Origin of the sequence: Dickeya sp. ws52 (genome assembly GCF_007210685.1) — a bacterium.
In the GTDB taxonomy this organism is placed as follows: Bacteria; Pseudomonadota; Gammaproteobacteria; order Enterobacterales; family Enterobacteriaceae; genus Dickeya; species Dickeya chrysanthemi.
The window spans coordinates 115344-173014 of sequence record NZ_SZVX01000001.1 but is presented as its reverse complement, the minus strand read 5'-3'; the positions used below and the strand labels follow the sequence as shown (position 1 = coordinate 173014).

Genomic DNA, 57671 nt, shown 5'->3' with positions numbered 1-57671 from the left:
ACTGGCTCATGCGGCCATGACATTGCAGGACTACTCGACCTTCAATTTCCTGCAATGGTATGTCGCTGAACAACATGAAGAAGAAAAGCTGTTCAAATCCATTCTCGACAAACTGGGTATGGTAAATACTCAGGAAGGCGGCCTGTTCTTCATTGATCAGGACCTGAAAAAAATGGCAACCTCGGTAGCACCGTCAGCCTGATAGCTTCTGGGGCAGCAGGATTACCTGCTGCCCGATAAGGCGTTTAGCTGCCGTTTTCCCATCGCTTGGCTTTATTGATATATACCGGTCATACTGCAAGTTGCAGGTGCGTTGGTTTTCTTACTCGGTTATACCTGGAGTTTGCCCTGCAACCCGAACTATTTAGGGTATAATATTTAAATAACAGGCACGACGTTACCAAATGACTTGTTAATTGAAGAATTATAAACTTTTCCTTCAGCGAACATAAATAACACCTTGTTTTTTCCCATGTAAGCACCGAATCCATTCTTCGCATTTATCCAGACAGGAACCACCCATCCAAACGTAACTTTATATTTTGATGATAATTTCGACCCCTCTTCCAAATAACCTTTGTATGGCGTCATGAACACATAACGAGCACTATAGGGATCTTTAAGTGCAAAACTGCAATACGCGTGTATTTGCTTTTTATAATCTGCCGGCAATGTCCCATAGTTAGCGGTTTGGACCTGTATCTGCGTGGGTGGTTGCTGTGTTGCGCAGCCTGCCAATACTAACGATGTCGCAACGGCGAAAATGATTTTTCTCATTATTGATAGTCTCGTCTGTTATACCCCCGCCGCAGTATGCCGAATGCAATATCAACGGCGTATTAACCATTAACGTATTTCCCTGATGATTGTGCCGGTATCGTCAACTCGACTTCATCAATGCGGGTCGCTATGATCCCGGTTCTGGAAAGACGGATTTACCGCTTACATCACCCATAGCACATCGCTGCACCCGGTGGTACACCCTCTGGGGGCTTTACATGGAATATCACGATGAAAAAAGTAGTGCTGTCACTTATTGTCTCTGTGCTGTCGGCCCAGGCGTTCGCCGCCCCGCAGTTGGCTAATTTGAGCAAGCTGGAATATGGCTCGCGTTGGGCATTTAACCGTGAAGAAGTTCAGTTGATTTGCCGCCTTGGCCACGCCCTGTTTGTGATTAATCCCAGCACATTGGTGCAGTATCCCCTCAATGAAGTTGCGCGCGAGCAGGTCAAAGCCGGTAAGGTAAACGCCAGCCCGCTGGAAACCATCTTGCTGGAAGATCCGCAGCACCCAGGGCAAAAGATGAGTCTGCAACCCTTTATCGACCGGGCGCAAAGCCTCTGTCAGTAGTGCGCATAGCACGCCGAAGACGACTGTGGATCCTGAATGCGCGGGTTTGCGTTGGTTGTCACAAAGTGTACAGATTGTTTCGGAATTGACTGTTCAAAAAATGGGCCAGACTGGAAAACGAAAGTGAGTCGTCTACGCTTAAAGTGCAGGCGGAAATGACGCCTGCAACAAATGCCAACTTTTAGCGCACGGCTCTCTCCCAAGAGCCATTTCCCTAGACCGGGCACAGGAATCGTGTTCGGTCTTTTTTTATCTTATTGATTTTAAATGATTTATTTTTAAAAGTCCGAAAATGTCCGAAATTGGTCCGAAAATCCGTACCCGGTGTAAATTGCAACGGTCAGATAATCACCATTATCTGTCGCAATATCGGCCTTTCAATAACAATGTTGTAACAAGAGATTGTCGTGGAGCGTCGCTTTGCGATACTCAAAGAAAATCGTCGTACCGCTACATGCTCGGAAAAAACAGCCAGAAATGACCTGAGTATGCTAAAGCTGAGGGCGATCAGATTATTTTTGAAGCGGTTGTTAAGTTAAGGGATATAGCCTAAAACCCGCTTTCAGGCGAAAAGATGCAGGAATGCTAAGCATTGCCATAAAATAAGATCGACATGGCGTGAAGGCGTCTGTTTACTTGTGCTATAAATTCAATGTGATAAATTTCATCCCGGTTTATAAAATATGTCAGACCGTTTTCGGGATGCTTTCATGTCATTTCATCAATATCGACAGGCCTTGAATACAGTTATGCAGAAGGAGTTTACGTGACAAGGAAAGTGCTCGTTTTTATCAATACCTATCGATGGTTGATTTACCTGGTTTGGACAGTGCCGACGTTTTTCATCTGGAGTTATTTGGGCTACCAGGTGTGGGAAGAGGATCCTGATGCGCCGGGGATGCTATACCTGGCCCCTGCCTGGGCGGTGTGGTTCCTTCTACATTTGTGTACTGCAATAATCCTTGCCATTGTGTTGAAGATTTGGCAAGTGCGGCAGATACGGAAACGTCAACCTTCCTGAAGCTTTTTCGGTCCTAATGGAGCTTTATGCACGCCAACGCTGGCTCTGCTCACGCCCTTTAACATCGGAATACTGACCAGCGATGACTTGGGCAACTATGCCAGAGAGCTGCCGAAAGACGGGCATCTCAGCGGCAAAATTTTGGTTCATCGCATTGATCGCAACAACCCAACGCTGAAAACCCGGTTCAAACGGTTGGCCCGCAAAAGCATCGGCTTTTCACGCTCAATTGGATGCGTGGTCTTTCATTGTTTGTTTAAGGTCAATAGTTTGGCATAGAATTAAAAAGAAAAAGGTTTAAAAGTTGCATAAAATTACAGCTATTATGCAACTATAAAGCGATGCTATTTTTTTACCTTGGTGTTTTTCCCTTGTTGCTCCATAAGCTCAGCAAATTTAGCCCATGATAATCGGTGTTTATTAACGGAGTTTCCGGCTGGCAGCCATTCAATATTGCCCTTGCTGATTAATGCTGTCCCCAGTTTTTCTCCATCTTTCTTGACTTCTATTTCAATATCTTTATGAAGGACAATGTTTTCTGTCAGCTTCAAATTAACTTGATGAGCCATGTTAATCCTTTTTTCATTCAGTTGTGATTTTGTTAATTGTGTAAAAACGCTAACTCCATTTATGAAATCATCAAAGCATATTATTTTTTATTTGACAATCTTACTTTTCCCTATTTCTTATATTCATATAATTACCAAGCGAATTATATGAATGGTATTCTTTCGGGTTAGGTCACTATAAAAATATTATCATCTCCATTTTTTCAGGCGATCGCACCAGTACACGCCTACTGCGGTAATTACTGTGTTTTATAAAGAATGGCGTAGCCTGGCTCTCAGCTACATTCAGTGTGGAAAACTGCTGGTGACAGGCGACGTGCTTTTGGAGCAGACCGGCGTGAGGCGGAGTGACTGATGGGGATAGACGTTGCATGACAACTCCGAACAATATGAGATGGAATAAGTTGTTAGCCAACCGATGGGGTTTTGATTATGATAAGAAAATCTCCCGCATTCCGAAGTAAAGCGTTACGTGAGCCTGCCTATGGGCAAGTTTGCACGCTTCAGATTCCAGGCATCTGTAACGGCAATCCAGAAACGACAGTATTATGCCATCTCCCCAGTCCGACACATGGTATGGGATATAAAGGTGATGACTTCTGGGCCGTCTATAGTTACTCGTCTTGTCATGATGTGATTGATAGGCGAGTGCCTTATGACTGGGTGCAGGAAGAGGTTTTTCTTCAGGCATTATATCTTATTTTTAAGTTCATTTTAGAGAGGGGTAGTTAAATCGTGGGAATTTACACCGATATGTCAGTAATAGATGAAATTGAAAAAACACATAGAATTATATCTGAGAAAATATCAAAAAATAAAAAATATAGAATCAATGAACTAAGTTCTGAAGAAGAAAAGGAAGATTTTATTAATAGTATATTATGGGCGGCATGGAGCGATTTTTATAGAATCTTCACTAATAGAAGGGAACTTTTAGATAAAAACACCTCTTTTAATCAGGAGGTGATACCGGAGCAAATTAAGTTCTCACGAGAGTATTATATTAACAATAAGATTCCTTTTTTATCAAATTTAATAAGACTTATGTATGAATTTTATTTCTGGATTGGCAGGGAAAGAGAGCAAATATTTCTTGAATACGACACGCTGACTATGTTAGATAATTTGTTTGACCCATCCGAGATTCTTGGTGCACAGTTTGGATGGATTAGGGATTATTTCGTAGTCACGTTGGTAAGATCCGTTTTGAATAGTGATGGCTTTGAGAAAGCTAAGTCACTAATAAAAGATATAGATCATAAGAAATATGATTTTACTAAAGAGGTGGATGATTTGGTAAAAAACAAATTTGCTTATTTTTCTGATAGCATTTCAAGTACTTATACCAAGTCACAAGAAATAATAAGGATGGATAAGGAAAAAATAAATGATATGGTTGTCGATATAAATGGTAAGGTTGAAGAAATAAATGCACTTGCTGACAAGGTCAGCAAAATGAGGACGGAATATAATTTTGTTGCGTTGAGTTCTGCTTTTGCTCAAATAAAAGAAAAGAAAGAGGATGAGTTAAGAACTGTAGAGGTTTATTATCAAAATCTATTCGGTTGTATATTTATTGCTCCTGTGTTGGCCGTTATTTTACACTTTCTAAAGAAAGATTTTTTCCCTACGGATATCTCTGCACTATTCATTATTTTCCCTATTTTGACTATTGAGCTGGCATTAATCTATTTTTTTAGGTTGTCATATTTAGAGGGGAAGTCAATAAGAACACAATTAGTGCAAATTGAATTAAGATTGAGTTTGTGTGCTTTTGTTGAAGGCTATGTTGATTATCGTAAAAAGGTTGAAATGAAAGATCCTGATCTTTTTAAACTTTTTGATGCCATGATATTTAGCCCTATTCAGGTTAATGAGAACAACATACCCTCAATGTTTGACGGTGTTGAAGCGATTGCCAATCTGGTTGATAAGGTAAAATAATAGCTTACTTATGCACTGTAACTCAATCGACGCATTAACCAGCATTCGCACCAAGGCCAGGCTTGAAAACCGCAATGGTAAGGTTCGCAAAGTTCACCGAAGGATCGAGTTGGAAGAACAAGCAGCGTTGATTGAGTGTGCTTCTTCGCAAGCAAATAAATGACGAAATAGAGGCATAATATGGGTATCTATGGTGAAACAGCGGTGGCAGTGGCATCAGAATACGATAGTAGTAATAAGCTTGATCCAAGAGAGTGCTGGGAATCTTCAATTATCCAGTTCACTGATAGCAGGGAAAGTCAGAAAAAGGGGTGTCCAAAATCTGCATTTCTTGGCTTGTGTCAGGAAGGGTATGTTAAGGGTATTCCGAAGGGAAATTATCTACCACCAGATAGCCCAAATAAAGAATATGCCGTATCCGCAGCAGATTTGGTACTGAAAGAGCCAGGCAGGAAATATTCAAGGGCTGAATTGTGGGGAAATGCCACAAAATATTATCCTGGCGCTGCGAAAAACCAGAATGGGCAGATGGATGTTGTTATGACTCTGAAAGAAGCTGGTTTACTACAGCACCCTGATTGACCTTATATCTCATAAACGCTTAATTCGCGAAAGATACCGGAGTATGCCTTAAAAACTGCTCCGGTTTTTATTGGTTAGTTCTCAAGTGCATGGTCCTTCCGAAGGAGATATAACGATGATATATCCAAAATAATTCGAGTTGCAGGAAGGCGGCAAGAGAGAGAATCCCGATGAGCTTACTCAGGTAAGTGATTCGGGTGAATGAACGCAGCCAACGCGCCTGCAACTTGAAGCATGACGGTTATAAAATTATCCGGATACTTATTGATGCGTTAATGTGAGCAATGATCGCAAGATTCACCCGGCGAATTTGGTAAGGTGATAGCGCGTAATTCCCTTGAAATGATGGTATTCAATCCCATCCCACAGATTGTGAAACCAATTGCAGAAGCCTACGTCAATGACGACCTTTTCCATATTCTGATTAAAAGCGAAAACCTGCAGTGCTGCTGGCGCTTGGGGTGCTTTGGGTTTTTTAATTAACAGCGCCAGCCTTTCAATAACAATGGTGTAGCAAGAAATAAGCGCCGGCGGCCATGACTATTGGTGCGGAAACGGGGCGATGGCGTATTGCGTATAAAAATCACTGATGGAAAGCGAGGTGACCTCGCCGGAGCTATTGTCGCCGACAAAAACCTGTTGGCCGGATTGGCTGCTGACGGCTTTATAAATCAGCGTTGGGACGGATACACTGTTACCAATACGTTTGTTACCGAACAAGGCTCCGGTAATTACCCAGACTTCGCCATCCTGTAACGCCAGTTTGCGAACATATTCTTCTGTTTTACGCCAAGATAGTCGGTTCAGTTTCGGTAATTGCGGTGTCATATTCGACATTGAAAATGACTCACGCTGTGTTTGAGCATCAGGCATATCTCCAGCCGGCGTCATATGACCTTGGTCGTATCCGGAATATTCATAATCACTACTTGATGATTGTGCTGCTGTGGGGATTTGGTGCTCACGATGAAAGGCATTCCGCCGGGGAAGTTTTTCTGCCGCTTTGACCCTCTCCGCCGTTAAATGCTCAGCAGAAATAACGGGGCCTTTATTCGCATAGCTATACAGGACAGCAAAAGCTGTAAAACAGATTTCTTCATCATAATGAATATCCGGTGTTTCATCATGAATAAAATTTCCAGGACATAGCGAACGACCGGCTATTCCCGGTGAGCTGGCTATTATCAGTATTAATACCAATAAACAGCGGGTCATCGAAGCTATTGCCATTATTTTTCTCTCTTATCGATATTCAGCGGGAGACATCATCAGGCGGAATATCAACGGTAACGACCTCGCTGGTTAGCATGTTGATATTCGCTTTGGTGCGACCGAATAATTATTCTGTTTACCGCCCGAATAATCGCGTGCGTCGGGTTCACCTCTCTGTCACCGAACAATCTCTGTCACCGAACAATCTCTCTCGACGGAAAGCGATTATACCGGTGCAATACGGTACTGACGGCAATATGCCGTGACACAGATGTATACAGTAGGAAAAAATAAAACGAAAAATCATGTGCTAAGCTTGCCAAAGCAGGGTCAATACTAACAGAGAGGGTACGATGGGAATTCTTTCATGGGTTATTTTCGGTCTCATTGCAGGCATTCTGGCTAAATGGATTATGCCGGGTAGAGACGGTGGCGGTTTTATCATGACGGTATTGCTGGGCATCGTCGGGGCGGTCGTCGGCGGTTGGATCAGCACCTTTTTTGGTTTCGGTAAAGTGGATGGTTTTAATATCGGCAGCTTTGCCGTGGCGGTGGTGGGTGCGATCGTCGTACTGTGGATTTACCGTCGGGTACGCGACTAAGACCGTCTTTTATCTATTCCCCATCGGTATCCGTCTGTGGGGGCGGCATCAGGTGCGTGTTATCAGCTGCCTGATGCCGGCTATTAACGGCGAGAGGATTGGCTGAGTGATACCGCCAGTACGGATAAGAGGATGAGCGCGAAAACAGGCGGTAAAACCGTCCAGACCGCACGCTCGACGTAAGGCATCCCTTCGGCCAGAACGCGCCCCCATTCCGGCGAGGGCGGTTGTTCGCCTAACCCCAGAAAACCCAACGATGCCAGTGCCAGTGCGATACCGGGCAGGCGCAACATGGCATGGCGTGTGACGGGGCCTATCAACGCCGGAATAATATAGCGAATGACGCAGGTGAAACGACTTAGGCCAAATAGCGGTGTAAGGCGGATATACGGCTGAGCGTTGATTTCAGTGACCAGCGCCGCAGTATGTGCCGCCAGCGGTGCCCAGGCCACCAGCGCCACCGCGAACGCCGCACCGGCGGTAGAAGGGCCATACAGCGCAGCGACGACCATGCCCGCGATAACCGGCGGCATGGCGTTGGCCGCTTCGGCCGGGCCGCTCAGCAGGCGGGGAAACAACCCGATGAACACCCCCAGCAACAAGCAACAACCTGTCACCACCGCCGCAGTGAGCAAGGTTGCGAGCGCACCATGCGCAACCCGAGCCAACATGTCGCGGCCGGTGGCATCGGCACCAAACGGCAACGACCAGTCGGGTGGTTGCAGCCGGGTAAAATCGGAGCTAAACGGATCGCGTGGCAGGCCGGTAAGAACGATGACCGCCAGCAACAGCATGATCATGAACGGCAGACGATAATGGCGGTTTATCACGGCAATCGTGCTGGCAGGCGTGGACAGTGAACCGTTATCCAATGCCTGTCCAAGCAGGACGCGGTGCAGCAGAGAGATAATGCTGCCCGTTATGACGGCCATCACCAGCAGAATCAACACGCCGCATTGCAACGACGGCAAATCCTGCGCGGCGGCGGCGCCTAATGTCGCTCGCCCCAGCCCCGGTATCGCGAACACTTTTTCTACCGCGACTGCACCTCCGGTTAGCCCAACCAGTACCAGACCAACCTGAGGCAAAATCGCCGGCAGGGCGCGACGTACGACGCCGGACAGGCAGTCGCGCCGCGAAAAACCGGCCATATGCCAGGTTAATAACCAGGGTTCGCTGAAGGTGGCGGCTAACGCATCGCTGAATAACTTACCGAGCAGGCCGCCGGCCGGTATGCCCAGCGCCAGTGCCGGTAAAACAAGATGTTGCCATGATTGCCAGCCATAGGGCGGTAGGATTTGTAACCAGACCGCACCGATGATCAGTAAAAACGACGACAACAGAAATTCCGGCATCGCGGTGAGGGCGGTAGCCAGAATGCCGTTACTGCGCCGGTTATCGCCGGCCAGCCCACGCTTCAGGGTCGGCCAAGTCAGTAACAGCGCCAGTACGGCGGCTACCGTTAACGCCGCCAACATCAGCGTCAGCGATACGCCGGCAGCCTCCAGCATACCGGGCAATACCGGTTTTCCGGATACCCAGGATACGCCGGCATCACCCTGTACTAAACCGCGTAGCCATTGTTTCAGAAAGACCCACGGCCCTTGCGACAGGCCGAGGTGCTGACGAATGGCTTCCAGCGCTTCCGCCGTGGCTTCCTGCTCGCTGGAACGGGCACGCAACAGGCTCAGTGCCGGATCAGCGTCGGATAGCCAGGGCAGCAACCCGACCAGTACGATAATGGCCAGCGCCGTCAGCAGACGGGAAGCCATAACCAACAGCGACGAAGACAGTATGGCTATTGGCGGTAGCCGGGCCTGCGGGTTACTCATGGTTTGGTATAGGCTCCGTCGATGTGCGTCTGTACGTCTATCAATGTGCGCTCACGTGGGTCCCGAATGGCCTGACGCAATCGCGCAGATTCACCCTGAATCACCCTTTCATGCAATAGCGGAATAGCGGCATTGGTCGACAGAATCAACTGCTCGGCGGCCATGATCGCCTGACGTCGGGATTCACCGGCCGGGGTCGCGGCAGCTTGCTTCAGGGCGTCGTCTACCGCTGGATTACACAACTGCGAAATATTGAATGAGCCTTTGCAGGAAAAGTCGCTATACAGATAAGCGACCGGATCGCCGGAATCCAATACCGTGGCGCGAGACAAGATAAAGGCGTCGAAATGGCCGGCCAACGCATCCGCTTCTATCTGCGAGTATTCGCGGACTTCTTGTTTCACGGTGAAGCCGGCGGCAGTCAACTGTTGTGCCAGATAAACCGCGACTTCCGGTAACTCCGCCCGGTCGCTGAATGTCGCCAGCGTGATGGTTGCACCGTTCGGGGCTGAGGCGGCGACGGGGGCGCTGACTGGCTGGCGCAACGCTGCCGCCCATTGAATCGCCGGGCCTAACAGCCCACTCGCCACATCGGCGCGGTTTTCGTAAACGTTTTTGACCAGGATATCCCGCTGGATCGCATCGCGTGCAGCCGCACGCAGAGCGGGATCGCTGAATGCACCGCGACGGGTATTGAGGTAGAGCGTATTGGTGCGAGGCATCGGCACCTCATGAACCAGTCCTGCGTCCAGCAGCGGCGCCTGTGAAACCGGTATGGCTTCTACCAGGTCAGCCGTGCCGGTACGCAACGCCGCGGTACGCGCCGCACTATCCGGCACAAAATCAACATCGATACCCGGCGCGGCGGCTTTGTTGCCCCAGTAGCCGTCAAACCGGTCGAGCCTGGCGCTGCTGGTGCCGTTAAGCTGCGTCAGTACGAAAGGGCCGGTGCCGGTTCGAATCGGGCTGACCACGCCGTTGGCGCCGTAAGCGGCAGGAGACAGAATGGTCAACTGGGGGCTGGATAAGCGTTGCGGCAACAGCGGATCGCGGGTCGCGGTGGTGATCCGCACCGTGTGAGGATCATCCTCCGTTACGTTAAGCGTTACGCCATCAAGGATGCGTGGTTTGGGGGCGGCGTGCATGGCGGCCGTCAGCGCTTTAACCACCGAACCGGCAGTGAAATCGCTGCCGTCGTGGAATTTCACGCCGTCGCGCAGGGTAAAACGCCAGGTGAGTTCATCCAACTGTTGCCATCGCGTAGCCAGTGCAGGTTGCGCGTCACCGTTAGCATCAAGCACGACCAGTGTCTCACCGGTACGCCAACGCGACAGCTTAAAGGCGTCATCGCTGAATGGCGACAGCGCTGAGCGGGGCGGCAATAACATGGCCAGGCGAATACGCAGCCCGTCCGCACCGGCAGCGGCGGGTTCCTGTTTGTCAAAACAGCCGGTGAGTAACAGGGCGGATGCCAGTATGGCGACCAGCGAGGGGGAGCGAAACATACGCATTCCTTATGATGGTGAAAGTTCAATCAAAAACGGGCAGCGTCGGCACGGCTGCCAGTAATGCCTGAGTGTGAAAATGAAACGGCTCGGCGAGCAGGTCGGGCAATGGGCGGTCTTCCACCAGGCGGCCGTGGTACATAACCAGCACTCGCTGACAAAGCGATGTCACCACCGACAGGTCATGAGAAACCAGTAACAACCCCATCCCGTGGCGGCGCGATAGCGAATCGAGCAACGTGGTGATTTGTTGACGCAGGGGCAGGTCGAGCCCGCTGACCGGCTCATCGGCCAGCAGGAATGCCGGGCGAAGCGCAATCGCCCGGGCAATCGCGACCCGCTGAGCCTGACCTCCGGAGAGTGATTCCGCGCGCTGGTGCAACACGGTGAGCGGCAGTTCAACCTGCTCCAGCGCAGTACAGACCGCCTGTTTGAGGTTCTCCGTTGCTCCCAGTTGCCGCAGCGGTTCGGCGATCAGCGCGAATACCGAAGCATGTGGCGCCAGCGAACTTGCCGGGTCTTGCGGGATGTACTGCACCAGTCGCCGATACCAGCGCAAGCGGGAGACCCGATCCGGGTGTACTTGCCGTTCCTGACACCACACTTCGCCCTGCGACGGGGCTTCCAGCGCCAGCAAGATTTTCAGTAAGGTGGATTTGCCGCTGCCGGATGCTCCAACCAATGCCACGCGTTCTCCGGCGTGAAGATCAAGGCTGAGATGTTGCAGTGTCGGCGTGACGGTGGCTCGGCGCATAAAGCCACCGGCAGCCCGATACTGATGGCTGATGCGATGCAACTGTAAAAAAGGGGCGTTTCGTAGTACGCCAATCGTATTATTGCTCATGGTATCAACTGGCCTGTGACCAGGGGATGGTCGGTGTGACCGCCTGGGGATTATGCCGGTTGCCGACAGAGGATTGCCGCGCGGCTGCAATCAAGGCGCGGGTATAAGTATGGCGGGGCGCATTCAGCAATTGGCGCATGTCGCCTTGCTCAACCAGACGACCGTTTTCCATCACCAGTGCGCGCTGGCAGATCATGGCGGCCACCGTGATGTCGTGGGTGATGAACAGCAAGCTGGTGCGCGGCGATTGTTGCAGCCTGGTTTGTAAGGTTTGCAGAACCTGCGCTTGCGTGACGACATCCAGCGCCGTCGTGGGCTCATCGGCGATCAGCAACGGCCGTTCGCACAGCAACGCCAATGCAATACACAGACGCTGACGTTGGCCGCCTGAAAGTTCGCCGGGATAGCGCATCAGCACGGCTTGCGGATCGGTAAAGCCGACGGCACGCAGCAGGTCGGGTAATGCCCGTGGGGCGGGTTGAGACCTGAGCGCCATGCGAAATTGGGCTTCAATACTGAACAGCGGGTTAAGCGATGTGGCGGAATCCTGAAAAATCGCGGCCGGACGTTCACAAGGCGGGCGCTGTGACAAGGCGATATTGGCCACTTCTTTACCCTGAAGTCGAATGCTGCCGCTGAGCCGGCCGCCGACGGGCAGTACCCCCAGCAGGCAACGTGCAGTCAGCGATTTGCCTGAGCCGGACCCACCCAGCAGACAGACACGTTCACCGGGCGTCAGAGAGAAGCTGACGTCATTAATCTTGTTTTTACCGTCAATACAAAGTGTTAATTGTTTGACATCCAGCACACGGCACCCCGGAATGTGAACATTTATTTCAAGTAATATGTTATAACATATCAATTAAAATAAAAACCCGTCGGTCGATATGGAAATCAGCGGGGCGTGATCCAGCCGTTCGGCGTACCGCGTGGCTACGGTTTGGGAGGAAATGACAACAGGAAAAAACAACAGGAAAAGACAGCCAGCGCGTAACACGCCGGCTGTACAGGTCAGGTTAGTTATCGACGGTTTGTTTGTGGAAGATTTCGCGAAAGACGGGATAAATATCGTCTTGATCGCGGATATGCTGCATGGCGAAGTTATCAAAACTCTCTCGCAGCGCTTCATATTCCCGCCACAACGTCTGGTGAGATCGGCGGGTGATTTCAATATAACTGTAGTAACGCACCACCGGCAGCAGGCGGGTGGCCAGTAACTCACGACAGAGCGGCGAATCGTCCGCCCAGTTATCGCCATCGGAAGCCTGTGCGGCATAAATATTCCACTGCGCAGGGTTATAACGTTCTTTGACGACATCCTCCATCAGTTTCAGGGCACTGGAGACAATGGTGCCGCCGGTTTCCTGAGAGTAGAAGAATTCCTGCTCATCCACCTCCTTGGCCTGCGTATGGTGGCGGATATACACCACCTCCACATTTTTGTAGGTTCGACTCAGGAACAGATACAGCAGGATGTAAAAACGCTTGGCGATGTCTTTGGTGGCCTGATCCATAGAGCCGGAAACATCCATCAGACAGAACATCACCGCCTGGCTCGACGGCTCCGGCCGGCGCTCGTAATTCTTGTAACGCAGGTCGAAAGTATCGATAAACGGTACGCTGGCGATGCGTTGACGTAACTCGGCGATCTCCTGACGCAGCCGCTCCTCCTCCAGCAGTTGAGCCGGTTCGGTGTTTTCCAGCAATGCCAGGTCTTCCTCCCGCTGGTGAAGCTCGCGCCGTTTACCCGCAGTCATCGCCATGCGGCGCGCCAGCGAGTTCTGCAAAGAACGCACGACGCTGATATTGGCGGGGACGCCATTGGCGGTGTACCCCGCACGGTGGGTTTTGTACTCGTTTAGTTGCCGGTGCTCGGTTTTTTTCAGGTTGGGCAGCGCCAGGTCCTCGAACAGCAGGTCAAGATATTCATCTTTGGAGATCTGGAACACAAAATCGTCCTGACCTTCACCATCCTGGCCGGCATCGCCCTGGCCTGAGCCGCCGCCACCGCCACCACCTTGCGGGCGCTCGATCTTGTCGTTCTCAACGAAATGATCGTTACCGGGGTGTACCCGGTGGCGGACTCCGCCCCGCCCCTGATGGAACATCGGTTCACTGATATCCGCGTTGGGGATCGAGATAGACTCCCCGTTTTCCACGTCGGTGACCGAACGTTTGTTGATGGCCCCGGCAATTGACTGTTTTATTTGCGACTTGTAACGGCGCAAAAAGCGCTGGCGGTTAACCGCGCTTTTGTTTTTGCCGTTCAAACGCCGATCAATGAAATAGGCCATGTTTCCCCCAAACGACATGCCTGTCGATGTCCGGCATCAGGATGACTTCCTCACGCGCAGGTACCATTCGCACAGCAAACGCACCTGTTTGCGGGTGTAGCCTTTTTCCATCATGCGATCGACAAAGTCGTCGTGCTTTTTCTGCTCTTCCGTCGAGGTTTTGGTGTTGAACGAAATCACCGGCAACAGCTCTTCGGTATTGGAGAACATCTTTTTCTCAATGACCGTCCGCAGTTTTTCGTAGCTGGTCCAGTTCGGATTACGGCCGTTGTTGCTGGCGCGGGCGCGCAATACAAAGTTGACGATCTCGTTGCGGAAATCTTTCGGGTTGCTGATGCCCGCCGGTTTTTCAATTTTCTCCAGTTCAGCGTTCAGCGATTCACGGTCAAACAGCTGGCCGGTATCCGGGTCGCGGTATTCCTGATCCTGAATCCAGAAGTCGGCGTAGGTTACGTAACGATCAAAGATGTTCTGGCCGTATTCCGAGTAAGATTCAAGGTAAGCCGTCTGGATTTCCTTACCGATGAACTCGGCATATTTCGGAATCAGGTAGCCTTTCAGGTGTTCCAGGTATTTCTCCGCTACATCTTGCGGGAACTGTTCCCGCTCAATTTGCTGTTCCAGCACATAGAACAGATGGACCGGGTTGGCCGCCACTTCGCTGTGATCAAAGTTGAACACGCGCGAGAGGATCTTGAAGGCAAAACGGGTGGAAAGCCCTTTCATGCCTTCATCGACACCGGCGTAATCTCGGTACTCCTGATACGACTTGGCTTTCGGGTCGGTATCTTTCAGGCTTTCACCATCGTATACCCGCATTTTTGAGTAGATACTGGAGTTTTCCGGATCTTTGAGCCGCGACAGGATGGAGAAGCGGGCCAAGGTTTCCAGCGTGCCGGGAGCGCAGGGCGCACGGCTCAGCTCACTGTTTACCAACAGCTTGTCATAAATTCTGACTTCTTCGGAAACCCGCAGGCAGTAAGGCACTTTGACGATGTAGACACGGTCGAGAAAGGCCTCGTTGTTTTTGTTGTTACGGAATTGCACCCATTCGGATTCGTTGGAGTGCGCAAGAATAATCCCGTTGAACGGCAGGGCGGCGATGCCTTCGGTGCCGTTATAGTTACCTTCCTGCGTGGCGGTCAGCAAGGGGTGGAGCACCTTGATCGGTGCCTTAAACATTTCCACGAATTCCATCACGCCTTGGTTGGCGCGGCACAGCGCGCCGGAGTAACCATAAGCATCCGGGTCGTTTTGTGCGAAATGCTCCAGTTTGCGGATGTCTACCTTACCCACCAGCGCTGAAATGTCCTGGTTGTTTTCGTCGCCCGGCTCGGTTTTAGCAATCGCCAACTGGGCCAGGATAGACGGCCAGACTTTGACGACACGGAACTTGGTGATGTCGCCGCCGAATTCCTGCAACCGTTTTGCCGCCCAGGGCGACATGATGGTGCCCAGATAGCGGCGTGGAACACCGTATTCTTTCTCCAGAATAGAGGCATCTTCCTGCGGGTTGAACAGGCAGAGCGGATGGTCATTGACCGGGCTGCGCTCACCATTGGCGCTGAGAACATAAATAGGAACGCGCTGCATCAGCGCTTTCAGCCGTTCGGCCAACGATGATTTACCACCACCCACCGGCCCCAACAGGTAGAGGATTTGTTTCTTCTCTTCAAGCCCTTGTGCGGCGTGCTTCAGATAAGAAACGATTTGTTCAATGGCTTCTTCCATGCCATAGAACTCTTCGAACGCAGGGTAGCGGGCAATTACCCGATTGGAAAACAAACGAGACAGACGCGGTTCCTGAGCGGTGTCGACCATGACAGGTTCACCGATAGCCATTAACAATCGCTCGGCAGCGTTCACATACGCACTGCGATCTTGCTGACAGATAGTAAGAAACTCTTGCAGAGTGAACTCTTCGTCTTTGGCAGCGTCGTAACGCTGGCGATAATGATCAAATATGTTCATAGCGTTGCCCGTCCTTCGTCGATTAACACAGAGTAAGAGAGCGAATGGTATGTATAAAGCCTATGTAATGGATGGCTCTCCCGGAAGAAGACCTCGTACTGAAATACAGCAACCCTTATGCCAACTTGACGGGTCACTGATCATCGGTTAACCGACGACCCGTTGTAATCAGTAGAAATCCTCTGCCTTGTTTTAAAGCGTAGTTTGCATCCATAAAATTGCCTCTATTCTTACGTCGCATTTTTAAGATATTTCAATGACTCACTTCGGCATGACAGCGCAAAACCCGGTTTCTTTATCGCCTAACGCAGACCCGATGCGGGGTAACGGCAGGCAGATGAAATCGTTATAACTTATGTATCTTTCACATTAATGTGATGTATGTAGGACTCCGGTGCTGCTATTGTGCTGAATGTGATCAAATACGTAACATTGAAGGGAGTACGACCACCGTGAAAAAATACGTATTAACCGCCCTGGCGGCGATGCTGGCGGGAACCGTTGCCGTTCCCACTGCGTCGGCGGATGAGTTTTCCCTGGGGCTGGGCGCTGTCGGCGAAACGCCGATATACCGCGGCGATAGCGGGCACGTTTATCCTTTTCCTATGGTGAATTACGACAGCGAGAGCTTTTATCTGCGTGGTTTGCAAGGAGGGTATTACCTGTGGAACGACGAGCAAAACAAGTTATCGCTGACCGCCTATTACAGCCCTTTCGGTTTTAAACCGGGCGATAGCGATGATAACCAGATGAAGCAGCTTGAACGCCGACGCGGCACGCTGATGGCGGGGGTGGCTTACCGCTATGACGCTCGGTGGGGAACGTTGCGGACTACGCTTGCGGGAGACACGCTGGATTACAGCAACGGCCTGGTGTGGGATTCCGCCTACCTGTACCGTTTCAATGATGGCGACTGGAGCCTGACGCCGGGCGTCGGGATTACCTGGTCGAGTGAAAACCAGAATCGTTACTATTATGGCGTTACTGGCGATGAATCGGCGCGTTCCGGATTACGTAATTATCAGCCCAATGATAGCTGGTCGCCGTACGTCGAGCTGAATGCCGGGTATAAAATCAATGCCAGTTGGAGTTCCTGGGTGAGCGGGCGCTATATCCGGTTATCGGATGAAGTCAAAGACAGCCCGATGGTGGATAAAAGCTATAACCTGATGCTGGGGGGCGGCGTCAGTTATCGTTTCTAAGCGATACCTGAAACGGGACGATCGCCAATTAGGGATTGGGTAAGCAAGCCGACGTAGGGCAGGGGCTTTATGTCAAAAGGTTGTGCATCGGCTGCACAAAAATGGGGTGGATTCACCCCATTTGCACATTAATGGCGCAACTGAGGTTTGCTACCCTGAAGGCAGGAGGGTAAACGCATGATCAAGCAGGTAAAGTTCCCGAGTGGAGAAACGGTTCCCGCGATTGGACAGGGGACCTGGTTTATGGGCGAAAGCGCTCAACGAAAGGGCAGCGAAGTCAGGGCGTTACAGGCGGGTATCGATCTGGGCATGACGCTGATTGATACCGCGGAGATGTATGCTGACGGTGGCGCGGAAGAGGTCGTCGGGGAAGCGATTCACGGTCGCCGCGAGCGAGTCTATCTGGTCTCTAAGGTGTATCCGCATAATGCGGGCGGAGAGCGGGCGATTGCCGCCTGCGAGCGTAGCCTGAAACGTCTGCAAACCGATTATATCGATCTGTATTTGTTGCACTGGCGTGGCGGTATTCCGCTGATCGATACCATCGCGGCGATGGAGAGACTGCAACAGTCCGGTAAAATTAGGCGCTGGGGCGTATCCAATCTGGATACCGATGATATGGCGGAGCTGTGGTCATATCGGGGAGGCGAGCAGTGTCAGACCAACCAGGTGCTGTATCATCTGGGTTCACGCGGCATTGAGTATGATTTGTTGCCCTGGTGTCAGCAGCGCCAACTGCCCGTGATGGCGTATTGTCCGTTGGCTCAGGCCGGGCAACTGCGTTACGACCTGCTCACACACCCGGCGGTCGTGCAGGTGGCGCAACAACAGGCACTGACGCCGGCACAGGTGCTGTTGGCTTGGGTCATCCGCCAGTCTGGCGTTATTGCCATTCCTAAAGCCAGCACACTGGCGCATGTCACAGAGAATGCCGCGGCACTTGAGGTGACGTTGTCACCTGAGCATCTTGCCATTCTGGATGCGGCGTATCCTGCGCCATATCGCAAACAACCGTTGGATGTGGTGTAGACGAGACGTTGCAGCATGGCTGGCATAAGCCAGCCATGAACGAAAGCGATAAGGTTATTTGCGCAGGCGAAGCGTTGTAGTCAACTGCGCCGGCGCCTGTGTGGTTGCGACGAACGGTTGAGTAACGCGTGCGGTTTCAACACAAACAAACGTCTGGTAGCCGTCGTCCGTCATGTCGCTGATGGTGCGTGACAGTTCTGCGCCCGGATTCCAGGCCACCACATCGCTGTGATGAGCGTGGTGCACTTCAATGGTGCGTTTCAGTACCGGGTCTTCAATCAGGCTGACCGGTGCCGGTTGGGTGTAAATACGATCAGTACGTGTCGTGAAGGTCAAGTCACCCTGTTGGGTATCGGTTTTGCCATCGTTAACCTTGTCGATAAAGGTATTGCCCAGCCCGCTGATCTGAATTTTGCTGATGTCGCCAATCTGGAAATAGGTGTGCAGCGCGCTGGTGATGCTGTAGTCGCCGTGGCATTCGAGTTCCATACGGCATTCCTCGGCACTGAAATGGAAGCGCGCCAGAACGGTAAAGGCATGTGGCCAACTGGCGCGAGTCTGCTCGGAGTCACGCAATGTGAAGGCGAGGGTTACGCCATTTGCATCTTCACTGTGAGAGGTGAACTCCCAGGGCAGCAGGCGACCGAAGCCGTGGTTGGGCTGTGCCGCCGGGCCGAACCAAGGGAAGCAAATCGGTACGCCGCCACGAATGGCCACGCCGTTTTCGAATGGTGTGTTATCGCTTAGCCAGAGTACCGGCTGTTCGCCTTTGGGCTGCCAACTGAGCAGATGCGCCCCCTGTAGTGCAACGGCAGCGCGAACCTGTGGATGATCAACCACGATAACCGGTAGTTGATCCAGTTGGCGTTGGCTCAGATGGGTAGTGATCGCATTATTGATGGGAAGTGAATAAATTTTATCGTTCATGGTATTGGTTTGCCTTGGTGGTCTTGTTGTATACCCGTCATACTTCACGTTGCAGGTGCGTTGGCTGCGTGACTCGGCCCATCAATGGGCCTCGCCCTTCGGGCCGCTGCAAGCAGCGTTCAAATCTGCTCCCGGCAGATTTGTCGTTCACCCGAATCACTTACCTGAGTAAGCTCATCGGGATTCTCTCTCTTGCCGCCTTCCTGCAACTCGAATTATTTTGGGTATATACCCAATAAAAAAGGGCGACTCACGTCGCCCTTTTATCATCTATTCATCGCCACATTATTTGGAGATGTGGGCGATCAGATCCAGAACCTTGTTAGAGTAGCCGGTTTCGTTGTCATACCAGGAAACCAGTTTCACGAAGGTGTCGCTCAGTGCGATACCGGCTTTGGCATCGAACACGGAGGTCAGTTTTTCGCCGTTGAAATCGGTGGATACCACGTCATCTTCGGTGTAACCCAGAACGCCTTTCAGCTCGCCTTCAGAAGCGGCTTTGATAGCGGCACAAATTTCTTTGTACGTTGCCGGTTTTTCCAGACGTGCGGTCAGGTCAACCACGGATACGTTCGGGGTCGGAACGCGGAACGCCATACCAGTCAGTTTACCGTTCAGTGCCGGAATAACTTTACCTACAGCCTTGGCTGCACCGGTAGAAGACGGGATGATGTTCTGGGCTGCGCCGCGGCCGCCGCGCCAGTCTTTGTGAGACGGGCCGTCAACGGTTTTCTGAGTAGCGGTGGTCGCATGAACGGTAGTCATCAGCGCTTCAACGATGCCGAATTTGTCGTTGATAACTTTAGCCAGCGGTGCCAGGCAGTTAGTAGTACAGGAAGCGTTGGACACGATCTCCTGACCAGCGTAAGACTCGTGGTTAACACCCATAACGAACATCGGGGTATCGTCTTTGGACGGGCCAGTCAGAACCACTTTCTTGGCACCGGCCTGAATGTGTTTACGTGCGGTTTCGTCAGTCAGGAAGATACCGGTTGCTTCAGCAACAACGTCAACACCCACTTCGTTCCACTTCAGGCTAGCCGGATCTTTCTCAGCGGTAACACGGATGGTTTTGCCGTTAACAACCAGATGGCCGTCTTTTACTTCAACAGTGCCTTTGAAGCGACCGTGGGTGGAGTCATACTTCAGCATGTACGCCATGTAATCCGCATCCAGCAAATCGTTGATGGCAACGATTTCGATGTCAGAGCGTTCCTGGGCAGCGCGGAAAACGATACGGCCAATACGGCCAAACCCGTTGATACCTACTTTGATAGTCATATATTCCACCAGCTATTGGTTTGTGAATAAAAGGTTGGTTGTAAAATTACAAAAACCTTACTGAGCGTCAAGCGGAATCGTGTCAATCGTTGCGGTAAGTCAAAAGTCCGTTCAACAGTTACACGATAAACAGCTATCAGCCTAATTAAAGGGCATAACCCAATCATATGAGGAATGCACAGGCATGGAAACACCCGCCATAGGTGTAATTGTGATGGTGATCACAATTAAAAGTGCCATTACTGCGTGGCGGTAAGTGTAGGCCAAAATAGGCTGTAGCGGTGTTAACTTTTTGTTAGAATTATGCATCATCATTCTGATGAAAAAATCGTGTTTCAGTGAGAATCTGATGACCAAGACAACTGTTTTCCAACGTAATCTGGATGAGTTAACCGATTTGCAGCGGCACGTCACGCAACAGCGTGGGACGGAAAGTCCTTACACTGGTAAACTGCTGCATAACAAGCGCACCGGCGTTTATCACTGTTTGTGTTGTCATCAACCGCTGTTTTATTCTGACGATAAATATGATTCCGGTTGCGGTTGGCCGAGCTTTGATCGCCCGGTGAGCGCGAATGCTATCCGCTATATTGATGACTATTCCCACCATATGCACCGCATTGAAATCCGTTGCAGCCAATGTGATTCGCACTTGGGGCATGTGTTCCCGGATGGCCCGCAAGAGACGACCGGCGAGCGTTATTGCGTGAATTCCGTGTCGCTCAGTTTTATCGACGCCGAAGACGACCAGCAGACGGATGGTTAGCCGCGCTAATACAATATATTGACTTGAAACGTTTCAGCTAAATCTGACTTCAGGCAGAAGAAAACATGCAATTAGATGATTTAATAAACAGCATGACGCCGGAAATTTATCAGCGTCTGACCACGGCGGTGGAATTGGGTAAATGGCCGGACGGTGTAGCGCTGACGGCGGAGCAAAAAGAAAATGCATTGCAGATGGTAATGCTGTGGCAGGCGCGCAATAACGCCGAAGCCGACCACATGACGATCAACACGCGCGGTGAAATTGAAATGAAAAGCAAGCAGGAGCTCAAGCAGCGGTTTGCCGGCGATACCATCACCACACTGAAACCGCAAGACTAACCCCAATCACGCCAGCGTTGTCGACTGGCGTGATGAACACGTGAATTACTGACCGAGCGATGCAATAAACGTGGGCAGGTCAACCAGCGTGGCGCCGTGTTTCTCCATCACCTCCAGCGCCTGCTGGCTATCTTTCGGATGCAGGTTTACGCCGCGACAGCCGTCGGACAGTACTTCGGTTTGATACCCCAGCGCCAGCGCATCCAGCACGGTATATTTAACGCAGTAATCCGTCGCCAGCCCCATGATGGTCAACCGGGTGATGTTTCTGGCCGCCAGCCAATCATGTAACTCGGTGCGGGTGCGGCGGCCGTTATCGAAAAAGGCGCTATAGCTGTCGATAAACGGGTGTGTTCCCTTGCGCACGACCCAATTTATGGCCTGCTGGTTCAGTTTGTGATGAAAGTCGGCGCCGGGTGAGCCTTGTACACAATGTACCGGCCACCAGACTTGCGGCAAGCCGTCCAGTTCGCCTTGCTCGCCGATACGGGTGCCGGAGTTGACGGCGAAACTGCGGTGATCCGCCGGATGCCAGTCCTGGCAGGCGACCACCATCACCCCGGCCTGCTGGCAAGCGGCGATAGCCTGATTGGCTATCGCGACCACGCTGTCGCCGTCTGAGACGGCCAGCGCGCCACCGGCACAGAAGTCATTTTGGATATCCACCAGCAAGAGTACTCTGTTCATCGTGTCTTCTTCTCATTGATGTTGTATATCCTTAATACATCGGCTGCAGGTGATTCAATCTTTATCGCTTAATTCTCCGCGCAGGTTCTGTTGCATAAGCTGGCGGATCTGTTCGGGAGAAAGATCGTTCCTGCTTAACAGATAATGCAATTTCGTCAGTGCCGCTTCAACCGTCATGTCGAACCCGCTGATGACGCCGGCCTGCGCTAGCGCGTTACCGGTGGCATAACCGTCCATGTTGACCCGCCCGGAAATACATTGTGTCAGGTTGACTACCACAATGCCGCGCTCTGAAGCCTGACGGAGCTCATCAAGCAAACCTGAGCTTTGAGGCGCATTACCGACGCCATACGAGCGTAAAATCAGTGCCTTAACCGGCTGGCGGAGGAAATTGCTCACCACGTCGGCGGAAATCCCCGGATAGATGGTCACCACGCCGATGGGCTGCGGGGTGATGGCGTGAACTATCAAGGAGCCGTCGAGCAGTTCCGGATTAACCGGCGTCAGACGGCGAATGTGGATACCGGCTTCCAGTAATGGTGGGAAGTTAGGAGAAGCAAAAGCGTCAAAACCATCGGCATGTGCTTTGGTGGTGCGATTACCGCGCAATAATTTGTTGTTGAAGAACAGGCTGACCTCATTAACCGGATGATTAGCGGCTACGTACAACGCATTCAGCAGGTTGGTTTGCCCATCGGAGCGCAATTCCGCCAGTGGAATTTGTGACCCTGTCACAATAACCGGTTTAGCAAGATTCTCCAGCATGAAAGACAACGCTGAAGCCGTAAACGCCATCGTGTCGGTACCGTGGAGAATCACGAATCCATCGTATTGGTCATAGTTTTGCTGGATATCGTTTGCAATCGATTGCCAGTCTGACGGCGTCATATCAGAAGAATCAATCAACGGCGTATATTCATGGATGGTAAACGAGGGCATCTCCGGGCGGTGGAATTCCGGCATTTGCGCCAACTGTTGTTGCAGGTGGCCGGAAACCGGGACATAACCGTGAGCGGAACGCTGCATACCGATAGTGCCGCCGGTATAGGCGACGTAGATGGATTTCTTTTGCATGGGTGCGATTGGTCGGGACACTGTTGGTTGTAGAAAGGGATAGCCCTGAAAAATGGGATTATAAAAAGGTTTCAGTAGTAAAGACAGCCCGACAGGCGTCGGGCTGTGTAAGCGAGTGTTAGCGTAGGTCGCCGCAATTCAGGCACAAAGCATAACGATTTTGCGGATCATTCAGGGCATCCAGAATCGATGTCTGGGCGCGAACGGTTTGCGCCAGTTGAATGACCGGTGCGGGGATCACCGCCTGCAAGGCGGAAGGCAGCATCGCGTAGACGGCGCTCCTGACCTGAGTGAACATGGCATTGAGCAAGTCCGACTCTTCGGTATACCAGCTCAACTGATACTGTTCCAGTTTGGCCAGTTCCGCGGCTTTTTTCACGGCATCGTCAAAGTCGCCTAACTGATCGACCAACCCATTGGTTTTCGCATCGCTGCCGACCCAGACATGGCCCTGAGCGATCGCATCGACTTCCTGCGTCGTTTTCCGGCGAGACTGAGCAACCAGTGAAATGAAATTCTGATAACCACGTTCGATGCTAATTTGCATTAGTTGGCTGGCTTGTGACGGCAACGCCTTGGTTTGAGACAGATCAGCCAATGGCGACGTCGCCACGCCGTCGGTATGCACCCCAATGCTATCCAGCGCGTTTTCAAACGTGGTCACCACACCGAAAATTCCAATCGAGCCGGTCAGGGTACTGGGGCTGGCAATAATGACGTTTGCCGGGGTGGAGACCCAGTAACCGCCAGAGGCGGCCATACCCCCCATCGATACGACGACCGGTTTACCGGCTTGCCGTGCGGCCATCAGCTCTGAGCGAATCAGCTCGGAAGCGGTCACACTGCCGCCAGGGCTGTTCACCCGTAGGATGATGGCTTTGACTTTCGGGTCCAGACGCGCATCGCGAATCTGTGCAGCGGTGGTGTCGCCGCCGACGTATCCCGGCGTTTCTTTACCATCGACAATCGTCCCGCTGGCAAACACGACGGCGATCTCGTTGGTACTGACGGCGGGAGGCGTCGGTGTGTAATCATAGATGCTGGTAAAATTGAAGTTTTTGGTCTTGGCGTCCCACCCAAAGGCTTTTATCAACGCCTGTTCAACCATCGAACGGGAGGCGACTTCGTCCACCAGTTTATTTTCCAGCGCATAGCGGGCTGTATCGCCATCCACTGTTTGCAGGTTGGCGAGTATCTTCTCCGCACCGGGGAACAGCTGTTGTGGGGTGATCTGGCGATTGGCCGCTACCGTGTCGAGATAGTGTTGCCACAGAGTGGAAATCCAGCGGTTGTCGGCCTCACGGGCGTCAGGCGACATATCGTCGCGGATAAACGGCTCGACGGCGGACTTATAAGTGCCCACGCGGAAAATATGGGCGGTTACCTTCAGCTTATCCAACAACGTTTTGTAATACAGGTTGTTGGTGGCGAAACCGTGCAGGTCGATATTACCCTGCGGCGTCAGGTAAATTTTATTGGCGAAGCTGGCCAGATAATATTGCGTCTGGTTGAAGTTGTCGCCGACGGCAAAAATCGGTTTGCCGGCATCGCGGAATTCGCGCAGCGCCTTGCCGATGTATTGCAACGAAGGCTGATCCGCGCCGACGAAATCAGACAAGTCCATCACCATGCCGGTAATATTGCTGTCGTCTTTGGCCTGACGGATGCTGTCGACAATATCAAACAACGAATTCTCCTGATGACGGCTTGCCGACACGCCGAAGAACTCGCGCCCGAATTGACGCAGCTTATTATTCACGGAGGGTTTATCCACCACGACCCCCGTCAGATCCAGCAGTAACGCTCCCCGAGCCGGCTCAGCCTGCGGGGTTTTTAACTGGCTGTAGACCCCGATACCGACCAGGATCAAACAGATCAGAAAAAGGTTGAGGATAAATTCGCGGGTAAAATTCAGCAGGCGCCACCCCCATCTGAATATTCCACTGAAAATTCGCCACATTGTGCGCATGTCCACTCCGTCAAAAGAAAACTGGGTTTAAGCTGTGCTCCGTATTGCCGGATAAGATGGCATTGCCAATGTTATCTGCGCAATCGCATCTGTATGCGGGCACTGGCGGTATCCTAATGAGCGACTGAATAAAAGTCAGCTATTTATCTTGCCTTATGGTCGGTAGCCGGGGGCTAACTTGTAACAAATCTTCTACCTGTGCTACCGTGGCGCGCAACCGGATCTTATTTACCGACAGCAGATTTTTCATGACAGGAGAGATGTGATGGATGCTCTGGAATTGCTACTGAATCGTCGTTCGGCGTCCCGTCTGGCTGCACCTGCGCCGGCAGGCGAGGCACTGGAGAATATCCTGCGTGCGGGGTTGCGAGCGCCGGACCATGGCGCATTACAGCCCTGGCGTTTCTCGATTATCCAGGATGAGGGATTGTCCCGTTTTAGCGAATTGCTGGTCCGGGCGGCATTACAGGATAAGCTGGATGATGCGGCGGTTGATAAAGCGCGTCAGGCGCCATTTCGCGCGCCGATGATTATCACCGTCGTGGCCCATTGCGACGATCATCCTAAAGTTCCCCATTGGGAGCAGGTCGTATCGGCCGGCTGTGCGGTGCAGGCGATGCAAATGGCTGCGCTGGCGCAAGGCTTCAACGGTATCTGGCGCAGTGGCGCCTGGACTCATCATCCATTGGTGCGGGATGCGTTTGGGTGCCGTGCATCGGATGAAATCGTCGGTTTCCTGTATTTGGGAACACCGCAGCTCAAAGCCTCCGCCGCTATCACGCCCGTGGATAGCGCGAAGTTTGTCAGCTATTTCTAATTTCTTGACGATGTTTCCCCCGACTTGCGCATTCCACAAGCCGTGAGCGGGGGATATCCGTTCTGCCTTGCGGTGTAACATGCGACTGTTTATTGCAGAAAAACCCAGCCTTGCCAGAGCCATTGCCGATGTGTTGCCGAAACCGCATCGGCGTGGTGATGGCTTCATTGCCTGCGGCGACCAGGATACGGTGACCTGGTGCGTGGGACACCTGCTGGAACAGGCTCAACCGGATGCCTACGACGCCCGTTATGCACGCTGGTCGCTGACGGACCTACCGATAGTGCCGCAGAAATGGCTGCTCCAGCCGCGGCCATCTGTCAGTAAGCAACTGAATGTAATTAAAAAATTACTGACGCAAGCCGATGAGATCATCCATGCCGGCGACCCGGACCGGGAAGGGCAGTTACTGGTGGATGAAGTGCTGGAGTATCTGGCGTTGTCGGAAGAGAAACGTCAGCACGTGCGCCGTTGTCTGATCAACGACTTAAATCCGCAAGCGGTAGAGCGTGCGGTGTCGCGTCTGCGCGAAAACCGGGAGTTTGTGCCGCTGTGTGTTTCGGCATTGGCGCGTTCACGCGCCGACTGGCTGTACGGCATTAATATGACCCGCGCTTATACGTTACTTGGGAAGAATGCCGGTTATGAAGGCGTGCTGTCGGTCGGTCGGGTCCAAACGCCGGTTTTGGGTCTGGTGGTGCGTCGTGACGAAGAGATCGACAATTTTGTACCTCGCGACTATTTCGAGGTTAAGGCACACATCGTTACTCCAGCCAACGAGCGGTTCGTTGCGTTGTGGCAGCCCAGTGAGTCGTGCGAGCCGTATCAGGACGACGAGGGGCGTTTACTGCATCGCCCGCTGGCTGAGCACGTCGTCAAGCGCATCGAAGGGCAACCGGCATGGGTGACCGCCTATAGTGATAAACGGGAATCGGAAACCGCGCCGTTGCCGTATTCCCTTTCCGCTTTGCAGATTGAAGCGGCCAAACGCTTTGGCCTTAGTGCCCAGCAGGTGCTGGATATCTGCCAGCGTCTGTATGAGACGCACAAATTGATTACCTACCCGCGTTCGGACTGTCGGTACTTACCGGAAGAGCATTTCGCCGGGCGACAGGCGGTGCTGAACGCGATTGCGACACATCGGCCGGATTTATTGCCGCAACCGGCGGTTGATCCCGAACGCCGCAATCGTTGCTGGGATGACGGCAAGGTCGATGCTCACCACGCCATTATTCCCACGGCACGCAGTGCCCGAACGTCGTTGACCGAACAGGAAAGTCAGGTGTATGGGCTGGTTGCCAGGCAATACCTGATGCAGTTCTGCGCAGATGCGGTATTTCGTAAATGCGTTATCGATCTGGATATTGCCGGCGGCAAGTTTGTCGCTAAGGCCCGGTTTCTGGCTGAGGCGGGATGGCGTACGCTGCTCGGCAACAAAGAGCGAGATGAGGAAAACGAAGGTATGCCGTTGCCGGTGGTGGCGAAAGGCGATGAATTGCTGTGCGAACGGGGCGAAGTGGTGGAACGACAGACTCAGCCGCCGCGGCCGTTTACCGATGCTACATTGTTGTCCGCCATGACCGGTATTGCCCGCTTCGTTCAGGACAAGGCGTTGAAGAAAATTCTGCGCGAAACCGATGGACTGGGTACTGAGGCCACACGCGCAGGTATTATCGAGCTACTGTTTAAGCGTGCCTTTTTAATCAAGAAAGGGCGTTATATTCATTCCACCGATGCGGGCAAAGCCTTGATCCATGCCTTGCCGCCGATAGCGGCTCATCCGGATATGACCGCACACTGGGAAGCGACGTTGACGCAGATTAGCGAGAAGCGTTGCCGCTATCAGGACTTCATGCAGCCATTGACGCAATCGTTGTATGAACTCATTCAGCAGGCCCGGCAAAGTGGTAATATCCAGGCATTCAGAGGATTACCGGCGGTTAAGCGCGCTACGCCCGAAAAGCGGAAACGCCGTCAGTCACGTTCAGCCAGCACCAAGGAGTAACACAGATGAAAGCATGGGGCACCTTCCTAATGGCGACAAGCCTGTTGGTTTCTTGCGCTACGCAGGCGGCGACGCAAACGACAGTGATTACGCAGGAAAATCCTGTCGTACTGCCGGGAAATGCCGGCACACAGAGCACGGTTTCCGGCGCGCAGGGTAACACCAACACCGAGGTGGTGGTGCCGGTTCCACCCCAGGTTATCTGGGGTAACGGCAACGGCGGCAATGTACAGCGCGAGACTCAGGTCAATTGCATGAGTTGCTGTATTTACCAGAACAAAAATTACTCTGAAGGGGCGGTGGTCAGGGCAGAAGGCGTATTACTGCAATGTCAGCGCGATAAAGCCAATCTGGGCACCAATAATCTGGTGTGGCGGATTATCAACGATCAGCAATAAGCGCTGATAACGGGGCGGAGGCCGCCCCGTTTAGAACGTCAGAGTGTGAACTCTGCCCATACCGGCGCATGATCGGATGGTTTCTCCATGCCACGAATCGCATAATCAATGCCGGTGGCGGCACAGCGGCTGGCTAGCGGAGGGGTCGCCATGATCAGGTCAATGCGCAGGCCGCGGTTGTCGTCAAACCCGGCCGAACGGTAATCAAACCACGAAAACCGGTCCTGACATTCGGGATTGGCCGCCCGGAAGGTATCGACTAATCCCCAGTTTTTCAGCCGTTCCATCCATTCGCGTTCTTCCGGCAGGAAAGAACATTTACCGGTGCGTAGCCAGCGTTTACGGTTTTCCTCACCGATGCCGATATCCTGGTCGGCCGGGCTGATGTTCATATCCCCCATGATCAGAACAGGTTGTTCTGACTGATGATGTTGCTCAAGATAATGCTGCAAGTCCTGATAGAAGCGGGTTTTGGCCGGAAATTTTACTAGGTGGTCGCGGCTTTCACCTTGTGGAAAATAGCCGTTAACCACGGTTAGCGTACCGAGCGGCGTCGCCAGATCCGCCATGATGATGCGGCGCTGAGCGTCGTCGTCGTCGGTAGGGAACCCGCGACGGACCGCCAGCGGTTCGGCTTTGGTCAGCAGCGCAACACCGTAATGGCCTTTCTGCCCGTGGTAGAACACGTGATAACCAAACTGTTTCACCTCGTCGAGCGGAAACATATCGTCATGGACTTTGGTTTCCTGCAAGCCGATCACATCAGGTTGGTGTTGTTCGATGATGGCGGCCAGTTGATGGGGACGAGCGCGCAGCCCGTTGATATTGAAAGAGACAAACTTCATGTTCGCTGCCGTTGTTAAAAAAACGTGCTCCGATGTTAGCAGAAAGGCGGGAACCGAGTCACGACGACGATACGATCGCATGGGCTGTCATCACTATTGATGATGGCTGGTTGAAGCGGGTAACGATAGCCCGTATACTCCGCCGCTTGCAGGAGAGCGGAAGACGCTGACAGACCTTCCCGCCGAAGGCGCAAACTCCCATAATCGCTCAGGCCACCTTACTGCACATTTCAATGACGCCAACTGGAGAGCGGTTGCCAGACAACCCACCGAAGGGGCAAGCGGTTTGGCCGCGTAAACTCTCAGGTAAAAGGACAGAGGGAGGGGCACCTTTCACAAGGGTACGTGTGTGCTGACCTATATTTATCTGATCGCTATTACCGCTGAGGGGATGTCCGGTGCGTTGGCCGCCGGTCGTCGTAATATGGATATTTTCGGCGTCTCGATGATCGCCTTTATTACTGCGCTGGGCGGCGGCACGGTGCGCGATATCCTGTTAGGCAATTACCCCATCGTCTGGACTCAACATCCTGTTTATATCTATCTCACCATCGGTGCCGGTTTGCTGGCGGTGCTGGCGGCACGCGTGATGCACCATTTGCACCGGCTGTTTCTGGTGCTGGACGCCATGGGGTTGGTGGCCTTCACGATTATCGGTTGCAATGTAGCGATTGAACTGGGCTATTCGCCGACGGTGGTGGTGATGGCGGGGATTACTACCGGCATCTTCGGCGGTATTTTACGGGATATTTTCTGCAACCGGACCCCGATGGTATTGCGCAAGGAGCTGTACGCCTGCGTCTCATTGCTGGTCGCGTTGGTGTACCTTAGCCTGCGTGAACTTGGCATCAATCACGATCTCAATCAGTTGATCTCGTTCTCTGTCGGATTGGCGCTTCGGCTGGCCGCTATTTTTTGGTCCTGGCAGTTGCCGGTATTCAGTTATATGCCGGAGCGCTGGAAAGAGTAACGACCTTGTCTGGAGACGCCTGATGCCGCACGAATGCGGTAGCGTCGGGTGTCGATAAGCGGACGTAATCACGACTCAGACGAATCACAAACACCGGAACGCACCATCGGTTAGTTCATGGTTTCGTGGCAGCGTTTATGTTTGCGTTGGATACCAGAAAGTGACTGAGAGTGGTTTTTGAAAACAAGATCGGGGAGGCGTAGCAGAGATGGTGGTGGGGGAAGGATTCGAACCTTCGAAGTCTGTGACGGCAGATTTACAGTCTGCTCCCTTTGGCCGCTCGGGAACCCCACCACTGGCCTGATTGCTCTTTCGTGTCGAGCGGGGCGCATCATATCAAATGCCGCGCCCCTGTAAAGATAGAAAAAACAAAAACAAGTTTGTTTGCCGTTTTTTTATGCCGCCCGCTGCAATTGTAAGCGACGGGCGGCGACGTGCTAATCAACGCAGAATAATCGTACGATTACCGTAAACGAACACGCGTTGGGCCAACACATGGTATAACGCCCGGCTCAGCACATTTTTCTCTACGTCGCGACCGGCACGCATCATGTCGTCAGCGGTGTAGGTGTGATCGACGTGAATCACGTCCTGCATGATGATGGGGCCTTCATCCAGATTGTCGTTCACGTAATGGGCCGTAGCGCCGATGATTTTCACGCCGCGTTCGTAAGCCTGATGATACGGGCGTGCGCCGATAAACGCCGGCAGGAACGAGTGATGGATATTGATAACCCGGTTAGGGTAGTTCTGAACAAACGCGGGCGTCAGCACGCGCATGTATTTCGCCAGCACCACGTAGTCAGGTTTGTATTGGTCGATTTGCGCGACCATTTTCAGGTCGTGCTCTTCGCGCGTCAGCCCTTCGTGGCTGACCAGATGGAACGGGATATCAAAGCGTTCTACCAACGTACGCAGCGTGTCGTGGTTACCGATCACCGCAGCGATCTCCACATCCAGACCGCCGTAAGTGCTTTTCATGAGCAGATCGCCAAGACAGTGCGCTTCTTTGGTAACCAGAATAACGACACGACGACGCCCGGCACTGCTCAGTTCACGCGCCGAGCCTTCGGGTAAGGCGCTGTCCATATCAGCCAGCAGCGTTGTGTCATTGAAAATGCCTTCCAATTCCGTACGCATGAAGAAACGGCCGGTACGGTGATCAACGTATTCCGAGTTCTGCACAATATTCAGTTCGTGCTTGTAACAGATGTTGGTGATCTTGGCGATAAGCCCTTTTGCATCAGGGCAGATTGTCCGTAAGATTTTTCTTTGGATATTCTGGGATTGCATGGAATTGGGATCCTGTCCAAAACATAAATTCAGATGTTGCCGTTACGCGATGCCGGAATCATCGCAGTAATCAAGGGTGTTATTGTCCACAGCACTTTTTGTATTTTTTGCCGGAGCCGCATGGACAGCTGTCGTTCCTGCCGGTTTGCAAGTGAACGCCGTCAACATAGTACCAGCGATCGTGATAGCGAAGGAAGCGAGAACGCTCCCTCATCAGCACCCGATGTCCTGCATGTCCGGCTGTGCTATAACTGGCGGCGAACTCCACATACCCTTCATCTGCGGTTTTTCCCGACGCCGTATTCAGAATCTGTAGCCCGAGCCAGTGAGTATCCGCGAAACTGGCGGCGATGTCGGTTCGCCAGTTTTCCGCATGGCAATCCGGGTGCCAGGTGGCAACAAGATAATCGACATCCTGTTTGACGTAAGCGGTATAGCGTGAACGCATCAGCCGCTCAGGACTGGAGGGCTGGCTATCATGGCGTAGGTAGGGCTGACAACAGCGCTCATAAGGCTGATCACTGCCGCATGGGCAATATTCGGACACAATATCTCCTGCAAAATTCTGCCGTAACGTTAATTAATGAGACACGACTGATAAAGCGTGCGCTATGTTACCCAATACGGTTTATCCGTCGCAATCACCCTGCTTTGTGGACGAATAAGAGTAAGGCGGCGTTTGCCGGTGTCGTTATATGGAATGACCACTGGCAATAATCGCGCATCATCGTGGGGCGCCGCCTAGAATAAGACATTGGAGGTAACCCATGCGGAAGGTAAAAATAGGCTTGGCGTTGGGCTCTGGCGCAGCAAAGGGATGGGCGCACATTGGCGTGTTACACGCGCTGGAAGAATTAGGGATCGTGCCGGAGGTTGTGGCTGGATGTTCGGTCGGCGCATTGGTCGGCGCGGCCTATGCCACGCATCGCTTGGACAGCATGGCGCATTGGGTGAATGGCTTTCGTTATTGGGATGTTATCCGACTGATGGATTTTTCCTGGCGTCGTGGCGGGTTATTGCGGGGGGATCGCGTTTTCAACCATGTAAAGCATTTGCTACGTACGCAACATATTGAGGAGTGTGCTATCAAGTATGGTGCGGTGGCGACTAACCTGAGTACGGGAAGGGAACTTTGGCTCACACAGGGAGACTTACATTTGGCTATTCGTGCTTCCTGTAGCATGCCGGGGTTATTGGCGCCGGTACAATTGAACGGTTACTGGTTGGTGGATGGCGCTGTGGTTAATCCGGTGCCGGTTTCATTGACGCGGGCGATGGGGGCAGATGTGGTGATTGCCGTCGATTTACAGCATGACGCCAGCTTACAGCCGCATAATTTATTGTCTGCCAAACCGGTTCAGGCGGATATGCAGGTGGATACGATAGCAACGTCGCGTAACTGGCGCGAACGTATCCGTCATCGGTTAGCCCAGCCTTTTCGTCGGCAGACGGAAGTCGCTCCTACCGCGATGGAGATCATGAGCACATCTATACAGATATTGGAGAATCGCCTGAAAATGAACCGTATGGCGGGCGATCCCCCGGATGTATTGATTCAACCCTACTGCCCGCAAATCGCCACGTTGGATTTTCATCGGGCGCAAGAGGCGATTGAAGCCGGCAGGGCGGCGGTGGAAAAACAGCGGGAATTGTTGTTGCCGCTGGCAAACCACGGCATATAGGATGATTTAGGATTCAGCAACGAATGATGATAAGCGGTGCAAGGGGTCGCTGATGGCACAACCGTTAACGGGAAAACATATTTTGGTTGTTGAGGATGAGGCTGTTTTCCGTTCCGTGCTGGCAGGCTATCTGACATCCCTGGGCGCAGATGTTCGCGAAGCGGATAACGGCAAGGATGCGCTGGAAAAAATGGCTAGCCGGCAGCCTGATCTGATTATCTGCGATCTCAATATGCCCATGATGGGGGGATTTGAGTTCGTCGAGCGTCTGCGGCTACACGATATCACGACACCTGTGCTGGTGGTCTCCGCCACCAGTCATCTGGCGGATATTGCCAGAGTCTTGCGTCTTGGCGTTCAGGATGTTTTGCTTAAACCCCTTCATGATTACACGCGTTTGCGTGAATCTGTCATGGCCTGCCTGTATCCGACCATGTTCACGTCTCAGGCCAATGAAGTTGAACAACTGATGCGTGATTTGGATACGCTGAACCAATCGCCTGGCGCCGCGTTGAAACTGCTGGGGCAGTTGCAGCCGCCGGTGCAGCAGACGCTGGCGCATTGCCGTATCAATTATCGGCAATTGATGGCGGTGGACAGGCCGGGGCTGGTGCTTGATATCGCCGCATTATCCGACGATGAGCTGGCGTTTTACTGTCTTGATGTGACGCAGGCTGCGAATAATCACGGTGTACTGGCGGCATTACTGCTGCGGGCGTTATTCAACAGCTTGTTACAGGAGCATTTAGTACATCAGCAACGTCGATTGCCTGAATTGTCGGTATTACTGAATCAGGTCAATCAGTTATTGCGTCGGGCCAATCTGCAAGGTCAGTTTCCTCTGCTTGTAGGGTATTACCACCGGGAACTGAAAAGACTCATCCTTATTTCAGCAGGGCTGCACGCTACATTAAGTGTTGAAGATCAGAATATCGCGCTGAATAATGGCGTACCGTTGGGTACGCTGGAAGCCGCTTATCTTAATCAGATCAGTTATCAGTGTGCGTCATGGCAATGTCAAATGTGGGGGAGCGGAGGCCGTCTGCGTCTGATGTTGTCTACAGATTAATCCGATAGCTGCGAACGTTCCCGCACTTCAGACTAGGTCTATCTATCGTTATTATTTTTTATTCCCTAGTATGTGCCTATGATTTTTCATCACGAATCCAGATTGGACGAGCATCACGCATTGAACCTGATATACTTTCGCGGTTTTATGCACCGGACAAATAAAGCTCATTATTTGAACGATATATACGAGGTTGTTTATGTCAACTATTAATAAAAAAGTAAGGAAAGCGGTCATTCCAGTGGCCGGGTTAGGGACGCGCATGTTGCCTGCTACCAAGGCAATTCCCAAAGAAATGCTGCCTCTGGTCGATAAGCCGCTAATCCAGTATGTGGTTAATGAATGCATTGCTGCCGGTATCAATGAAATAATTTTAGTTACACATTCTTCCAAGAACTCAATAGAAAACCATTTTGATACCAGCTTTGAACTGGAAGCCATGTTGGAAAAACGTGTTAAGCGCCAGTTGTTGAACGAAGTGCAATCTATTTGTCCGGAGCATGTCACTATTATGCAGGTTCGTCAGGGACTGGCGAAAGGATTAGGACATGCGGTGCTTTGTGCTCATCCTTTAGTGGGAGATGAACCGGTAGCGGTTATTTTACCGGACGTGATCATCGATGAATATGAATCTGATCTGAAGAAAGACAACCTCAGCGAAATGTTGCAACGTTTTTATAGCACAGGCCATAGCCAGATTATGGTTGAGCCGGTGGAAAACGTCAGCAGTTATGGCGTAGTTGATTGCAAAGGTGTGGAATTAAAACCGGGTGATAGCGCGCCGATGGTCGGTGTAGTCGAAAAACCGAAAGCATCAGAAGCACCGTCCAATTTAGCGGTTGTTGGGCGTTATGTGCTATCTGAGCAGATCTGGGATCTGCTGAAGAAAACAGAGCCCGGCGCAGGTAATGAAATTCAGCTGACCGATGCTATTGCCATGCTGATGGAAAAAGAAACCGTTGAAGCTTATCACCTGAAAGGGGTAAGCCATGACTGCGGAAATAAACTGGGATACATGACCGCGTTTGTAGAATATGGTATTCGGCATGATGCGTTGGGTGAAGATTTTACCCACTGGCTGAAAGAAGCAATAGAAGAAGACGCCAAATAATAATTAGCTCTCTTCCCTGTACTTTTGGTTAGTGTAGGGGAGAGAACAATGTCGTTAGACAAGCATAAAAAAACACCCTTTTTAAAGGGGTGTTTTTGTTTTATTCATAAACTGAAAATTACAGCAGGAAGTCATCCAGGGACTTACCCTGTTCTTCGATAGCCTTTTTGATCACTGCCGGAGTACGGCCCTGGCCGGTCCAGGTTTTCAGTTCGCCGTTTTCATCAGTGTATTGATATTTAGCCGGACGCGCAGCGCGCTTGGCTTTACCTGCGACTTTGTTTGCACCCAGGGATTGCAGTAATTCGTTCGGGTCAATGCCGTCGGCAATAAGCATTTCACGATACTGCTGTAATTTGCGTGTGCGTTCTTCAATTTCTGCCTGAGCCTGGTTTTCTTCTTCGCGGCGCTCGTTCACCACGACTTCCAGCTTCTCCAGCATTTCTTCCAGCGTTTCGAGGCTGCATTCTCTTGCCTGGGCGCGCAGGGTGCGGATGTTGTTTAGAATCTTAAGTGCTTCGCTCATTGGATTAATCTCAAAATAAATATTATTGGTGACAGTACAGAGATAATAGAGTGCCGTTTTATTTTCTGCAATAGGCAAAATTGTCAGGTTGTTAAAATTTAGCAAATTTAAAACGAAAATCACGCATCGACAGGGCAATATAAATTTCCAACAAACCAGCTAATACATTCTGTTAGCGTGATCGGCAGCGAAAATAGCGTATGGAGAGTACCGATAGTTTCTTCAGGCACACAGGATGGAACTTTGTATATTACAAAACCACAGAATGAATGGTGTTGCTCATCAGGTCAGCCATACATGACTAAACCCTCGTCAGCGACAATCGGTATGTTACAATAAATTTTAACGATTACTGACCGGTGAATGCCGTTGAACGAGGAGCCATGGCGCAACTTTATTTTTATTATTCCGCGATGAATGCAGGGAAATCCACCGCACTGTTACAGTCATCATATAACTACCATGAAAGAGGAATGCGAACTCTGGTGTTTACGGCTGAAATAGATGACCGTACCGGGCGAAGCGGCGTTGTGAGTTCTCGTATCGGCCTTTCTTCGCCGGCGCTATTGTTTAACGAGCAGACAGATTTATTCCGAGTGCTTGAGCAGGCGCATCGCCAGCAAACTATTCACTGTGTGTTAATTGATGAAAGTCAGTTTTTGACGCGTGAGCAAGTGAATGCGCTGTGTGATGTTGTCGATCAATTAGACATTCCTGTTCTTTGTTATGGCTTACGTACCGATTTTCGCGGGGAATTGTTCAGCGGCAGTCATTATTTATTAGCCTGGGCAGACAAGCTGATAGAGCTTAAAACCGTCTGCCATTGCGGGCGTAAAGCGAATCACGTATTGCGGGTAGACTCACAGGGTAAACCCGTCATTGAAGGCGAACAAGTCGTCATTGGCGGCAATGAAAGTTATGTATCGGTATGTCGTAAGCATTATAAAATTGCGTTGGGATTGACCCGGCCTGAAACACAATAAGCCATATCGTTAATAGGTTAAGCGTTTAGCCAGCCTTATTAATAACCGGATGTACGGAATCGTTATCCGGTTTTGATTGCCAGAAAAAATTGATAATTTAAATTAAATATTCGTTACCAAGTGAGTATAACCGCCTTGCTTTAAGGTGGAGAAGCTAAGATGGAGAAGCGTTGAGTACACTCTCCCGATATCTCTTCATGATTCCGGTTCAGACACCTATCAAAACCGATGTAAAGGGCCATAGCAGCCGCAAGGGCGTGTTGCTATTGTGACGTCACGGGTTATAGCAACGTTTTACTCAAGAGCCGTTTAGTGCGGTTGTTTTAATGCATGGGTTTTTAATACATGGGCAGCTATTTCGAGGTTTGGATTTAAGCATGGTTAAACGCGGATAATTAATGTGATGTGAGGGCATAAAAAAACCCCGTGCCAGGGGCACAGGGCGTGTGGAGAAATAAACGTTTACCTGCAGTTATCAGTTGACCGCTTTTTTCTCTTTTTTCTCGCTTTTTTCTGTTTTAGCCGCGGTACTGGCAACTGCCGGAGTTGCTTTGGCGTCGGCAGCGGTATGCTCAATAAACGGACGGCCGTAGAATGAATCCAGCAGGATCTGTTTCAGTTCGGCAATCAGCGGGTAACGCGGGTTGGCGCCGGTGCACTGATCGTCGAAAGCATCCTCAGAAAGTTTGTCCACTTTGGCCAGGAAGTCGGCTTCTTGTACGCCAGCTTCACGGATAGAGGTTGGGATACCCAACTCTTTCTTCATGCTTTCCAGCCAGGCCAACAGTTTCTCGATTTTCTGAGCGGTACGGTCGCCCGCGGCACCCAGACCGAGGTGATCGGCTACTTCCGCATAACGACGACGTGCCTGCGGACGGTCATATTGACTGAACGCGGTCTGTTTGGTCGGGTTATCGTTGGCGTTATAACGAATCACGTTACAAATCAACAGTGCGTTGGCCAGACCATGTGGGATATGGAACTCAGACCCCAGTTTATGCGCCATGGAGTGGCAGACGCCCAGGAAGGCGTTGGCAAACGCGATGCCGGCAATGGTTGCCGCATTGTGGACGCGTTCGCGGGCAACCGGGTTTTTGGCGCCTTCATGGTAGCTGGCCGGCAGATTTTCTTTCAGAAGTTTCAGCGCTTGTAACGCTTGTCCGTCGGAGTATTCGTTCGCCAATACGGAAACATAGGCTTCCAGCGAGTGGGTGACGGCATCCAGACCGCCGAATGCACACAGCGATTTCGGCATGTTCATCACCAGATTGGCGTCGACAATCGCCATATCCGGCGTCAGCGCATAGTCGGCCAACGGGTATTTCTGACCGGTGGCATCGTCGGTCACGACGGCGAACGGCGTTACTTCAGAACCTGTACCTGAGGTCGTCGTGACGGCGATCAGTTTGGCTTTTACGCCCATTTTCGGGAACTTGTAGATACGTTTGCGGATATCCATGAAACGCAGCGCCAGTTCTTCAAAATGGGTATCCGGGTGTTCGTACATAACCCACATGATCTTGGCGGCATCCATCGGCGAACCGCCACCCAGCGCGATAATCACGTCGGGTTTGAACGCGTTCATCTGTTCCGCGCCTTTGCGAACGATACTGAGCGTTGGGTCGGCTTCTACTTCAAAGAAGACATCGGTATCCAGACCTTGTTGTTTCAGTACGGAAGTGATCTGGTCGACATAGCCGTTGTTAAACAGGAAACGGTCGGTCACGATAAACGCGCGTTTTGCACCATCGCTCGCCACTTCTTCCAGCGCGATCGGCAGGGAGCCGCGACGGAAGTAGATTGATTTGGGAAGTTTGTGCCACAGCATGTTTTCAGCTCGCTTAGCCACGGTTTTACGGTTGATCAGGTGCTTCGGTCCGACGTTTTCAGAGATGGAGTTACCGCCCCATGAGCCGCAGCCCAGCGTCAACGACGGCGCCAGCTTAAAGTTATACAGGTCGCCGATGCCGCCTTGTGACGCCGGCGTATTGATCAGAATACGCGCGGTTTTCATCTTGTCGCCGAAATAATTGACGCGATGCGCCTGATTGTCCTGATCGGTATACAAGCAGGAGGTATGACCGATCCCCCCCATGGCGACCAATTTTTCCGCTTTGTTGACGGCGTCTTCAAAATCTTTCGCTCGATACATCGCCAGTGTCGGGGAGAGCTTCTCGTGAGCAAACGGTTCGGATTCGTCGGCATTCGTTACTTCACCGATCAATACCTTGGTGCTGGCTGGTACGGAAATACCCGCCATTTCTGCGATTTTGGTGGCCGGTTGGCCGACGATGGCGGCATTGAGCCCGCCGTTTTTCAAAATAATCGCCTGTACCGCCTGCAATTCTTTCCCTTTAAGCAGGTAGCCGCCATGTGTCGAGAAGCGTTCGCGTACGGCATCATAGATTTCATCAACCACGATAACCGATTGTTCGGATGCGCAAATCACACCGTTGTCGAAGGTTTTCGACATCAAAATCGATGCTACCGCTCGTTTGATATCCGCGGTTTCATCAACGACGACCGGCGTATTGCCTGCACCCACGCCAATAGCCGGTTTACCCGAGCTGTAGGCCGCTTTGACCATACCCGGCCCGCCTGTCGCCAGGATCAGGTTGATATCCGGGTGGTGCATCAGCTGATTGGACAGGTCTACCGACGGTTCATCAATCCAGCCGATAATATCTTTAGGCGCGCCCGCGGCGATGGCTGCCTGCAACACGATGTCTGCCGCTTTGTTGGTGGCGTTTTTGGCTCGTGGGTGGGGAGAGAAAATAATGCCGTTACGGGTTTTCAGGCTGATTAATGCCTTGAAAATAGCGGTAGAGGTGGGGTTCGTGGTCGGAACGATACCGCAGATCAGGCCGATAGGTTCGGCAATGGTAATGGTACCGAAGGTATCATCGACGGACAGCACGCCGCAGGTTTGCTCATCCTTGTAGGCGTTATAAATGTACTCGGAGGCGAAGTGGTTTTTGATTACCTTGTCTTCGATAATACCCATGCTGGATTCGGCGACGGCCATTTTTGCCAGCGGAATACGGGCATCAGCGGCAGCCAGCGCGGCGGCGCGGAAGATCCGATCGACCTGCTCCTGAGTGAAATTCGCGAATTCCTGCTGCGCTTTTTTGACGCGTTCGACCAAAGCGTTAAGTTCAGCAACGTTTGTTACGGCCATAATGCTCTCCTGTAATGTTAAACTCTTTCAGTCAATGGTCAGCCCGTTGAATAAGCAGTATAGATAATGGTTGTGACGCCTGATAATTTGGCGTCGGCGATTATCCATTGACTCAAAGCGCTCCTGATAAATCGTGTTACCGGTTAATGCCGTGATCGCCGGTTTCTTAATACTCTGTTTAACGTTGTCACCGACATAACGCTATCGTTCATTGCCGTGAGTGGTTACCTCTAAGATGACAGCAGGATACCCCGTTAGTGGGCGATTTTTTGTGATCGCCTTCGCTAAAACGTCAAGCTGACACCATTCAGCATGGCTGTTTTTGAGAGCTAATGTCATCTTTCGGTAAGATTTGTTAAAAATAAATAACTATTTCATTGGTGGCTTTATGCGAATTTGTATCGGGAGTTGGCGTGAAGACAGAGTATGATCATTAAGTCTGTGGGAGACGCGCCGTACGTTGTGATTGTACCGGTCGCGGATGTTGTGGTGCGAGGTGTCTCGGCAGTGGAAACTGACGTCGACAATCATGTTCAGAGGTGATGTGTGGCTCAACCTATGCTGGATTTCTCCGGCTACATCAAGTTTTTTATTGGGTTGTTTGCGTTGATTAATCCGGTGGGTATTCTCCCTATCTTTATTAGTATGACCAGCTATCAGCCGGGGGAAGGGCGGGCGAGAACGAACCTGACTGCGAATGTCTCTGTGGTGATCATTCTCTGGGTCGCGCTGTTCTTTGGCGACGCTATTCTGCGGCTGTTTGGTATTTCGATGGATTCGTTCCGGATTGCAGGCGGTATTCTGGTGACCACTATCGCTATGTCGATGATCAGCGGCAAACTGGGTGAGGATAAACAGAATAAGCAGGAGAAAACGGAAACCGCCAATCGGGAAAGTGTGGGGGTTGTACCGCTGGCGTTGCCATTAATGGCCGGGCCGGGGGCGATCAGCTCTACGATTGTCTGGAGTTCCCGCTATCACGGCTGGCAAAATTTGTTGGGGTTATCTGCCGCGATTGCCGTGTTTGCGTTTTGTTGCTGGCTGTTGTTTCGGGCGGCGCCGGCGTTGGTACGATTGCTGGGGCAAACCGGCATCAACGTGGTGACCCGTATTATGGGATTGTTGTTGATGTCGCTCGGTATTGAATTCATTGTCACGGGGGTGCGCGCCCTGTTTCCCGGTTTGCTATAACGGGTGCGGGTCTATCCCCCAAATAATTCGAGTTGCAGGAAAACCAACGTACCTGCAACGTGAAGTATGACGGGGAGAAGTATGACGGGGATATGGCGTTGATTAAAACGCACGCAGATATTCCACTCCACGCCTTATCGTATTTAGTGCATACCTTATTTTTATTAATATTTTTTACTTATGCTATTTCTCGGCAATAGCCGGTAGAAAAAAGTCTATCCCTTACTATTATTTATCTCACCGAGCGACATAACTTATATTTATGGGTTATCTCATGCCTTAGATAAGCTAATGCATATGGCACGATACGAAGCGGGTGGTCTTCCGTCGTGTGAACGCCTATTCGCTGTTAATTTATTCACATGCACAAGGGATTGAATCAGTCATGGTGGGATGTTGGGTAGAAGTGTTTTATCGTGCATTTTTTACCCCGGACTACTGTTAATGCTTTCATAGTTACAAGTTATTGGACAATCTGCTGTTGTGCGAAATTTTACCGACCTGATACAGGGGGCGGATGTTTTTGTATCCATTTGCGGGCTTAGATCATTTTGTGACTTTCCGAGATGGAAAAGAAATTTAAGTAACAGCCTGCAAAATCTATTGGCGAAGACGAGTTCTTCTGATACGTTCGGCATCACGCTATTCTCCTCGGTCGTTACGGATAAGTTAATTTTATTAGAGCGTTATCCCAGACGGCTTTCTTTGCAGGGGGGCGTACCATCAGGGAAGAGTGGAAATGGCTGTAAACTGCCGGTTCTCGGAGAGGACTACGGCAGCTTTTGGGTTGCCAAAAATGTGCTGTTTTTATCTCTGTTGATTTTTCCAACACGTTGGTGCGGCACTGTAGGTATCTGGCTGTGTTGCGTGGATAAAACAATTTAGATGTGATTGAGCGGCCGTGTTGCCAGATTCGTTCCTCTGGTGGCGATGATATCTGTCTGCTTAATACGTACAAAAAGTTATGTGCCTGATTGGGTGATAACAGTAGAACAGGAGCAAGGTAAATAATGGTAAACAACACTATTAAAAAAACACTGGCGGTCAGCATTCTCGCTGCTATTACTGCCTCTGCCGGCGTTTCCGCCTGGGCCGCTACGGTGCCGGCCGGCGTCCAACTGGCTGAGAAGCAGGAACTGGTACGTAACAACGGTTCCGAAGTCGCCTCGTTGGACCCGCATAAAATTGAGGGCGTGCCGGAATCGAATATCGCGCGTGACCTGCTGGAAGGGCTGTTGGTTACCTCTCCGGACGGCCATCCGGCTCCGGGTGTGGCAGAAAGCTGGGACAACAAAGAGTTTAAAGTCTGGACCTTCCATCTGCGTAAAGACGCCAAATGGTCCAACGGCGATCCGGTTACCGCTCAGGATTTCGTTTACAGCTGGCAGCGTATTTCTGATCCGAAAACCGCTTCTCCTTACGCCAGTTACCTGCAGTTTGGCCATATCGTGAATATCGATGACGTTGTGGCAGGCAAAAAATCTCCTGATGCGCTGGGCGTGAAAGCAATCGACGATCACACGTTTGAAGTGACGCTGAGCGAACCGGTTCCGTATTTCTATAAACTGCTGGTTCACCCGTCTACTTTCCCGGTGAATAAGAAAGTGGTCGAAAAGTTCGGCGACAAATGGACCCAACCGGCCAACTGGGTCGGCAATGGTGCTTATAAGCTGAACGAATGGATCGTGAACGAAAAAATCGTTCTGGAGCGCAACCCGAATTACTGGGATAACGCCCACACCATCATTAATAAAGTGACTTATCTGCCGATCTCCTCCGAAGTGACGGATGTTAACCGCTACCGCAGCGGCGAGATCGACATGACCTATAACAACCTGCCGATCGAACTGTTCCAGAAGTTGAAGAAAGAGATCCCCAACGAAGTGAAGGCGGATCCGTATCTGTGCACCTACTACTATGAGATCAACAACCAGAAAGCGCCGTTTACCGATCCGCGCGTGCGTCAGGCGCTGGTGTTGGGCCTGGATCAGGACATTCTGGTCAACAAGGTGAAAGGTCAGGGCGATACCCCGGCGTTTGGTTTCACTCCGCCTTACATCGATGGTCTGGATGGCAAACTGACGCCGCCGGAGTGGGTGGGCTGGTCGCGTGAAAAACGTAACGCCGAGGCGAAGAAACTGCTGGCTGAAGCCGGCTTCACGGCTGAAAAACCGCTGACGTTCAACCTGCTGTATAACACGTCCGATCTGCACAAAAAACTGGCTATTGCCGCCTCTTCTATCTGGAAGAACAACATTGGCGTCGAAGCTAAACTGGAAAACCAGGAGTGGAAAACCTTCCTGGATAGCCGTCATCAGGGCACATTCGATGTCGCTCGTGCCGGCTGGTGCGCGGACTATAACGAACCGACCACGTTCCTGAATATCATGATCGCCAACAGCAGCAGCAACACTTCGCATTACAAGAGCGCAGATTTCGACAAGTTGATGGCGAACGCGCTGGCCGCCAAGACCGAAGAAGAACGTGCTAACGTCTACAGACAGGCTGAAACGTTGCTGGAAAAAGACGCCGTCGTGGTTCCGGTGTACTATTATGCCAACACCCGTCTGGTTAAACCGTATGTGGGCGGCCTGACAGGTAAAGATCCGCTGGATAACCTGAACGTTAAAAACCTTTATATTATCAAGCATTAATGATGAAGGGGCAGGTGTCGGCTGGCACCCGCCCCTTATTCGGTTTGATAAACAGAAGCGAAATTTTCAGACCGGTTTTATAGGTAAGGTCAATGTTAAAATTTATTTTCCGTCGTTGCCTGGAAGCAATCCCGACGTTGTTCATCCTGATTACTATTTCGTTTTTCATGATGCGACTGGCCCCGGGAAGTCCGTTTACCGGAGAACGCAATCTTCCCCCTGAAGTTATGGCGAATATCGAAGCCAAATACCATCTGAACGATCCGATGCTCAAACAGTATGGTAATTATCTGGTGCAATTGCTGAAAGGCGATTTCGGTCCGTCTTTTAAGTACAAAGATTATTCGGTCAACGATTTGGTCGTGCGGGCATTCCCGGTATCGGCCAAATTGGGGATCGCCGCTTTTCTGCTGGCGGTGGTGCTGGGGGTAACCTCCGGCGTAATTGCCGCGTTGAATCAAAACAGTAAATGGGACTACACGGTAATGGGGTTTGCCATGACCGGGGTGGTGATCCCCAGTTTTGTGGTTGCGCCACTACTGGTGCTGGTCTTCGCGATAACCCTACGTTGGTTGCCGGGGGGCGGCTGGAACGGCGGTGCGCCAAAATACATCATTCTGCCGATGGTCGCGCTTTCCTTGTCTTATATCGCCAGTATTGCTCGTATTACCCGTGGCTCAATGATTGAAGTGCTGCATTCAAACTTTATCCGTACTGCACGCGCCAAAGGGCTACCGCTGCGCCGGATTATTTTGCGTCATGCACTGAAACCTGCGTTGTTGCCGGTGCTTTCTTATATGGGACCTGCGTTCGTGGGGATCATTACGGGCTCCATGGTGATTGAAACCATTTTTGGTTTACCTGGTATTGGTCAGTTATTTGTTAACGGTGCGTTGAACCGTGACTATTCGCTGGTGCTTAGCCTGACTGTTTTGGTAGGCGCGCTGACCATTCTGTTTAATGCGGTCATCGATGTGCTGTATGCGGTCATCGATCCGAAGATCCGTTACTAAGGTAAATCACTGATGTTTTGGAATAAACGTAACCGCGAAGCGCTGGATAATTTCAGCGAAAAACTGGAAGTGGAAGGGCGCAGTCTGTGGCAGGATGCGCGTCGTCGTTTTATGCACAACCGGGCGGCGCTGGCCAGTCTGTTTGTCCTGGCGCTTATTACGCTGTTTGTGGTTCTCGGCCCGATGGTGGCGCCGTTTAATTATGCGGATACCGACTGGAATATGATGTCCAGTGCGCCTGATATGGCGTCGAAACACTATTTCGGCACGGACTCTTCCGGTCGCGACCTGCTGGTGCGCGTAGCCATCGGCGGGCGTATTTCCCTGATGGTCGGCGTGGCTGCTGCGTTAGTGGCGGTTATTGTGGGAACGCTGTATGGCGCGGCGTCCGGCTATGTCGGCGGTAAAGTTGACTCGGTCATGATGCGTCTGCTGGAGATCCTCAACTCCTTTCCGTTTATGTTCTTCGTTATTTTGCTGGTCACCCTGTTTGGGCAAAATATCCTGCTGATCTTTGTGGCTATCGGTATGGTGTCGTGGCTGGACATGGCGCGTATCGTTCGCGGCCAGACATTAAGCCTGAAACGTAAAGAGTTCATTGAAGCGGCGCTGGTATGTGGGGTTTCCACCCGTAGCATCGTGTTGCGTCATGTCGTGCCGAATGTATTGGGCGTGGTGGTGGTGTATGCATCGCTGCTGGTGCCGAGCATGATCCTGTTTGAATCTTTCCTGAGTTTCCTTGGCCTGGGTACCCAGGAGCCGCTGAGTAGTTGGGGTGCGTTGTTAAACGACGGCGCCAACTCGATGGAAGTAGCACCCTGGTTGCTGCTGTATCCCGCCGGTTTCCTGGTGGTAACTCTGTTCTGTTTTAACTTTATCGGCGATGGCTTGCGTGATGCCCTCGACCCGAAAGACCGCTAAGGAGACGCGTCATATTATGATGAATACGTCAGAAACCCGCGACGCGCTGCTGGATGTTAAAGACTTGCGCGTCACTTTTGGTACGCCTGATGGTGATGTCACGGCGGTAAATGATCTTAATTTCTCGCTCAGCGCCGGTGAAACGCTGGGTATCGTCGGAGAGTCGGGGTCCGGCAAATCTCAGACCGCGTTCGCTCTGATGGGGTTGCTGGCTGCCAATGGTCGTATTGGCGGCTCCGCCCGCTTTAATGGTCGTGAAATTCTTAATCTGCCTGAGCGTGAACTGAACCGCTTGCGGGCGGAAGAGATCGCCATGATTTTTCAGGACCCGATGACGTCACTGAATCCGTATATGCGCGTCGGCGACCAGTTGATGGAAGTGCTGATGCAGCATAAGAAAATGGGCAAAAGCGATGCGTTTGAAGAGTCGGTACGTATGCTGGATGCGGTGAAAATGCCGGAAGCCAGAAAGCGGATGCTCATGTATCCGCATGAGTTTTCCGGCGGGATGCGCCAGCGTGTGATGATTGCCATGGCCCTGCTGTGCCGACCTAAATTGTTGATCGCCGACGAACCGACCACCGCGCTTGATGTGACGGTTCAGGCACAGATTATGACGTTGCTCAATGACCTGAAGCGTGAGTTCAACACCGCGATTATTATGATTACCCACGACCTGGGGGTCGTCGCCGGTATTTGCGACAAGGTTCTGGTGATGTACGCCGGTCGTACCATGGAGTACGGCAGTGCGCGCGAAATTTTCTATGAGCCGACCCATCCGTACTCTCTCGGTTTGCTGAAAGCGATTCCTCGCCTTGATGAAGAGAATGAGGAACTGACCACTATTCCGGGAAATCCGCCTAACTTGTTACGCCTGCCGAAAGGATGCCCTTTCCAGCCGCGTTGTCCCTATGCACAGGAGCAGTGCCAGTATGCACCTGAGTTGACGCCGTTTGGTGAAGGCCGTCTGCGTGCCTGTTTCCGGAGTGTGGGAGAATTAGTATGAACGAACTGGAAAACAAAAAAGTCTTGCTCGAAGTGGATGAACTGAAAGTTCACTTTGATATCCGTGACGACAAGCAGTGGTTCTGGCAACCGGCCAAAAAACTGAAGGCGGTGGATGGCGTAACCCTGCGTTTGTACGAAGGGGAGACGCTGGGCGTGGTCGGCGAATCTGGCTGCGGCAAGTCTACGCTGGCTCGTGCGATCATTGGCCTGGTCAAAGCCACCGGCGGGCGCATTAGCTGGTTGGGTAAAGACCTGCTGGGGATGCGTGATAACGAATGGCGTGATGTGCGTAGCGATATCCAGATGATTTTCCAGGATCCGCTGGCGTCGCTTAACCCACGTATGACCATCGGTGAAATTATTGCCGAACCCTTGCGGACCTATCATCCGAATATGCCGCGTCAGGAAGTAAAAGATCGCGTCAAAACCATGATGATGAAGGTGGGTTTGCTGCCGAACCTGATCAACCGCTATCCACACGAGTTTTCCGGTGGCCAGTGTCAGCGTATCGGGATCGCCCGTGCGTTGATTCTGGAGCCGAAGCTGATTATCTGTGATGAACCGGTTTCTGCACTGGACGTCTCTATTCAGGCGCAGGTGGTGAATCTACTGCAACAACTGCAGCGTGAAATGGGGCTGTCGCTGATCTTTATCGCCCATGACTTGTCGGTGGTGAAGCATATCTCTGATCGTGTGCTGGTGATGTATCTGGGACATGCGGTGGAGCTGGGAACCTATGATGAGCTGTATCATAATCCGCAACATCCTTACACCCGTGCCTTGATGTCGGCGGTGCCGATTCCCGATCCGGACAAGGAGCGCAATAAGCAGATTCAGTTGCTGGAAGGTGATTTGCCGTCGCCGATTAATCCGCCTACGGGGTGTGTGTTCTGTACCCGGTGCCCGGTTGTCGGGCCGGAATGCACCAAAACCCGGCCGGTACTGGAAGGCAGCTTCCGCCATGCCGTGTCCTGCCTGAAAGTGGACCCGCTACCGTAATTCAGTGATACGCCTATCCGTATCAAGTAAAAGAAACGCCCCTGATGGGGCGTTTTGCGCTGTTGGGCAAGCGGTTTTCCTGCCAGTCAGACAGTGCCTGAGAGCGTTACTCTTTCCACAGGATGTGGCACAACTTGTGGTCTTTTTCACGGCAGATCAGAATACGGGCAAAAATATCAGTAAGTTCCCCGCCGTCCTGCTCGGCCAGCCCAATCACCACTTCGGCGAAAAAGTCCGGATTCAGGTCGAAATCCACATGCTCCTGCCAGTCTTCCGCCGGGTCGAACAGTTCTGCACCGCCGCGCTCCTCAAACTGCAGGTTGAACAGCAGGATATCCGCTGGGTCCAAATTATCCGGCGCCAGTTCCAGAAAGATATCGTAAGCCTGCTCCAGCGTTTCATCTTCTGTCAGGCGGTTATTTAAGTCCATACAACATTCCTGTTAAAACGTGATGGGGTATTAGAGCATGAAGGGCGGTGCGATTACAGCAGCGGACTGAAAAAGTAAAACAGCCGCTCGACAATCCGTTGCCAATAGGGGCGAGTTAACCATTCTTTGGTGTTCAGCAGGCGTGAGCGGGACATGTAATCTTCCTGCACGCAGGCCAGATCGCGGCCAAACCCATCGTCGTCAATCACCAGGGTGATTTCAAAATTCAGCCACAGGCTACGCATGTCCAGGTTGACCGTTCCTACCAGACTGAGCTGCCCATCAACCAGCACGCTTTTGGTATGTAACAACCCGCCTTCAAACTGGTAGATCTTGACCCCGGCGGCCAGTAATTCGGTGAAAAACGCTTTGCAGGCCCAGCCCACCATCATGGAGTCATTTTTGTACGGTACGATGATGCTGACGTCTACGCCGCGTTGGGCGGCGGTGCAGATGGCGTGCTGCAAGTCATCACTGGGCACAAAATAGGGTGTGGTCATAATCAACTGGTGCCGGGCAGAGTAAACTGCGGTCAGCAATGCTTGATGAATCATCTCTTCGGGGTAGCCGGGGCCGGAGGCGATCACCTGTACCGTATGGCCGCGCTCTTGCTCGAATGGCATGATGGTTACATCGGGCGGCGGCGGCGGCAGGCGTTGGCCGGTTTCCATTTCCCAGTCGAGGCTATAAATCACGCCCATGGTCGTGGTCACCGGGCCTTCGATACGTACCATGAGGTCCACCCATTGGCCTACGCCGGAGTCCTGCTTGAAATAGCGAGGATCGACCATGTTCATGCTGCCGGTATAAGCGATGCGGTTATCGATCAGGATTACTTTGCGGTGCTGGCGCAAATCCATGCGGCGTAGGAAGGCGCGAAGCAGGTTAACCTGTAGCGCGTCCACAATGGTGATGCCGGCCGTGCGCATGGCCTCTGGATAGGTGCTGTGGAAGAATTGCACGCTGCCGGCTGAGTCCAGCAGGATGCGGCATTTTACGCCGCGCTGTGCGGCTGACAGCAGGGCGCTCATCACCTGATCCACCAGGCCGCCGGCCTGCCAGATATAGAACACCATCTCAATATTACTGTGAGCCAGTTCAATGTCGCGGATCAAGGTCCGGAGGGTATCTTCAAAGGACGTCAATAAATGCAACTGATTGCCTTTGATACCGCCAATGCCTTGACGGCGCTCGCACAACTGAAATAACGAGCGAGCCACCTCACTATTTTCGGTGGCGAAAATACGGCGATATTCTTTTAACTCACGCAGCCATTGGGCAGTGACGGGCCACATTTGTCGGGCGCGTTCTGCGCGTCGTTTTCCCAGATGCAGTTCGCCGAATAACAGATAGGCGACGATGCCGACCAACGGCAGAATATAAATCACTAACAGCCAGGCCATCGCTGAAGGGACCGCACGCCTTTTCATCAGAATACGCAGCGTAATACTGGCGATGAGCAGCCAATAGCTGAAAACCAGTAATCCGCTTAGTACAGTATAAAATGCTGTCATAATAACAATGCACGGTTCCCTGTTGCGAAATGTTTACGTGTTCAAGTGTATGCATAGTTCCCCAAAGGGGAAAGCCCTTTACTCTGAATACGCTAGCGATGATGGGCAAGTCTGCGGATGCGGGAAAATCCCGCTCTGGCGCTTGGCGCAGGCTAACAGGGGGATATAATAGGCGAGCCCATCATGCTTATCATAAGAGTCGTGCCATGAAACGCAGCCGCAATGAAGTCAGCCGTTGGCGTATGCAGCGTCAGGTGCAGCGTCGTCGGAGTCGCTGGCTTGAGGCTCAGTCGCGCGGTTACCGTCATATCCATTACGTACGTTACCTGCGCGAGAAACAGCAGCGCCGTGCGTTATTGTATGCAGTGGCTTACGAGTGGTAGCCACCGGGTAATCTGTACCAGGCCCAACGATCGTCAAGTCGTTGGGCCTTTTTATTGATGTGAAACATTACAATGCCGGCGAGTGTTGCGGCAGCGCAGCGTAGCCTTTGACGTGTTGTGCCGCCGTCGTGCCGGGTATAGCTGGCTCAATCGGTTCAGCGGTGCAGGGGAGTTGGAATAGAGAGACCGACAAATTGAGTTGTTCTGCCTGTGCTAGCAGTTGCAGACAGGTTCTGGCGGAGGCTTCCACCTGCAGGGCATTCTGTTTCACCGTATCGTTAAGTGAGCTGATGCGGTTAGTGACTTCATGAATACTCTGGTTTTGTTGCTGTGAAATATCGGTGATCTCGTTAAGGAATGTGCTGGTGCCTTTGGCGGCCTGAATGATTTCCTGCAGGCTATCATTCAGGTGAACAACCAGTCTGGCGCCTGTGGCCACGCTGTTGTCGGACTCGTGAATCAATGCATTAATGTTTTGTGCCGACTGACCGCTCTGAGAGGCCAGCGTGCCGACTTCCCGGGCGACGACAGAGAAGCCTTTGCCCATTTCTCCAGCCCGCGCGGCTTCAATCGCTGCATTCAACGACAGGATATGCGTCTGGAACGCAACGTTTTCTATCAGTGAGATCACTTCCGTCATTTCTTTACTGCGGCAGGAGATATTCTGCATGGCGTTTCTGACATCGCTCATCATGGCTTCGCCCTGTTCCGCGATATGGCTGGTTTCTTGTGCATGATGACTGGCTTGTTCCGTATACTGGGCGTTCTGCTCCAGATGTTGGCTAATCTGGATGATATGCTCGGTAGTGACTTTCAACGCTGCGGACTGTCGGTTGGCTTGTTCGGACAGTTGACGGTTATCGTCCGTGACGTGGCTGACCTGCTGCATCATGGTTTCCATACCCTGACGAACCTGGCTAATCAGGTCTACCAGGCCGCTTTGCATTTGAATCACGCTGTTATTCAGCACGGCGATTTCACGGGTTGCGCGCTTCTCCATGACGATATCATGCGATAAATCGCCGGATGCGATCCGCCGCAGGTGCTCAGTGATGCGCTGAAGCGGGCTAATGATCACTTTATTCACGCCCAGCCATACCACCAGTGAAATGACCAGCAACAACCCCAGGATAACGATAAACAAGGTGTGGGCGGCATCGAGATTATTTAATAACTGCTGTGCGTGTTGTTTCTGGCGGGTATCGTTTTCCTGCAGATAACGGGCGTATCTCTGGGTAAACAGCGTTTGGTAAGCCTGGATGGGAACGGCAAAGAAAATATCGATTTCGCTGGTTTTTTTAATGCCTTGCGCCAGCTCGAGCAGCCCGTTATACAATTGCTGATAACTGTTTTTGAGATCGGTGAATACCGCATCATTACGGGCGGAGCCGGAGAAACGCTCCAGCTTTTGGTAATACTCTTGGGCATGGACCAATGAGGCTTCCGCTTCCGACATCAGACTATTCCAACTGCCGACAGAGCCGGTTTCCTTATCAAACATCAGGTAAATACCTGCGCGATTGAGTTTATCGCTGGCGTTCATCACTTCCATTCGTGCCTGATCCATCAGCGCCTGTTGCTGGCGCAGCGCTTCGTTGGCGGCGCTATCCTGACGCACGTCACTCATGGTTTTCGATATCATCCCCACAGACAACAACTGCAATAAAGAAAATAATCCGATGATCAGCAGTAAACCGGAGAGAAAACTCAGGCGATAGTGGCGCAGCTTACCCAGCAAACGGGAGCGTGATGGGGTGGATGTTGACATGACAATCTACTCTCTAAAGAAAAACTGTCGTCAACATAACATCATTAAATGACTAAAATATTTCAGATTATTGGGATGAAAAAAGAGACTGTGTTTGTTGAAAAAACCACAGTCCCTATTGTTTTTAGATTAAAATACTTTTTTAAACGGTTTGACGCTGACCGCCTCGTAAACGCCGGCGGCGATATACGGGTCGTCGTCGGCCCACTGGCGAGCGGCTTCCAGAGATTGGAACTCGGCAATAACCGTGGAGCCGGTAAATCCGGCGGCGCCGGGGTCTTCACTGTCGATGGCAGGCAGTGGACCCGCCGTTAACAAGCGGCCTTGATCGCGTAGCGCTTGCAAACGGGCGAGATGTGCAGGACGGGCAGCCAGACGCTGCTCCAACGAGCCGGGCACATCAGTGGCATAAATTACATACAGCATAAGTAAACCTCGGTCTGTCATAACGTGATGAGACGAACCGTCATCATACGCGATGATACCGACGGGGACTATCTGCGGGAGTTACCGGAGGGAGAGGAAAGCCGGGGAGCATCAGCGATATGCAGAGCGAATTCGGCCGTTTCTATTGAATATGATTGTCATTTGCATTTAAACTTGGGCGGTGAGAGGACATCATATAACTATGCCGCAGAAAACATTTTTCCTGACCCGTCGATATTCATGGCCCGTAGTGGTTTCCGTAGGGTTTCATGGTACGTTGATTGCCGGGTTGCTGTTTGCTTCATTTAATACATCGGTCAAACTGCCGACGCCCCCGCAACCGATTCAGGTGATGATGGTGAATACCGCGCCACAGGAGACTGCACCGCCTGCAGCCGCACCTCAGCCTGAACGGGCAAATGTACCGGAACCGTTGCCTGAACCGGAGGTGCAGCCTGAGCCGCCGTTGCCGAAACCGGTTCCGGTTCCGATTCCGTTGCCGGAGCCGAAACCTCAGCCCAAACCCAAGCCAAAACCGGAGCCTAAACCCAAACCGGTGAAAAAGGTGGAGCCGCCTAAGGAAACGCCACGCGAAACTGCGCCACAGCCGAATACGGCACCGTCATCCAGCCAGGCGGTAAGCCCTAATCCGGCACCGGTTAGCCAGGCGCCGGCCCGCACCCAATCCTCCGGTCCACGGCCGCTGAGCCGCGTTCAGCCGGAATATCCGGCCCGGGCATTCGCCTTGCGTATTGAAGGTAAGGTGAAAATCCAGTTTGACGTGGATGAATCCGGGCGGGTGGATAATGTCCGAGTGCTATCGGCAGAACCCAACAATATGTTCGAGCGTGACATTAAGCAGGCGATGCGAAAATGGCGCTATGAAGAGAATAAACCGGGGAAAGATTTGGTGGTGACGATTATTTTCAGGATCAACGGCGGGGCGGCGATGGAGTAAGCGCAGCGATTGATGTCGTTCGATTTGCACTAACAAATAAGGCACCGTTGCGGTGCCTTATGGAATTATCCAGACGGGGTTATTGGTCTGGTTCGAAATGACTTTTTCCTTGCGGCAATTCCCGCGGCCGCCCCTCTTCGTCTACTGCAACATAAGTAAACAGTGCTTCGGTCGCGCGATAACGCTGCCCGATCGGGTCGGTTGACACTTTTTTCACCCACACTTCCACATTGATCGTCATTGAACTCCGACCGGTGCGAACACAACGGGCATAACAGCAAACCACATCGCCGACTGCGACAGGTTTGAGAAACGTCATGCCGTCAACGCGAACGGTGACGACGCGACCTTCTGCAATCTCTTTTGCCTGAATCGCACCGCCGATGTCCATTTGCGACATCAGCCAGCCGCCAAAGATATCACCGTTGGCATTGGTATCCGCCGGCATGGCCAGCGTGCGTAGCACCAGCTCGCCGTGAGGTAGTACGTCTTGTTTGCTCATAGGGTCAACGAATCCGCTTGTGAGTAGTCAATAATCAAGTTGGTGCAGGCGGTTACTTGTCGCCTTCACTTTCCGTCTTTTCCGGTTCGGCCGGCAGATGACGATAAATGTAAACGCCGCACAACAATGTAAATACCAGAGTCAGGCCGGTGAGACCAAATACTTTAAAGTCAACCCAAACACTTTGCGGCAACCAGAACGCAATATAAATGTTCGCCAGGCCGCACAGCAGGAAAAATATCGCCCATGAAATATTCAGCCTGGACCATACCATTGCCGGTAATGACAGCTCTTTACCCAACATGCGTTGGATCAACGGCTTTTTCATCACAAATTGGCTAAACAGTAAGGCGAGGGAGAACAGTGTGTAAATAATGGTGACTTTCCATTTGATGAATTGATCGTTGTGGAATACCAAGGTCAGCGTGCCGAATACGGCCACCATCAGGAAAGTCAACAGCATCATCTTTTCGATTTTGCGGTAAATGAACCAGCTAAACAGTAATGCTGCCGCCGTTGCGGCAATCAATGCACCGGAGGCGACATAGATGTCGTACAGTTTATAACAAACAAAAAATACAATAAGTGGAATAAAATCAATAATTTGCTTCATTATGTTAATCCATCGCTTATCCGGTACGGGGCCGCATATATCAAAAAAGAGTGAACCGTATCTGAGTGATTATCGCCGTTTGCGCCGAGTGATTCCCGATTTATCGTAACAATTTGCAGAAAATTACGTTATCACTCTTCATGGCGGTCTGAATCAGGAGCGGCGTTAACGCCGCTCAGGTACAAGGCAGGTATATTCAACCACGAATCAGCATGTACAAACGAAAGACATAAACCAGCAACATGGCGGAAAGGATGTTACTGATGCCGTTGAGGAGCACCGCCATGGCGGTAGGCGAGACCATCGGTAAACGTGCGAGCAACAGCAGCAATGCGACTTTGGCCAGTAACCAGAGCATGACCGCCGGGGCTGTCTGGCGGAAATGAGCAAATGCCAGTTTGCTGCTGGTACGCATGGAAGCCAATACGCCACGTTTTTCGGTGACGGCGATGACCGGTGACAGGCTAAAGGCGATAGACAGTAAAATCCCCGGCACAACAACTAACAACATGCCTAACTGAATTAACAACGTGCAAACCAGTATCAGCAGAAACAGGCGGGGCAACAGTGATGCAGAAGCGGCGACGGCACGCAACGCACTGGTTTGATGGCCAGCCGACACCAGTTGGATCAGCATCAGCATTCCGCCGGTTAACAGAGCATTACCGACCAATGTAGCAAAGGTACCGGCAGCAGACGCTTTCAACAACACCATTTGTTGCTCAGGAGAAAGTTGCTGGATGATGTCACTGATACCGGGCTGCTCAATGGCAGATAAATCGACATTGCTATTGCTGAGAAGCTGCAACTGTTCGCTGTCGGGGGTAAAGGCGTGCCCGAGGACGACGGTGATTAACGATGTCAGCAGCGACAGCATGAGAATGCTGAAAAACTGGTTACGTGTAAAATTCAAGGTGTCACGGTACAACCTGCTGGCCGTGATAGGCATGAAAACTCCTTGGCAAAGGTTAGCAATAGAACATTATCCGGCTATTGTAACCCGTTCGAGAGTTCCGTGGCACCCCGGCATGACTTTCTGCCATGCGCTTATTTTTATTCTGATTTATGAGCACGGCAGCGGCAGATGAGCCGGAATAAGCGGTGGTAGCCCATAGGCGGCGCGCGCCCGGTCACAGGCATCATTAGGTTGGCCGTATTCTCCCGAGCGCTTAAATTCATGACAAGGGGTGGGCCGTTGGGCATAAATACGACAACTTACCGACTCACCGATGTTGCCCTCCAGTGCACAACAGCGAATAGGGTGGCTGTTCGTGCCCGCCATACAGCGCAGAAATGGCGTTACCGGTTCTGTCAGCTCAGCAGGAACGGTGCCCCCGCCATCATTCGCTTCAGACCAGTAAAAAGACACCCGAAAATAACCGCAACATGCGCCGCACGCCATACAAGGATTCGCGTCATTACTCATAGTTGATTATCTACCGGCCTCACTCGGCGTTGAATCACAAATGAAAAGATAACATTACGCCGGAATATCCGATTTGGCAGCTTATTTTCTGCGCAGATGGGTAAGTGGTGCTCGGTGCGCTTTTTGATTTGGATCAATTCTTTGTTTTTTAGTGACTTGGCGTGATTTGATTCATATCGTTTTGCCGTGAAAATCCTGTCAGGATGTGATCTGGCTTCAAACAAATCTAACCCTTAGTGGGTATAGTTCGCACGGATATTAACCTTACAAATGGAGTGGATAATGAAAAAGGTTGCTTTACTGATGATAGCAGCGGCGATGATTCCTGCACTGGCAGAGGCTCATCAGGCTGGCGATGTGATCGTACGTGCTGGAACAGCAACGGTACGCCCCAATGCGGGTTCTGATGATGTGCTGGGGCTGGGATCATTCAATGTGAATAACAATACCCAGCTTGGTCTGACCTTTAGCTACATGGCAACGGATAATATCGGTGTAGAACTGCTGGCTGCGACGCCGTTTCAGCATAAAGTCGGCGTGGGCGGTGTTGGGCAGATCGCCGAAGTGAAGCATTTACCGCCAACACTGATGGCCCAGTATTATTTCGGGCAGAGCGCCGATAAACTGCGCCCTTATCTGGGTGTCGGCCTGAACTACACCACCTTCTTTGATGAGAAGTTTAACCAAACAGGGAAAGATGCCGGGTTGACGGATCTGAACCTGAAAAGCTCCTGGGGCGTTGCCGCACAGGCAGGTTTGGATTACAACCTGAATAAAGACTGGTTGTTAAATATGTCGGTATGGTGGATGGATATCGATACTACCGTGAAATTCAAAGACCCTGATGGGCAAGATCGTAGTATCAAGACCCGCCTGGACCCTTGGGTATTCATGTTTGGTTTTGGTTACAAGTTCTGATAAAAGCAGTAAAAAGCAAAAAAGGCGAAACCGAGGTTCCGCCTTTTTTGTTGTCAGCTTTAAACCACCTCCTCGGGAGGTGGTGATTGTTGTCTATAGAAAACCCCCAGCCAGGCTGGGGGTTTTCGTTACAACCGTGATAACAGTTATCAGAAGTTGTACTGTACACCAACACGGTAGCGAGTCTGGCGCTCGTCAGAAGTACCGCTGTATTCGACATTAGCTACCTGAACATACGGGGTCCAGTTTTTGTCGATCTTGTAAGCCAGCTTCACGTCATGTGTGAAGTTGTCGTTATCGTTGTCATAGAGGTAAGCATTGTTGCCAGCCTTGGTTTGCTTGTTATATTCCAGCTCGTATTCAACGGTAAAGTTGTCCAGGAACTTATAACCCAGCACGCTGGTAATGGTATAGCCTTTCATATTAGTGAATTCAGCAGGAGTGGTATTGATGCTGCCACTATAACGTTTGTAGAAAGGACGATAGCGCAGGGTGTAGTAAAGACTGTCGGTGAAGTTTACGCCGCCTTTGATATAAGGACGATAGTTGTTGGTTGAGCTATCAGTAACCAAGTTGAAACCAGTCTCAACGTTGAACATTTTGTCGAACTTATACAGGTAGCTGGCAGTGACTTCAGTGCCGTTGCTGACTTGTTCGTTGTAAGGCTTATTCGGTGTTTTGTCACTACCGGACTGTTTCCATTTCACTTCGGAAGACAGGCCAAACCCATTCTCAAAACGATGCGAAATCAGCAGACGATCCTGATGGTTTGCATTTTGTGTGTCTTTCATCTCATGGCGATAGTCGAATGTGACTGCCATGGAACTCATACTTACAACGGACGCTACCATCAATGTCAGAATTTTAAATTTCATTGTTCTCACCCTCATCAGAGATAATTATTTTTGAAGTTTTCGCAATGGTGCCTGATTCGACACAAGTTCAATTCTATTCATTCTTATTTACATTTATGTGACCGGGATCGGTAAAACAAAAAAATGAAAAGCTATTTTATTATGTGATGTGTGTCTATTTACATAGCCTTGTAACTGTGCGTGTGAAATTAAC

General features: G+C 51.5%; 55 protein-coding genes, 1 tRNA gene, 1 pseudogene and 1 riboswitch (1 of these 58 only partly in view). Of the genes and pseudogenes, 28 read left to right on the top strand and 29 right to left on the bottom strand.

Translation table 11 applies throughout. The features are described 5' to 3' along the window. On the top strand, positions 1-202 hold the end of the coding sequence (ftnA, locus tag FDP13_RS00770) for a non-heme ferritin (protein WP_012769945.1). 308 nt of this gene lie to the left of the window's left edge; only the last 202 of its 510 coding nucleotides appear in the window; the start codon falls outside the window, past its left edge; the stop codon is at positions 200-202. 176 nt (positions 203-378) lie between these two features. Here ftnA and FDP13_RS00765 read toward each other — a convergent pair whose 3' ends face one another. Next, entirely contained in the window at positions 379-777 is a 399-nt protein-coding gene (locus FDP13_RS00765; protein ID WP_033577300.1) for a hypothetical protein, read from the bottom strand. A gap of 234 nt (positions 778-1011) precedes the next feature. Between FDP13_RS00765 and FDP13_RS00760 the strand changes: the two genes are divergently transcribed. Continuing rightward, positions 1012-1350, top strand: coding sequence for a YebY family protein (locus tag FDP13_RS00760; protein WP_143838201.1), 339 nt, complete (start codon positions 1012-1014; stop codon positions 1348-1350). A 1027-nt stretch (positions 1351-2377) separates the two neighbouring features. After that, positions 2378-2650 (top strand): annotated as a pseudogene (locus tag FDP13_RS00750) (IS1 family transposase); the annotation flags it as partial. A gap of 65 nt (positions 2651-2715) precedes the next feature. Here the strand turns inward: FDP13_RS00750 and FDP13_RS00745 are convergent. Further along, positions 2716-2940 carry a hypothetical protein gene (locus FDP13_RS00745; RefSeq protein WP_012769940.1) on the bottom strand — a complete coding sequence of 75 codons (225 nt, stop codon included), beginning with the start codon at positions 2938-2940 and terminating at the stop codon, positions 2716-2718. A 432-nt stretch (positions 2941-3372) separates the two neighbouring features. Here FDP13_RS00745 and FDP13_RS00740 point away from each other — a divergent pair, with 432 nt between their 5' ends. From FDP13_RS00740 to FDP13_RS00730, 3 genes are all read left to right on the top strand, one after another. Continuing rightward, complete coding sequence (locus tag FDP13_RS00740) at positions 3373-3672, top strand: nuclease domain-containing protein (RefSeq protein WP_143838199.1); 300 nt, start codon at positions 3373-3375, stop codon at positions 3670-3672. Between the two features lie 3 nt (positions 3673-3675). Then, a complete protein-coding gene (locus FDP13_RS00735; RefSeq protein ID WP_143838197.1) occupies positions 3676-4884 on the top strand; it encodes a hypothetical protein in 1209 nt (402 codons plus the stop codon). 180 nt (positions 4885-5064) lie between these two features. Beyond that, complete coding sequence (locus FDP13_RS00730; RefSeq protein WP_143838195.1) at positions 5065-5466, top strand: hypothetical protein; 402 nt, start codon at positions 5065-5067, stop codon at positions 5464-5466. A 540-nt stretch (positions 5467-6006) separates the two neighbouring features. Here the strand turns inward: FDP13_RS00730 and FDP13_RS00725 are convergent. After that, positions 6007-6696, bottom strand: coding sequence for a DNA/RNA non-specific endonuclease (locus tag FDP13_RS00725; protein ID WP_143838193.1), 690 nt, complete (start codon positions 6694-6696; stop codon positions 6007-6009). Between the two features lie 335 nt (positions 6697-7031). Between FDP13_RS00725 and FDP13_RS00720 the strand changes: the two genes are divergently transcribed. After that, complete coding sequence (locus FDP13_RS00720; RefSeq protein ID WP_012769934.1) at positions 7032-7280, top strand: GlsB/YeaQ/YmgE family stress response membrane protein; 249 nt, start codon at positions 7032-7034, stop codon at positions 7278-7280. Positions 7281-7363: 83 nt separating this feature from the next. Here FDP13_RS00720 and FDP13_RS00715 read toward each other — a convergent pair whose 3' ends face one another. The 6 genes from FDP13_RS00715 to yeaG form a co-directional block, all read right to left on the bottom strand. Continuing rightward, entirely contained in the window at positions 7364-9112 is a 1749-nt protein-coding gene (locus FDP13_RS00715) for an ABC transporter permease subunit (RefSeq protein WP_143838191.1), read from the bottom strand. Continuing rightward, positions 9109-10617: an ABC transporter substrate-binding protein gene (locus FDP13_RS00710; RefSeq protein WP_033577306.1), complete on the bottom strand. Its 1509-nt coding sequence runs from the start codon at positions 10615-10617 to the stop codon at positions 9109-9111. The genes FDP13_RS00715 and FDP13_RS00710 overlap by 4 nt, the downstream gene beginning before the upstream one ends. A 25-nt stretch (positions 10618-10642) precedes the next feature. Next, positions 10643-11461 (bottom strand): ABC transporter ATP-binding protein, encoded by an 819-nt coding sequence (locus FDP13_RS00705; protein WP_012769931.1) that lies wholly within the window; start codon positions 11459-11461, stop codon positions 10643-10645. 4 nt (positions 11462-11465) lie between these two features. Next, entirely contained in the window at positions 11466-12269 is an 804-nt protein-coding gene (locus FDP13_RS00700; protein WP_143838187.1) for an ABC transporter ATP-binding protein, read from the bottom strand. Positions 12270-12477: 208 nt separating this feature from the next. Then, complete coding sequence (locus FDP13_RS00695) at positions 12478-13755, bottom strand: YeaH/YhbH family protein (RefSeq protein ID WP_143838184.1); 1278 nt, start codon at positions 13753-13755, stop codon at positions 12478-12480. A gap of 36 nt (positions 13756-13791) precedes the next feature. Continuing rightward, positions 13792-15726, bottom strand: a complete 1935-nt coding sequence (gene yeaG, locus FDP13_RS00690) for a protein kinase YeaG (RefSeq protein WP_012769928.1) — start codon at positions 15724-15726, stop codon at positions 13792-13794. A gap of 452 nt (positions 15727-16178) precedes the next feature. On the opposite strand from yeaG, the gene FDP13_RS00685 reads away from it, so the two are divergent. Together FDP13_RS00685 and FDP13_RS00680 are read left to right on the top strand one after the other, a co-directional pair. After that, on the top strand, positions 16179-16928 hold the full coding sequence (locus FDP13_RS00685; RefSeq protein ID WP_027712150.1) for a MipA/OmpV family protein: 750 nt from the start codon (positions 16179-16181) through the stop codon (positions 16926-16928). Between the two features lie 177 nt (positions 16929-17105). Then, the gene (locus tag FDP13_RS00680; protein ID WP_143838182.1) at positions 17106-17957 is read left to right on the top strand and encodes an aldo/keto reductase; all 852 of its coding nucleotides are present in this window, start codon (positions 17106-17108) and stop codon (positions 17955-17957) included. Between the two features lie 54 nt (positions 17958-18011). Here the strand turns inward: FDP13_RS00680 and FDP13_RS00675 are convergent, their stop codons facing one another. Then, positions 18012-18884, bottom strand: coding sequence for a D-hexose-6-phosphate mutarotase (locus FDP13_RS00675; protein WP_143838181.1), 873 nt, complete (start codon positions 18882-18884; stop codon positions 18012-18014). Between the two features lie 285 nt (positions 18885-19169). After that, positions 19170-20165 (bottom strand): glyceraldehyde-3-phosphate dehydrogenase, encoded by a 996-nt coding sequence (gene gapA / locus FDP13_RS00670; RefSeq protein ID WP_012769924.1) that lies wholly within the window; start codon positions 20163-20165, stop codon positions 19170-19172. Between the two features lie 349 nt (positions 20166-20514). Here gapA and msrB point away from each other — a divergent pair, with 349 nt between their 5' ends. Both msrB and FDP13_RS00660 read left to right on the top strand, forming a co-directional pair. Further along, positions 20515-20931 carry a peptide-methionine (R)-S-oxide reductase MsrB gene (gene msrB / locus FDP13_RS00665; RefSeq protein WP_143838177.1) on the top strand — a complete coding sequence of 139 codons (417 nt, stop codon included), beginning with the start codon at positions 20515-20517 and terminating at the stop codon, positions 20929-20931. Positions 20932-20996: 65 nt separating this feature from the next. After that, positions 20997-21272, top strand: coding sequence for a YeaC family protein (locus FDP13_RS00660; protein WP_012769922.1), 276 nt, complete (start codon positions 20997-20999; stop codon positions 21270-21272). A 45-nt stretch (positions 21273-21317) separates the two neighbouring features. Here FDP13_RS00660 and pncA read toward each other — a convergent pair whose 3' ends face one another. The 3 genes from pncA to sppA all read right to left on the bottom strand — a co-directional run bounded on the left by pncA (position 21318) and on the right by sppA (position 25002). After that, positions 21318-21959 (bottom strand): bifunctional nicotinamidase/pyrazinamidase, encoded by a 642-nt coding sequence (gene pncA, locus FDP13_RS00655; protein WP_143838175.1) that lies wholly within the window; start codon positions 21957-21959, stop codon positions 21318-21320. Between the two features lie 54 nt (positions 21960-22013). Next, on the bottom strand, positions 22014-23033 hold the full coding sequence (ansA, locus tag FDP13_RS00650) for an asparaginase (protein ID WP_012769920.1): 1020 nt from the start codon (positions 23031-23033) through the stop codon (positions 22014-22016). A 118-nt stretch (positions 23034-23151) separates the two neighbouring features. Beyond that, entirely contained in the window at positions 23152-25002 is a 1851-nt protein-coding gene (gene sppA / locus FDP13_RS00645) for a signal peptide peptidase SppA (protein ID WP_143838173.1), read from the bottom strand. A gap of 265 nt (positions 25003-25267) precedes the next feature. Here sppA and FDP13_RS00640 point away from each other — a divergent pair, with 265 nt between their 5' ends. The 3 genes from FDP13_RS00640 (at position 25268) to FDP13_RS00630 (ending at position 28222) form a co-directional block, all read left to right on the top strand. After that, positions 25268-25819 (top strand): NAD(P)H nitroreductase, encoded by a 552-nt coding sequence (locus FDP13_RS00640; RefSeq protein WP_027712142.1) that lies wholly within the window; start codon positions 25268-25270, stop codon positions 25817-25819. Between the two features lie 79 nt (positions 25820-25898). After that, positions 25899-27824: a DNA topoisomerase III gene (locus tag FDP13_RS00635; RefSeq protein WP_027712141.1), complete on the top strand. Its 1926-nt coding sequence runs from the start codon at positions 25899-25901 to the stop codon at positions 27822-27824. A 5-nt stretch (positions 27825-27829) separates the two neighbouring features. Then, entirely contained in the window at positions 27830-28222 is a 393-nt protein-coding gene (locus FDP13_RS00630) for a DUF1496 domain-containing protein (protein ID WP_143838171.1), read from the top strand. A 38-nt stretch (positions 28223-28260) separates the two neighbouring features. Here the strand turns inward: FDP13_RS00630 and xthA are convergent, their stop codons facing one another. Further along, the gene (gene xthA, locus FDP13_RS00625; RefSeq protein WP_143838169.1) at positions 28261-29067 is read right to left on the bottom strand and encodes an exodeoxyribonuclease III; all 807 of its coding nucleotides are present in this window, start codon (positions 29065-29067) and stop codon (positions 28261-28263) included. 233 nt (positions 29068-29300) lie between these two features. After that, a riboswitch (glycine riboswitch) is annotated at positions 29301-29395 on the top strand. A gap of 21 nt (positions 29396-29416) precedes the next feature. Here xthA and FDP13_RS00620 point away from each other — a divergent pair. Continuing rightward, complete coding sequence (locus FDP13_RS00620) at positions 29417-30037, top strand: trimeric intracellular cation channel family protein (protein ID WP_012769914.1); 621 nt, start codon at positions 29417-29419, stop codon at positions 30035-30037. 209 nt (positions 30038-30246) lie between these two features. On the opposite strand, the gene FDP13_RS00615 is transcribed toward FDP13_RS00620, so the two are convergent. The 3 genes from FDP13_RS00615 to FDP13_RS00605 all read right to left on the bottom strand — a co-directional run bounded on the left by FDP13_RS00615 (position 30247) and on the right by FDP13_RS00605 (position 31877). Next, a tRNA-Tyr gene (locus FDP13_RS00615) sits at positions 30247-30331 on the bottom strand. Between the two features lie 147 nt (positions 30332-30478). Then, positions 30479-31330: a formyltetrahydrofolate deformylase gene (purU, locus tag FDP13_RS00610; RefSeq protein WP_012769913.1), complete on the bottom strand. Its 852-nt coding sequence runs from the start codon at positions 31328-31330 to the stop codon at positions 30479-30481. 79 nt (positions 31331-31409) lie between these two features. Then, positions 31410-31877, bottom strand: a complete 468-nt coding sequence (locus tag FDP13_RS00605) for a YchJ family protein (RefSeq protein ID WP_033575526.1) — start codon at positions 31875-31877, stop codon at positions 31410-31412. Between the two features lie 220 nt (positions 31878-32097). On the opposite strand from FDP13_RS00605, the gene rssA reads away from it, so the two are divergent. From rssA to galU, 3 genes are all read left to right on the top strand, one after another. Further along, complete coding sequence (gene rssA / locus FDP13_RS00600; protein ID WP_012769911.1) at positions 32098-33012, top strand: patatin-like phospholipase RssA; 915 nt, start codon at positions 32098-32100, stop codon at positions 33010-33012. Between the two features lie 52 nt (positions 33013-33064). After that, positions 33065-34081 (top strand): two-component system response regulator RssB, encoded by a 1017-nt coding sequence (rssB, locus tag FDP13_RS00595; RefSeq protein WP_012769910.1) that lies wholly within the window; start codon positions 33065-33067, stop codon positions 34079-34081. A 199-nt stretch (positions 34082-34280) separates the two neighbouring features. After that, entirely contained in the window at positions 34281-35192 is a 912-nt protein-coding gene (galU, locus tag FDP13_RS00590; protein WP_033575525.1) for a UTP--glucose-1-phosphate uridylyltransferase GalU, read from the top strand. A 118-nt stretch (positions 35193-35310) separates the two neighbouring features. Here the strand turns inward: galU and hns are convergent, their stop codons facing one another. Beyond that, a complete protein-coding gene (gene hns, locus FDP13_RS00585; protein WP_012769908.1) occupies positions 35311-35718 on the bottom strand; it encodes a histone-like nucleoid-structuring protein H-NS in 408 nt (135 codons plus the stop codon). Positions 35719-36101: 383 nt separating this feature from the next. Here hns and FDP13_RS00580 point away from each other — a divergent pair, with 383 nt between their 5' ends. Further along, on the top strand, positions 36102-36701 hold the full coding sequence (locus tag FDP13_RS00580; protein WP_012769907.1) for a thymidine kinase: 600 nt from the start codon (positions 36102-36104) through the stop codon (positions 36699-36701). A 475-nt stretch (positions 36702-37176) separates the two neighbouring features. Here the strand turns inward: FDP13_RS00580 and adhE are convergent, their stop codons facing one another. Next, positions 37177-39879, bottom strand: coding sequence for a bifunctional acetaldehyde-CoA/alcohol dehydrogenase (gene adhE / locus FDP13_RS00575; RefSeq protein WP_143838167.1), 2703 nt, complete (start codon positions 39877-39879; stop codon positions 37177-37179). A gap of 546 nt (positions 39880-40425) precedes the next feature. Between adhE and FDP13_RS00570 the strand changes: the two genes are divergently transcribed. From FDP13_RS00570 to oppF, 6 genes are all read left to right on the top strand, one after another. Beyond that, on the top strand, positions 40426-41070 hold the full coding sequence (locus FDP13_RS00570; RefSeq protein ID WP_012769905.1) for a YchE family NAAT transporter: 645 nt from the start codon (positions 40426-40428) through the stop codon (positions 41068-41070). 1010 nt (positions 41071-42080) lie between these two features. Next, positions 42081-43724 carry an oligopeptide ABC transporter substrate-binding protein OppA gene (gene oppA / locus FDP13_RS00565; protein ID WP_012769904.1) on the top strand — a complete coding sequence of 548 codons (1644 nt, stop codon included), beginning with the start codon at positions 42081-42083 and terminating at the stop codon, positions 43722-43724. Positions 43725-43816: 92 nt separating this feature from the next. Continuing rightward, complete coding sequence (gene oppB / locus FDP13_RS00560) at positions 43817-44737, top strand: oligopeptide ABC transporter permease OppB (protein WP_012769903.1); 921 nt, start codon at positions 43817-43819, stop codon at positions 44735-44737. Positions 44738-44749: 12 nt separating this feature from the next. After that, positions 44750-45658, top strand: coding sequence for an oligopeptide ABC transporter permease OppC (gene oppC / locus FDP13_RS00555; RefSeq protein WP_012769902.1), 909 nt, complete (start codon positions 44750-44752; stop codon positions 45656-45658). A 16-nt stretch (positions 45659-45674) separates the two neighbouring features. Then, positions 45675-46664, top strand: a complete 990-nt coding sequence (locus tag FDP13_RS00550) for an ABC transporter ATP-binding protein (protein WP_143838165.1) — start codon at positions 45675-45677, stop codon at positions 46662-46664. Beyond that, positions 46661-47665 carry a murein tripeptide/oligopeptide ABC transporter ATP binding protein OppF gene (gene oppF, locus FDP13_RS00545; RefSeq protein WP_012769900.1) on the top strand — a complete coding sequence of 335 codons (1005 nt, stop codon included), beginning with the start codon at positions 46661-46663 and terminating at the stop codon, positions 47663-47665. Before FDP13_RS00550 ends, oppF begins: the two co-directional genes overlap by 4 nt. A gap of 106 nt (positions 47666-47771) precedes the next feature. On the opposite strand, the gene FDP13_RS00540 is transcribed toward oppF, so the two are convergent. Together FDP13_RS00540 and cls are read right to left on the bottom strand one after the other, a co-directional pair. Further along, positions 47772-48095, bottom strand: a complete 324-nt coding sequence (locus tag FDP13_RS00540) for an HI1450 family dsDNA-mimic protein (RefSeq protein ID WP_012769899.1) — start codon at positions 48093-48095, stop codon at positions 47772-47774. 53 nt (positions 48096-48148) lie between these two features. After that, positions 48149-49609, bottom strand: coding sequence for a cardiolipin synthase (gene cls, locus FDP13_RS00535; RefSeq protein WP_012769898.1), 1461 nt, complete (start codon positions 49607-49609; stop codon positions 48149-48151). A gap of 206 nt (positions 49610-49815) precedes the next feature. On the opposite strand from cls, the gene FDP13_RS00530 reads away from it, so the two are divergent. Next, complete coding sequence (locus tag FDP13_RS00530; protein WP_012769897.1) at positions 49816-49992, top strand: YciY family protein; 177 nt, start codon at positions 49816-49818, stop codon at positions 49990-49992. 67 nt (positions 49993-50059) lie between these two features. Here the strand turns inward: FDP13_RS00530 and FDP13_RS00525 are convergent, their stop codons facing one another. Next, on the bottom strand, positions 50060-51760 hold the full coding sequence (locus tag FDP13_RS00525; RefSeq protein WP_143838164.1) for a methyl-accepting chemotaxis protein: 1701 nt from the start codon (positions 51758-51760) through the stop codon (positions 50060-50062). Between the two features lie 129 nt (positions 51761-51889). Continuing rightward, positions 51890-52186 (bottom strand): YciI family protein, encoded by a 297-nt coding sequence (locus FDP13_RS00520; protein ID WP_012769895.1) that lies wholly within the window; start codon positions 52184-52186, stop codon positions 51890-51892. A gap of 202 nt (positions 52187-52388) precedes the next feature. Between FDP13_RS00520 and tonB the strand changes: the two genes are divergently transcribed. Continuing rightward, complete coding sequence (gene tonB / locus FDP13_RS00515; protein WP_143838162.1) at positions 52389-53144, top strand: TonB system transport protein TonB; 756 nt, start codon at positions 52389-52391, stop codon at positions 53142-53144. 79 nt (positions 53145-53223) lie between these two features. Here tonB and yciA read toward each other — a convergent pair whose 3' ends face one another. The 4 genes from yciA to FDP13_RS00495 form a co-directional block, all read right to left on the bottom strand. After that, complete coding sequence (yciA, locus tag FDP13_RS00510) at positions 53224-53646, bottom strand: acyl-CoA thioester hydrolase YciA (protein WP_027712126.1); 423 nt, start codon at positions 53644-53646, stop codon at positions 53224-53226. A gap of 52 nt (positions 53647-53698) precedes the next feature. Beyond that, positions 53699-54259 carry a septation protein A gene (locus tag FDP13_RS00505; protein WP_012769892.1) on the bottom strand — a complete coding sequence of 187 codons (561 nt, stop codon included), beginning with the start codon at positions 54257-54259 and terminating at the stop codon, positions 53699-53701. A gap of 196 nt (positions 54260-54455) precedes the next feature. Beyond that, entirely contained in the window at positions 54456-55208 is a 753-nt protein-coding gene (locus FDP13_RS00500; protein WP_027712124.1) for a YciC family protein, read from the bottom strand. Between the two features lie 114 nt (positions 55209-55322). After that, a complete protein-coding gene (locus FDP13_RS00495; RefSeq protein WP_143838160.1) occupies positions 55323-55685 on the bottom strand; it encodes a YkgJ family cysteine cluster protein in 363 nt (120 codons plus the stop codon). 282 nt (positions 55686-55967) lie between these two features. Here FDP13_RS00495 and ompW point away from each other — a divergent pair, with 282 nt between their 5' ends. Further along, positions 55968-56603 (top strand): outer membrane protein OmpW, encoded by a 636-nt coding sequence (ompW, locus tag FDP13_RS00490; protein ID WP_143838158.1) that lies wholly within the window; start codon positions 55968-55970, stop codon positions 56601-56603. Positions 56604-56752: 149 nt separating this feature from the next. On the opposite strand, the gene FDP13_RS00485 is transcribed toward ompW, so the two are convergent. After that, positions 56753-57478 carry an oligogalacturonate-specific porin KdgM family protein gene (locus FDP13_RS00485; protein ID WP_033575517.1) on the bottom strand — a complete coding sequence of 242 codons (726 nt, stop codon included), beginning with the start codon at positions 57476-57478 and terminating at the stop codon, positions 56753-56755. Positions 57479-57671 lie beyond the last annotated feature (193 nt).

Excerpts from the sequence above, each read along its gene's own strand:
- FDP13_RS00765 (WP_033577300.1), bottom strand. The coding sequence starts at position 777 with ATGAGAAAAATCATTTTCGCCGTTGCGACATCGTTAGTATTGGCAGGC.
- FDP13_RS00760 (WP_143838201.1), top strand. The coding sequence starts at position 1,012 with ATGAAAAAAGTAGTGCTGTCACTTATTGTCTCTGTGCTGTCGGCCCAG.
- FDP13_RS00745 (WP_012769940.1), bottom strand. The coding sequence starts at position 2,940 with ATGGCTCATCAAGTTAATTTGAAGCTGACAGAAAACATTGTCCTTCAT.
- FDP13_RS00740 (WP_143838199.1), top strand. The coding sequence starts at position 3,373 with ATGATAAGAAAATCTCCCGCATTCCGAAGTAAAGCGTTACGTGAGCCT.
- FDP13_RS00730 (WP_143838195.1), top strand. The coding sequence starts at position 5,065 with ATGGGTATCTATGGTGAAACAGCGGTGGCAGTGGCATCAGAATACGAT.
- FDP13_RS00725 (WP_143838193.1), bottom strand. The coding sequence starts at position 6,696 with ATGGCAATAGCTTCGATGACCCGCTGTTTATTGGTATTAATACTGATA.
- FDP13_RS00720 (WP_012769934.1), top strand. The coding sequence starts at position 7,032 with ATGGGAATTCTTTCATGGGTTATTTTCGGTCTCATTGCAGGCATTCTG.
- FDP13_RS00715 (WP_143838191.1), bottom strand. The coding sequence starts at position 9,112 with ATGAGTAACCCGCAGGCCCGGCTACCGCCAATAGCCATACTGTCTTCG.
- FDP13_RS00710 (WP_033577306.1), bottom strand. The coding sequence starts at position 10,617 with ATGTTTCGCTCCCCCTCGCTGGTCGCCATACTGGCATCCGCCCTGTTA.
- FDP13_RS00705 (WP_012769931.1), bottom strand. The coding sequence starts at position 11,461 with ATGAGCAATAATACGATTGGCGTACTACGAAACGCCCCTTTTTTACAG.
- FDP13_RS00695 (WP_143838184.1), bottom strand. The coding sequence starts at position 13,755 with ATGGCCTATTTCATTGATCGGCGTTTGAACGGCAAAAACAAAAGCGCG.
- yeaG (WP_012769928.1), bottom strand. The coding sequence starts at position 15,726 with ATGAACATATTTGATCATTATCGCCAGCGTTACGACGCTGCCAAAGAC.
- FDP13_RS00680 (WP_143838182.1), top strand. The coding sequence starts at position 17,106 with ATGATCAAGCAGGTAAAGTTCCCGAGTGGAGAAACGGTTCCCGCGATT.
- FDP13_RS00675 (WP_143838181.1), bottom strand. The coding sequence starts at position 18,884 with ATGAACGATAAAATTTATTCACTTCCCATCAATAATGCGATCACTACC.
- gapA (WP_012769924.1), bottom strand. The coding sequence starts at position 20,165 with ATGACTATCAAAGTAGGTATCAACGGGTTTGGCCGTATTGGCCGTATC.
- msrB (WP_143838177.1), top strand. The coding sequence starts at position 20,515 with ATGACCAAGACAACTGTTTTCCAACGTAATCTGGATGAGTTAACCGAT.
- FDP13_RS00660 (WP_012769922.1), top strand. The coding sequence starts at position 20,997 with ATGCAATTAGATGATTTAATAAACAGCATGACGCCGGAAATTTATCAG.
- pncA (WP_143838175.1), bottom strand. The coding sequence starts at position 21,959 with ATGAACAGAGTACTCTTGCTGGTGGATATCCAAAATGACTTCTGTGCC.
- ansA (WP_012769920.1), bottom strand. The coding sequence starts at position 23,033 with ATGCAAAAGAAATCCATCTACGTCGCCTATACCGGCGGCACTATCGGT.
- sppA (WP_143838173.1), bottom strand. The coding sequence starts at position 25,002 with ATGCGCACAATGTGGCGAATTTTCAGTGGAATATTCAGATGGGGGTGG.
- FDP13_RS00640 (WP_027712142.1), top strand. The coding sequence starts at position 25,268 with ATGGATGCTCTGGAATTGCTACTGAATCGTCGTTCGGCGTCCCGTCTG.
- FDP13_RS00635 (WP_027712141.1), top strand. The coding sequence starts at position 25,899 with ATGCGACTGTTTATTGCAGAAAAACCCAGCCTTGCCAGAGCCATTGCC.
- FDP13_RS00630 (WP_143838171.1), top strand. The coding sequence starts at position 27,830 with ATGAAAGCATGGGGCACCTTCCTAATGGCGACAAGCCTGTTGGTTTCT.
- xthA (WP_143838169.1), bottom strand. The coding sequence starts at position 29,067 with ATGAAGTTTGTCTCTTTCAATATCAACGGGCTGCGCGCTCGTCCCCAT.
- purU (WP_012769913.1), bottom strand. The coding sequence starts at position 31,330 with ATGCAATCCCAGAATATCCAAAGAAAAATCTTACGGACAATCTGCCCT.
- rssA (WP_012769911.1), top strand. The coding sequence starts at position 32,098 with ATGCGGAAGGTAAAAATAGGCTTGGCGTTGGGCTCTGGCGCAGCAAAG.
- rssB (WP_012769910.1), top strand. The coding sequence starts at position 33,065 with ATGGCACAACCGTTAACGGGAAAACATATTTTGGTTGTTGAGGATGAG.
- galU (WP_033575525.1), top strand. The coding sequence starts at position 34,281 with ATGTCAACTATTAATAAAAAAGTAAGGAAAGCGGTCATTCCAGTGGCC.
- hns (WP_012769908.1), bottom strand. The coding sequence starts at position 35,718 with ATGAGCGAAGCACTTAAGATTCTAAACAACATCCGCACCCTGCGCGCC.
- FDP13_RS00580 (WP_012769907.1), top strand. The coding sequence starts at position 36,102 with ATGGCGCAACTTTATTTTTATTATTCCGCGATGAATGCAGGGAAATCC.
- adhE (WP_143838167.1), bottom strand. The coding sequence starts at position 39,879 with ATGGCCGTAACAAACGTTGCTGAACTTAACGCTTTGGTCGAACGCGTC.
- oppA (WP_012769904.1), top strand. The coding sequence starts at position 42,081 with ATGGTAAACAACACTATTAAAAAAACACTGGCGGTCAGCATTCTCGCT.
- oppB (WP_012769903.1), top strand. The coding sequence starts at position 43,817 with ATGTTAAAATTTATTTTCCGTCGTTGCCTGGAAGCAATCCCGACGTTG.
- oppC (WP_012769902.1), top strand. The coding sequence starts at position 44,750 with ATGTTTTGGAATAAACGTAACCGCGAAGCGCTGGATAATTTCAGCGAA.
- FDP13_RS00550 (WP_143838165.1), top strand. The coding sequence starts at position 45,675 with ATGATGAATACGTCAGAAACCCGCGACGCGCTGCTGGATGTTAAAGAC.
- oppF (WP_012769900.1), top strand. The coding sequence starts at position 46,661 with ATGAACGAACTGGAAAACAAAAAAGTCTTGCTCGAAGTGGATGAACTG.
- FDP13_RS00540 (WP_012769899.1), bottom strand. The coding sequence starts at position 48,095 with ATGGACTTAAATAACCGCCTGACAGAAGATGAAACGCTGGAGCAGGCT.
- cls (WP_012769898.1), bottom strand. The coding sequence starts at position 49,609 with ATGACAGCATTTTATACTGTACTAAGCGGATTACTGGTTTTCAGCTAT.
- FDP13_RS00530 (WP_012769897.1), top strand. The coding sequence starts at position 49,816 with ATGAAACGCAGCCGCAATGAAGTCAGCCGTTGGCGTATGCAGCGTCAG.
- FDP13_RS00525 (WP_143838164.1), bottom strand. The coding sequence starts at position 51,760 with ATGTCAACATCCACCCCATCACGCTCCCGTTTGCTGGGTAAGCTGCGC.
- FDP13_RS00520 (WP_012769895.1), bottom strand. The coding sequence starts at position 52,186 with ATGCTGTATGTAATTTATGCCACTGATGTGCCCGGCTCGTTGGAGCAG.
- tonB (WP_143838162.1), top strand. The coding sequence starts at position 52,389 with ATGCCGCAGAAAACATTTTTCCTGACCCGTCGATATTCATGGCCCGTA.
- yciA (WP_027712126.1), bottom strand. The coding sequence starts at position 53,646 with ATGAGCAAACAAGACGTACTACCTCACGGCGAGCTGGTGCTACGCACG.
- FDP13_RS00505 (WP_012769892.1), bottom strand. The coding sequence starts at position 54,259 with ATGAAGCAAATTATTGATTTTATTCCACTTATTGTATTTTTTGTTTGT.
- FDP13_RS00500 (WP_027712124.1), bottom strand. The coding sequence starts at position 55,208 with ATGCCTATCACGGCCAGCAGGTTGTACCGTGACACCTTGAATTTTACA.
- FDP13_RS00495 (WP_143838160.1), bottom strand. The coding sequence starts at position 55,685 with ATGAGTAATGACGCGAATCCTTGTATGGCGTGCGGCGCATGTTGCGGT.
- ompW (WP_143838158.1), top strand. The coding sequence starts at position 55,968 with ATGAAAAAGGTTGCTTTACTGATGATAGCAGCGGCGATGATTCCTGCA.
- FDP13_RS00485 (WP_033575517.1), bottom strand. The coding sequence starts at position 57,478 with ATGAAATTTAAAATTCTGACATTGATGGTAGCGTCCGTTGTAAGTATG.